67 protein-coding genes and 4 tRNA genes (2 of these 71 cut by a window edge) are annotated in these 53,252 nt (G+C 59.4%); 56 read left to right on the top strand and 15 right to left on the bottom strand.

Annotated elements, in window-relative coordinates:
* Positions 1-211, top strand: partial view of a CcdB family protein gene (locus IPP03_10950; GenBank protein ID MBL0353143.1) — the 3' portion only. The gene continues 107 nt to the left of window position 1, outside the view; 211 of the gene's 318 nt are visible here — the last part of the coding sequence; its start codon lies beyond the left edge, outside the window; it ends in the stop codon at positions 209-211.
* 126 nt (positions 212-337) lie between these two features.
* Here IPP03_10950 and IPP03_10945 read toward each other — a convergent pair whose 3' ends face one another.
* Positions 338-1,354 (bottom strand): CDP-6-deoxy-delta-3,4-glucoseen reductase, encoded by a 1,017-nt coding sequence (locus IPP03_10945; GenBank protein MBL0353142.1) that lies wholly within the window; start codon positions 1,352-1,354, stop codon positions 338-340.
* Between the two features lie 32 nt (positions 1,355-1,386).
* Here IPP03_10945 and IPP03_10940 point away from each other — a divergent pair, with 32 nt between their 5' ends.
* From IPP03_10940 to IPP03_10915, 6 genes are all read left to right on the top strand, one after another.
* The gene (locus tag IPP03_10940; GenBank protein MBL0353141.1) at positions 1,387-2,271 is read left to right on the top strand and encodes an SDR family oxidoreductase; all 885 of its coding nucleotides are present in this window, start codon (positions 1,387-1,389) and stop codon (positions 2,269-2,271) included.
* Positions 2,265-2,681 carry a CopD family protein gene (locus tag IPP03_10935; GenBank protein ID MBL0353140.1) on the top strand — a complete coding sequence of 139 codons (417 nt, stop codon included), beginning with the start codon at positions 2,265-2,267 and terminating at the stop codon, positions 2,679-2,681. The genes IPP03_10940 and IPP03_10935 overlap by 7 nt, the downstream gene beginning before the upstream one ends.
* On the top strand, positions 2,681-3,823 hold the full coding sequence (locus IPP03_10930; GenBank protein MBL0353139.1) for a class I SAM-dependent RNA methyltransferase: 1,143 nt from the start codon (positions 2,681-2,683) through the stop codon (positions 3,821-3,823). The genes IPP03_10935 and IPP03_10930 overlap by 1 nt, the downstream gene beginning before the upstream one ends.
* A 104-nt stretch (positions 3,824-3,927) precedes the next feature.
* A complete protein-coding gene (locus tag IPP03_10925) occupies positions 3,928-5,223 on the top strand; it encodes a 4-hydroxybutyrate CoA-transferase (protein MBL0353138.1) in 1,296 nt (431 codons plus the stop codon).
* A 109-nt stretch (positions 5,224-5,332) separates the two neighbouring features.
* Positions 5,333-5,743 (top strand): hypothetical protein, encoded by a 411-nt coding sequence (locus tag IPP03_10920; GenBank protein MBL0353137.1) that lies wholly within the window; start codon positions 5,333-5,335, stop codon positions 5,741-5,743.
* Between the two features lie 3 nt (positions 5,744-5,746).
* Positions 5,747-6,286, top strand: a complete 540-nt coding sequence (locus IPP03_10915; GenBank protein MBL0353136.1) for a hypothetical protein — start codon at positions 5,747-5,749, stop codon at positions 6,284-6,286.
* Between the two features lie 12 nt (positions 6,287-6,298).
* On the opposite strand, the gene lipA is transcribed toward IPP03_10915, so the two are convergent.
* From lipA to IPP03_10885, 6 genes are read right to left on the bottom strand one after another with little or no spacing between them, the layout of a single operon-like run.
* Positions 6,299-7,264: a lipoyl synthase gene (gene lipA / locus IPP03_10910; protein ID MBL0353135.1), complete on the bottom strand. Its 966-nt coding sequence runs from the start codon at positions 7,262-7,264 to the stop codon at positions 6,299-6,301.
* The gene (gene lipB / locus IPP03_10905) at positions 7,257-7,868 is read right to left on the bottom strand and encodes a lipoyl(octanoyl) transferase LipB (protein MBL0353134.1); all 612 of its coding nucleotides are present in this window, start codon (positions 7,866-7,868) and stop codon (positions 7,257-7,259) included. Before lipB ends, lipA begins: the two co-directional genes overlap by 8 nt.
* A 2-nt stretch (positions 7,869-7,870) precedes the next feature.
* Positions 7,871-8,140 carry a DUF493 domain-containing protein gene (locus tag IPP03_10900; protein MBL0353133.1) on the bottom strand — a complete coding sequence of 90 codons (270 nt, stop codon included), beginning with the start codon at positions 8,138-8,140 and terminating at the stop codon, positions 7,871-7,873.
* A gap of 1 nt (position 8,141) precedes the next feature.
* Positions 8,142-9,029: a D-amino acid aminotransferase gene (locus tag IPP03_10895; protein MBL0353132.1), complete on the bottom strand. Its 888-nt coding sequence runs from the start codon at positions 9,027-9,029 to the stop codon at positions 8,142-8,144.
* A 4-nt stretch (positions 9,030-9,033) separates the two neighbouring features.
* Positions 9,034-10,173, bottom strand: a complete 1,140-nt coding sequence (locus IPP03_10890; GenBank protein MBL0353131.1) for a D-alanyl-D-alanine carboxypeptidase — start codon at positions 10,171-10,173, stop codon at positions 9,034-9,036.
* 37 nt (positions 10,174-10,210) lie between these two features.
* A complete protein-coding gene (locus IPP03_10885; GenBank protein MBL0353130.1) occupies positions 10,211-11,158 on the bottom strand; it encodes a LysR family transcriptional regulator in 948 nt (315 codons plus the stop codon).
* 102 nt (positions 11,159-11,260) lie between these two features.
* Between IPP03_10885 and htpX the strand changes: the two genes are divergently transcribed.
* Positions 11,261-12,136, top strand: coding sequence for a protease HtpX (htpX, locus tag IPP03_10880; GenBank protein MBL0353129.1), 876 nt, complete (start codon positions 11,261-11,263; stop codon positions 12,134-12,136).
* A gap of 54 nt (positions 12,137-12,190) precedes the next feature.
* Here htpX and IPP03_10875 read toward each other — a convergent pair whose 3' ends face one another.
* Complete coding sequence (locus IPP03_10875) at positions 12,191-12,667, bottom strand: VOC family protein (protein MBL0353128.1); 477 nt, start codon at positions 12,665-12,667, stop codon at positions 12,191-12,193.
* Positions 12,668-12,707: 40 nt separating this feature from the next.
* On the bottom strand, positions 12,708-13,499 hold the full coding sequence (locus IPP03_10870) for a prolipoprotein diacylglyceryl transferase (protein ID MBL0353127.1): 792 nt from the start codon (positions 13,497-13,499) through the stop codon (positions 12,708-12,710).
* Between the two features lie 90 nt (positions 13,500-13,589).
* Here IPP03_10870 and ilvD point away from each other — a divergent pair, with 90 nt between their 5' ends.
* The 48 genes from ilvD (at position 13,590) to rplQ (ending at position 48,555) form a co-directional block, all read left to right on the top strand.
* Positions 13,590-15,446: a dihydroxy-acid dehydratase gene (gene ilvD, locus IPP03_10865; protein ID MBL0353126.1), complete on the top strand. Its 1,857-nt coding sequence runs from the start codon at positions 13,590-13,592 to the stop codon at positions 15,444-15,446.
* A gap of 35 nt (positions 15,447-15,481) precedes the next feature.
* Complete coding sequence (locus tag IPP03_10860) at positions 15,482-15,718, top strand: LysE family transporter (protein ID MBL0353125.1); 237 nt, start codon at positions 15,482-15,484, stop codon at positions 15,716-15,718.
* A 183-nt stretch (positions 15,719-15,901) separates the two neighbouring features.
* Positions 15,902-16,216 carry a c-type cytochrome gene (locus IPP03_10855; GenBank protein MBL0353124.1) on the top strand — a complete coding sequence of 105 codons (315 nt, stop codon included), beginning with the start codon at positions 15,902-15,904 and terminating at the stop codon, positions 16,214-16,216.
* 109 nt (positions 16,217-16,325) lie between these two features.
* Positions 16,326-16,410 (top strand) — tRNA-Tyr (locus IPP03_10850).
* A gap of 41 nt (positions 16,411-16,451) precedes the next feature.
* Positions 16,452-16,525, top strand: a tRNA-Gly gene (locus tag IPP03_10845).
* 30 nt (positions 16,526-16,555) lie between these two features.
* Positions 16,556-16,630 (top strand) — tRNA-Thr (locus tag IPP03_10840).
* Positions 16,631-16,686: 56 nt separating this feature from the next.
* A complete protein-coding gene (gene tuf, locus IPP03_10835; GenBank protein ID MBL0353123.1) occupies positions 16,687-17,877 on the top strand; it encodes an elongation factor Tu in 1,191 nt (396 codons plus the stop codon).
* Between the two features lie 63 nt (positions 17,878-17,940).
* Positions 17,941-18,016, top strand: a tRNA-Trp gene (locus tag IPP03_10830).
* A 24-nt stretch (positions 18,017-18,040) separates the two neighbouring features.
* Positions 18,041-18,394, top strand: a complete 354-nt coding sequence (gene secE, locus IPP03_10825; protein ID MBL0353122.1) for a preprotein translocase subunit SecE — start codon at positions 18,041-18,043, stop codon at positions 18,392-18,394.
* Positions 18,391-18,924, top strand: a complete 534-nt coding sequence (gene nusG / locus IPP03_10820) for a transcription termination/antitermination protein NusG (GenBank protein MBL0353121.1) — start codon at positions 18,391-18,393, stop codon at positions 18,922-18,924. The genes secE and nusG overlap by 4 nt, the downstream gene beginning before the upstream one ends.
* A 115-nt stretch (positions 18,925-19,039) precedes the next feature.
* Entirely contained in the window at positions 19,040-19,471 is a 432-nt protein-coding gene (rplK, locus tag IPP03_10815) for a 50S ribosomal protein L11 (protein ID MBL0353120.1), read from the top strand.
* 2 nt (positions 19,472-19,473) lie between these two features.
* Positions 19,474-20,169: a 50S ribosomal protein L1 gene (gene rplA, locus IPP03_10810; protein ID MBL0353119.1), complete on the top strand. Its 696-nt coding sequence runs from the start codon at positions 19,474-19,476 to the stop codon at positions 20,167-20,169.
* Positions 20,170-20,396: 227 nt separating this feature from the next.
* Entirely contained in the window at positions 20,397-20,894 is a 498-nt protein-coding gene (rplJ, locus tag IPP03_10805; GenBank protein ID MBL0353118.1) for a 50S ribosomal protein L10, read from the top strand.
* 37 nt (positions 20,895-20,931) lie between these two features.
* The gene (gene rplL, locus IPP03_10800; GenBank protein MBL0353117.1) at positions 20,932-21,303 is read left to right on the top strand and encodes a 50S ribosomal protein L7/L12; all 372 of its coding nucleotides are present in this window, start codon (positions 20,932-20,934) and stop codon (positions 21,301-21,303) included.
* Positions 21,304-21,511: 208 nt separating this feature from the next.
* A complete protein-coding gene (gene rpoB, locus IPP03_10795; GenBank protein MBL0353116.1) occupies positions 21,512-25,795 on the top strand; it encodes a DNA-directed RNA polymerase subunit beta in 4,284 nt (1,427 codons plus the stop codon).
* Between the two features lie 22 nt (positions 25,796-25,817).
* Positions 25,818-30,029: a DNA-directed RNA polymerase subunit beta' gene (gene rpoC, locus IPP03_10790; protein MBL0353115.1), complete on the top strand. Its 4,212-nt coding sequence runs from the start codon at positions 25,818-25,820 to the stop codon at positions 30,027-30,029.
* A 157-nt stretch (positions 30,030-30,186) separates the two neighbouring features.
* Positions 30,187-30,564 carry a 30S ribosomal protein S12 gene (gene rpsL, locus IPP03_10785; GenBank protein ID MBL0353114.1) on the top strand — a complete coding sequence of 126 codons (378 nt, stop codon included), beginning with the start codon at positions 30,187-30,189 and terminating at the stop codon, positions 30,562-30,564.
* A gap of 106 nt (positions 30,565-30,670) precedes the next feature.
* The gene (rpsG, locus tag IPP03_10780) at positions 30,671-31,141 is read left to right on the top strand and encodes a 30S ribosomal protein S7 (GenBank protein ID MBL0353113.1); all 471 of its coding nucleotides are present in this window, start codon (positions 30,671-30,673) and stop codon (positions 31,139-31,141) included.
* Positions 31,142-31,191: 50 nt separating this feature from the next.
* Entirely contained in the window at positions 31,192-33,285 is a 2,094-nt protein-coding gene (fusA, locus tag IPP03_10775; protein MBL0353112.1) for an elongation factor G, read from the top strand.
* Positions 33,286-33,305: 20 nt separating this feature from the next.
* Positions 33,306-34,496, top strand: coding sequence for an elongation factor Tu (gene tuf, locus IPP03_10770; GenBank protein MBL0353111.1), 1,191 nt, complete (start codon positions 33,306-33,308; stop codon positions 34,494-34,496).
* Positions 34,497-34,557: 61 nt separating this feature from the next.
* The gene (rpsJ, locus tag IPP03_10765) at positions 34,558-34,869 is read left to right on the top strand and encodes a 30S ribosomal protein S10 (protein MBL0353110.1); all 312 of its coding nucleotides are present in this window, start codon (positions 34,558-34,560) and stop codon (positions 34,867-34,869) included.
* Between the two features lie 110 nt (positions 34,870-34,979).
* On the top strand, positions 34,980-35,618 hold the full coding sequence (gene rplC / locus IPP03_10760) for a 50S ribosomal protein L3 (protein ID MBL0353109.1): 639 nt from the start codon (positions 34,980-34,982) through the stop codon (positions 35,616-35,618).
* 9 nt (positions 35,619-35,627) lie between these two features.
* Positions 35,628-36,251: a 50S ribosomal protein L4 gene (gene rplD / locus IPP03_10755; GenBank protein MBL0353108.1), complete on the top strand. Its 624-nt coding sequence runs from the start codon at positions 35,628-35,630 to the stop codon at positions 36,249-36,251.
* Complete coding sequence (gene rplW, locus IPP03_10750; protein ID MBL0353107.1) at positions 36,248-36,550, top strand: 50S ribosomal protein L23; 303 nt, start codon at positions 36,248-36,250, stop codon at positions 36,548-36,550. Before rplD ends, rplW begins: the two co-directional genes overlap by 4 nt.
* Positions 36,550-37,377, top strand: a complete 828-nt coding sequence (rplB, locus tag IPP03_10745; GenBank protein MBL0353106.1) for a 50S ribosomal protein L2 — start codon at positions 36,550-36,552, stop codon at positions 37,375-37,377. Before rplW ends, rplB begins: the two co-directional genes overlap by 1 nt.
* Before the next feature lie 10 nt (positions 37,378-37,387).
* The gene (gene rpsS / locus IPP03_10740; GenBank protein ID MBL0353105.1) at positions 37,388-37,663 is read left to right on the top strand and encodes a 30S ribosomal protein S19; all 276 of its coding nucleotides are present in this window, start codon (positions 37,388-37,390) and stop codon (positions 37,661-37,663) included.
* Positions 37,664-37,672: 9 nt separating this feature from the next.
* Entirely contained in the window at positions 37,673-38,002 is a 330-nt protein-coding gene (gene rplV / locus IPP03_10735; GenBank protein ID MBL0353104.1) for a 50S ribosomal protein L22, read from the top strand.
* 9 nt (positions 38,003-38,011) lie between these two features.
* A complete protein-coding gene (rpsC, locus tag IPP03_10730; GenBank protein MBL0353103.1) occupies positions 38,012-38,809 on the top strand; it encodes a 30S ribosomal protein S3 in 798 nt (265 codons plus the stop codon).
* A 1-nt stretch (position 38,810) separates the two neighbouring features.
* A complete protein-coding gene (gene rplP, locus IPP03_10725) occupies positions 38,811-39,224 on the top strand; it encodes a 50S ribosomal protein L16 (protein ID MBL0353102.1) in 414 nt (137 codons plus the stop codon).
* A gap of 2 nt (positions 39,225-39,226) precedes the next feature.
* Positions 39,227-39,421, top strand: a complete 195-nt coding sequence (gene rpmC, locus IPP03_10720) for a 50S ribosomal protein L29 (GenBank protein MBL0353101.1) — start codon at positions 39,227-39,229, stop codon at positions 39,419-39,421.
* On the top strand, positions 39,418-39,684 hold the full coding sequence (rpsQ, locus tag IPP03_10715) for a 30S ribosomal protein S17 (GenBank protein ID MBL0353100.1): 267 nt from the start codon (positions 39,418-39,420) through the stop codon (positions 39,682-39,684). The genes rpmC and rpsQ overlap by 4 nt, the downstream gene beginning before the upstream one ends.
* 155 nt (positions 39,685-39,839) lie before the next feature.
* On the top strand, positions 39,840-40,208 hold the full coding sequence (gene rplN, locus IPP03_10710; protein MBL0353099.1) for a 50S ribosomal protein L14: 369 nt from the start codon (positions 39,840-39,842) through the stop codon (positions 40,206-40,208).
* A 10-nt stretch (positions 40,209-40,218) separates the two neighbouring features.
* Positions 40,219-40,536 (top strand): 50S ribosomal protein L24, encoded by a 318-nt coding sequence (gene rplX, locus IPP03_10705; protein ID MBL0353098.1) that lies wholly within the window; start codon positions 40,219-40,221, stop codon positions 40,534-40,536.
* Between the two features lie 9 nt (positions 40,537-40,545).
* Entirely contained in the window at positions 40,546-41,085 is a 540-nt protein-coding gene (gene rplE, locus IPP03_10700; protein ID MBL0353097.1) for a 50S ribosomal protein L5, read from the top strand.
* A gap of 7 nt (positions 41,086-41,092) precedes the next feature.
* On the top strand, positions 41,093-41,398 hold the full coding sequence (rpsN, locus tag IPP03_10695; protein MBL0353096.1) for a 30S ribosomal protein S14: 306 nt from the start codon (positions 41,093-41,095) through the stop codon (positions 41,396-41,398).
* A 14-nt stretch (positions 41,399-41,412) separates the two neighbouring features.
* Positions 41,413-41,808 carry a 30S ribosomal protein S8 gene (gene rpsH / locus IPP03_10690; protein MBL0353095.1) on the top strand — a complete coding sequence of 132 codons (396 nt, stop codon included), beginning with the start codon at positions 41,413-41,415 and terminating at the stop codon, positions 41,806-41,808.
* Positions 41,809-41,818: 10 nt separating this feature from the next.
* Entirely contained in the window at positions 41,819-42,358 is a 540-nt protein-coding gene (gene rplF, locus IPP03_10685; GenBank protein MBL0353094.1) for a 50S ribosomal protein L6, read from the top strand.
* A gap of 9 nt (positions 42,359-42,367) precedes the next feature.
* Positions 42,368-42,724 carry a 50S ribosomal protein L18 gene (rplR, locus tag IPP03_10680; GenBank protein ID MBL0353093.1) on the top strand — a complete coding sequence of 119 codons (357 nt, stop codon included), beginning with the start codon at positions 42,368-42,370 and terminating at the stop codon, positions 42,722-42,724.
* A gap of 26 nt (positions 42,725-42,750) precedes the next feature.
* On the top strand, positions 42,751-43,278 hold the full coding sequence (rpsE, locus tag IPP03_10675) for a 30S ribosomal protein S5 (protein MBL0353092.1): 528 nt from the start codon (positions 42,751-42,753) through the stop codon (positions 43,276-43,278).
* Positions 43,279-43,281: 3 nt separating this feature from the next.
* Entirely contained in the window at positions 43,282-43,464 is a 183-nt protein-coding gene (rpmD, locus tag IPP03_10670; protein MBL0353091.1) for a 50S ribosomal protein L30, read from the top strand.
* Positions 43,465-43,467: 3 nt separating this feature from the next.
* Positions 43,468-43,902: a 50S ribosomal protein L15 gene (gene rplO / locus IPP03_10665; protein ID MBL0353090.1), complete on the top strand. Its 435-nt coding sequence runs from the start codon at positions 43,468-43,470 to the stop codon at positions 43,900-43,902.
* A 20-nt stretch (positions 43,903-43,922) separates the two neighbouring features.
* On the top strand, positions 43,923-45,245 hold the full coding sequence (gene secY / locus IPP03_10660; GenBank protein MBL0353089.1) for a preprotein translocase subunit SecY: 1,323 nt from the start codon (positions 43,923-43,925) through the stop codon (positions 45,243-45,245).
* Positions 45,246-45,524: 279 nt separating this feature from the next.
* Positions 45,525-45,638 (top strand): 50S ribosomal protein L36, encoded by a 114-nt coding sequence (gene rpmJ, locus IPP03_10655; GenBank protein ID MBL0353088.1) that lies wholly within the window; start codon positions 45,525-45,527, stop codon positions 45,636-45,638.
* A 51-nt stretch (positions 45,639-45,689) separates the two neighbouring features.
* A complete protein-coding gene (gene rpsM, locus IPP03_10650; protein ID MBL0353087.1) occupies positions 45,690-46,052 on the top strand; it encodes a 30S ribosomal protein S13 in 363 nt (120 codons plus the stop codon).
* A 12-nt stretch (positions 46,053-46,064) separates the two neighbouring features.
* A complete protein-coding gene (rpsK, locus tag IPP03_10645) occupies positions 46,065-46,460 on the top strand; it encodes a 30S ribosomal protein S11 (protein MBL0353086.1) in 396 nt (131 codons plus the stop codon).
* A 12-nt stretch (positions 46,461-46,472) separates the two neighbouring features.
* Entirely contained in the window at positions 46,473-47,102 is a 630-nt protein-coding gene (gene rpsD, locus IPP03_10640; GenBank protein MBL0353085.1) for a 30S ribosomal protein S4, read from the top strand.
* Between the two features lie 24 nt (positions 47,103-47,126).
* Positions 47,127-48,101, top strand: coding sequence for a DNA-directed RNA polymerase subunit alpha (rpoA, locus tag IPP03_10635; GenBank protein MBL0353084.1), 975 nt, complete (start codon positions 47,127-47,129; stop codon positions 48,099-48,101).
* Positions 48,102-48,159: 58 nt separating this feature from the next.
* Positions 48,160-48,555: a 50S ribosomal protein L17 gene (rplQ, locus tag IPP03_10630; protein MBL0353083.1), complete on the top strand. Its 396-nt coding sequence runs from the start codon at positions 48,160-48,162 to the stop codon at positions 48,553-48,555.
* A gap of 52 nt (positions 48,556-48,607) precedes the next feature.
* On the opposite strand, the gene IPP03_10625 is transcribed toward rplQ, so the two are convergent.
* The 6 genes from IPP03_10625 to IPP03_10600 all read right to left on the bottom strand — a co-directional run.
* Positions 48,608-49,336 (bottom strand): amino acid ABC transporter ATP-binding protein, encoded by a 729-nt coding sequence (locus tag IPP03_10625; GenBank protein MBL0353082.1) that lies wholly within the window; start codon positions 49,334-49,336, stop codon positions 48,608-48,610.
* Positions 49,333-50,007, bottom strand: a complete 675-nt coding sequence (locus IPP03_10620) for an ABC transporter permease subunit (protein MBL0353081.1) — start codon at positions 50,005-50,007, stop codon at positions 49,333-49,335. Before IPP03_10620 ends, IPP03_10625 begins: the two co-directional genes overlap by 4 nt.
* A gap of 2 nt (positions 50,008-50,009) precedes the next feature.
* Entirely contained in the window at positions 50,010-50,747 is a 738-nt protein-coding gene (locus IPP03_10615) for an amino acid ABC transporter permease (GenBank protein ID MBL0353080.1), read from the bottom strand.
* A gap of 69 nt (positions 50,748-50,816) precedes the next feature.
* Positions 50,817-51,713: a glutamate/aspartate ABC transporter substrate-binding protein gene (locus IPP03_10610; GenBank protein ID MBL0353079.1), complete on the bottom strand. Its 897-nt coding sequence runs from the start codon at positions 51,711-51,713 to the stop codon at positions 50,817-50,819.
* A gap of 147 nt (positions 51,714-51,860) precedes the next feature.
* A complete protein-coding gene (locus tag IPP03_10605) occupies positions 51,861-51,998 on the bottom strand; it encodes a hypothetical protein (protein ID MBL0353078.1) in 138 nt (45 codons plus the stop codon).
* Positions 51,999-52,019: 21 nt separating this feature from the next.
* On the bottom strand, positions 52,020-53,252 hold the 3' portion of the coding sequence (locus tag IPP03_10600) for an ABC transporter ATP-binding protein/permease (protein ID MBL0353077.1). 576 nt of this gene lie beyond the right edge of the window; only the last 1,233 of its 1,809 coding nucleotides appear in the window; the start codon falls outside the window, past its right edge — the gene reads right to left on this strand; the stop codon is at positions 52,020-52,022.

Raw genomic sequence — 53,252 nt, 5'->3', positions numbered from 1 at the left:
GGCCGTCCCCTTGGCTCGTCCCGATGCTGTTGGCAACAGGCCGGCGCATCACCTGAATCCCGTCTTTGATCTCGAGGGTGGAAAATTCGTGATGCTCACGTCTGAGATGGCCGGTATCCCCGTGAAGCGCCTCGGTCAAATAGTTGTAAACCTTGGCGATCGGCGTACCGACATCATTCGCGCCCTGGATGTGGTGTTTTCCGGCGTGTAGTCGCCCGCCCGCTTCGTCGCCACCGACTGGTTTCGGGCGCGTCTGGGCCTGCTGCACCCCGAGGGTGCTTGAGCCACAGGCCCCTTCGCCTGCGAGGCGCGGTCGACGGCCCAAAAGGGCCAAAAATCAGACTGTCGAGTAGGTGAAGGCGTCGGCGAAGAATTCTTCTTCCGGCAGCTTGCAGATGGCGGCGAAATCGCGGCGTGCGGCGTCGATCATGGCCGGCGCCCCGCAGGCGTAAACCTGGTGGCCCGAAAGATCCGGGAAGTCCGCTAGCACGGCTTGATGCACGAAGCCGGTGCGCCCGGTCCAGTGGTCGTCGGCCGCCGGTTCGGAAAGCACCGGAACGTAGCTGACATTGGTGTGTTGCACGGCCCATTGCTCGGGCAGGGCGCTCTGATATAGATCGACCCGGGCCTTGGCGCCCCAGTAGAGATACATCGGGCGCTCGCATTTTTCGGCGATGGCGTGTTCGACGATCGCCTTGATCGGCGCGAAACCGGTGCCCCCGGCGAGCAGGATCATCGGCTTCGGCGAGTCTTCGCGCAGGTAGAAGCTGCCGTGCGGGCCGTTGAAGCGCAGGATGTCGCGCACCTTCATGGACGAGAAAATCTGATCGGTAAACAGGCCGCCGGGCACGTGCCGGATGTGCAGTTGCAGCAAGGCATCGTCGTGCGGTGCGTTGGCCAGCGAGAAGCCGCGTTTCTTGCCGTCCTTGAGCAGGATGTCGACGTATTGCCCGGCGAGGAACTGCAGGCGTTCGTTGGCCGGCAGCTTGAGGTGGATCGCCATGACGTCGGGCGCCAGCCGCTCGATTTTCTCGATCCGTGATGGCAGCGTCTTGACCGGGATGTCGGTTGTCGAACCGAGCTGCTTGCATTCCAGGGTCAGGTCGGACTGTGCCTTGGCGCAGCAGAAGAGCGCCATGCCGGCGGCCTTCTCCTCGTCGCTCAGGGCCTCTGCCTGAGCCTTGCCGTAATCCACGCAGCCGGCGAGCACTTTTCCCTTGCACGAACCGCAGGCGCCGTCGCGGCAGCCGTAGGGCATGGTCAGGCCCTGGCGCAGCGCGGCGTCAAGAACGCTTTCGTCGTCGTCGGCGACAAACTGGCGACCGCTCGGCCGGACGGTGATCTGGTGGCTCATCTGTTCCCGTTGGCGTCGGCTACAATGCCGGCGTGCAAAAAATCCTGATTGTTGGCAGCGGGGACGTGGCCCGCCGTATTCTTGTCCGCCTTGCCCGCCATTATCGCGTTTTCGCCATGCTGCGCGATGCCTCCCGGGCGCCAGTCTGGCGCGCTGCCGGCGCGCAACCGATGCTGGCCGACCTCGACGATCGCGCCAGCCTGCAACGCCTGGCCGGCCTCGCCGATTACGTGCTGCATCTGGCGCCACCGCCTGGAGAAGGCATGCGCGACCGGCGCACGCGCAACTTGCTGGCAGCATTGGGCAAAAGCAGAAGTTTACCACGCCGCCTGGTCTACGTTAGTACGACCGGCGTCTACGGCGATTGTGGCGGGGCGCATGTCGACGAGACGCGTCGGATCAATGCCGAAAGCCCGCGTGCCGGCCGCCGGGTCGATGCCGAGCGTTGCCTGCGCGCCTGGGGCCGGCGCACCGGCGTTGTTGTCACGATCCTCCGCGCTCCCGGCATCTACGCTGCCGACCGCCTGCCGACCGAGCGTCTGCGCAAGGGCTTGCCGGCGCTGATCGATGCCGACGACGTGTTCACCAACCACATCCATGCCGACGATCTGGCTGCCGCCTGTGTTGCCGCCCTGCGTTACGGGCGTGGCAACCGCGCTTACAATGTGGTCGATGATTCCGACCTTAAAATGGCTGAATACTTCGACCGTGTCGCCGCCGCCTTCGAGCTTCCGTCGCCGCCGCGCATATCGCGTGCCGAAGGGGAGCAGCGCCTGTCGCCGATGCAGATGTCGTTCATGCGCGAATCGCGGCGCATCGGCAACCGGCGCCTCAAGAACGAATTGAAATTGCGGCTCGCCTACCCGACGGTCGACGACGGGATCCGGGCAGCGCTGGAAAGGAAGGATGGATGCTGACCCTCAAGGCCCTGCATATTTCGCTGGTCGTCGCCTGGTTTGCCGGGCTGTTCTACCTGCCGCGGATTTTCGTCAATCTGGCCATGGTTCCGCCCGACAGCGGCGCCGAACGCGAACGCCTGCTGCTGATGGCTGGCAAGCTCTACCGTTTCATGACCCCACTTGGCGTGCTGGCCGTGGCAACCGGGCTGTGGTTGTGGTTCGGCTACGGATTCTCCGGCGGCTGGCTGCACGTCAAGACGGCGCTGGTCGCGTTGCTCGTGATCTACCACTGGCATTGCGGGCGCCTACTCAAGGCCTTTGTCGCCGGCACCAACACGAAGAGTCATGTCTGGTTCCGCTTCTACAACGAGATGCCGGTGCTGGTACTCTTCGCTGTCGTTTTTCTCGTCGTGCTCAAGCCCTTCTGATGAACAATTATTTCGCGATCTGCCCGCGTGGGCTGGAAGAATTGCTAGCCGATGAATTACGCGCGGTCGGCGGCGAAGCATTGCGGTCGGCGCACGGCGGCGTCTTTTTTACCGGCGACTGGAGTACTTGCTACCGCGCCAATCTGGAATCGCGTATCGCAACGCGCATCCTCTGGCACATCGTCAAGGGACCGTACCGGACGGAGGACGACATCTACCGGCTGGCCGTGCGCCAGCTGTGGCCAAATCATTTCGCCGTGTCGCGGACGATGCGGGTGGTGACGACGGCGATCAGGTGCCCGCTCAAGTCGCTCGATTTTGTCACGCTGCGCGTCAAGGATGCGGTATGCGACCGCTTTCGTGAGGATCGCGGCGAGCGGCCGAATATCGAGACGCGTAACCCGGACGTCAGCGTCCATGTCTTCCTCAGCGAAAGCGAGTGCACGCTTTACCTCGATACCTCGGGCCAGCCCTTGTGGCAGCGCGGCTTGCGCAAGGCCAGTGTCGATGCGCCGCTCAAGGAGAACCTGGCGGCCGGTATCCTCAAATTGGCTGGCTGGCAGCCGGGAACGCCGCTGGTTGACCCGATGTGCGGCAGCGGCACCTTTTTGCTCGAAGCCGTGCAGATCGCCCTCGACCGCGCGCCCGGTCTCGACCGCGGTTTTGCATTCGAGCTGCTCGCCAGGTTCGAGGCGCTGAACTGGGCCAACATCCGGCAGGCGGCCGAGGCGCGCGTCAAGCCGGCCGAGCCGATGGATATTCGCGGCTACGACATTGATGACAAGGCCGTGCGCGCCACGCGGCGCAATCTGCAGGAGGCGGGTTTTGGCGGTATTTTGACGGTCGGCCGTGACGATCTGCTGGAAGTGCAGCCACTGATCGATCATGGCATCATGGTCGTCAACCCGCCCTACGGCGAACGCATTGGCGAGCTGGACGAACTGGCGGCGTTCTATCCGCAACTCGGTTCGGCGCTGAAAAAGCACTGGGCGGGCTGGAACTGCTTTTTCTTCACCGCCGATCTGCGCCTGCCCAAGCTGGTCGGTCTCAAGCCGAGCCGCAAGACGCCGCTGTTCAACGGGCCGCTGGAATGCCGCCTGTTCGAAATCCGCATGGTGGAGGGGAGCAATCGCAGGGTCTGAACATGGCAATTCGCCGCACCTGGATGTTGACCTTCTTCAGTCTCCATGCCTGGCCCGCATTCGAGCATTTATACTTGCAAAAATAATTCTGAGGAGTGAGACAAATGTCAGTACAGAGCATCTATCAGCAAAAGCGCATGTCTGCCGCCGACGCGGTCCGTATCGTCCGGAACGGCGAAACCATTGTCGTCCCGACAGCCGTCGGTGAGCCGCCGACCCTGTTGAAGGCGTTATCCGAGCAGCGGCGCGATTTCCACAATGTCACGGTGGCGCAGATTCTGGCGCTGCGCAAGTTCGACTATTTCGACCTGGAAACGGTGGAGCATATTCGCCACGAGGCGTACTTCTTCAGCGGTGCATCGCGCGCCGGTGGCCAGGAGGGCTGGATCGACTACATCCCGGCGTATTTCTCCGAACTGCCGGGTCTGATCGCGCGCAACATGATCCCGGTGGATGTCGTATTTACGATGGTCTCGGCAATGGACGACCACGGTTTCTTCTCGCTTTCGCTGGGGACCGACTACACCATGGCGGCGATCGAGAAGGCGCGTGCGGTGGTTCTCGAGGTCAATCCCAACGTTCCCTTCGCCAACGGCAACTGCCATGTCCACATCAGCCAGGTTGCCGCGCTCTGTGAGAGCGACGATCCCATCTTCGAGGTCGGGTTGCCGAAGATCGGGCCGGTGCAGGAAGCCATCGGCAAGTACGTCGCCGACATGATTCCAGACGGTGCGACGCTGCAGATCGGCTACGGTGGCATCCCCGATGCCGTGGTTATGCAACTCACCGACAAGCGTGACCTTGGCATCCATACCGAGATGGTCGGCGACGGCATCATGACGCTGGTTGAGGCTGGCGTCATCACCAACCGCAGGAAGAACTACCACCACGGGAAGATGCTGGCGACCTTCGCGCTCGGCTCGAAGAAGCTCTACCAGTTCATGAACCGCAACCCGGCGCTCGAGATGCACCCGGTCGATTTCACCAACGATCCGTGCCTGGCGGGCCAGAACGATAACCTGCATGCGGTCAACGCGACGATGCAGGTCGATTTCATGGGCCAGTGCGGTTCCGAGAGTCTAGGCTACACGCCCTATTCGGGCACCGGCGGCCAGTCCGATTTTGTGCGGGCCGCCAATCGTTCCAACGGCGGCAAGTCCTTCATCGTCCTGCCGTCGACCGCCAAGAACGACACCATCTCGCGCATCGTGCCGACGCTCGAGCCCGGCACGCATGTATCGACCGGCAAGAACGACATCAACTATGTGGTCACCGAGTACGGCGTCGCGCAGTTGCGCGGCAAGACGGCCAAGCAGCGCTGTCAGGCCCTGATCGGTATCGCCCATCCCGATTTTCGCGGTGAACTGCGGGACATGGCGAAAAAGATGAAACTGCTCTGATCGCCAGGCCGCCAGCGATTACATCTTGTAGCAATTTGTTGCAGTCGCTTGTCGAAATATTCTCTATCGTATCGATAGGTGCATGACGGAATGCATCGAAGGTGATTCGATGAAAGCGCAAAAACTCCTGTTCGTTCTCGCGGCATTGCTGGTTTCCGGAATCGGCGACTCCTGGGCGGACAGGCGCGTATACGGGAGGGGCGGCGTCTATGTCGGCCCCGGTCCTTATTGGGGCGCGCCCTATGCGCGTCCTTACTACTATCCGGGCCGTTTCTATCCCCGGCCCTACTATCCAGGGCCGTTCCTCTATGGCGACCCGTTCTACGCGCCTGCGCCGGTGGTCGTCGTGCCGCCGCCGGAGCCGGCGGTCTATATCGAGCGGAGCGACAGTGCTGTCGATCAGGCACAGACTCCTGCGCAGCAGTACTGGTATTTCTGCCGGGATTCGAACCGGTATTACCCTTACGTAAAGGAATGTCCGGGCGGGTGGCAGACGGTTCTGCCGCGACCGGGGCAATAAGCCATGAGAATTCAGAACACGTTCCTGTACCCCCTTGGTTTGGCGGCCTGCGCCCTGTTCCTCGGTGCGTGCACGGTCATGCCGACCGGGCCGACCGCCCTCGTGATGCCCGGTCGGGGCGCGACGATGGACAGGTTCCGCTTCGACGACAACCAGTGCCGTCAGTACGCCTATTATCAGATCGGCGGCGTTACCGCCCAGGACGCGGCTAACCAGGCCGCCGTCGGCAGTGCCGTGGTCGGCACGGCGATCGGTGCGCTGGCCGGTGCGGCGATCGGTGGTAGCCAGGGCGCGGCGGTCGGTGCCGGCGTCGGTCTCGTGGGCGGCAGCGCCTACGGCACAAATTCAGCCTATGCCTCGGGCTATGGCACCCAGCGCCAGTACAACAATGCGTACATTCAGTGCATGTACGTCAAGGGCCATTCGGTTCCGGTACCTGCCGGAATGGCATATCAGCCGCGGGTGGTCAACAATCCCCCGAACTGGGGTATTCCGCCACCCCCGCCTCCTCCCGGCATGCCGCCACCCCCGCCGCCAAGATAACCCCGGTGTGAGTCAGGCGACGCCGGCGCTGTGTGCCTGTTGGTCTGCCCAGTAGCTTGATCTGACCATCGGCGCGCAGGCGGCGCCGGTGAAGCCCATTTTTTGGGCTTCGTCCTCGAACATTTTGAAGGTGTCGGGGTGGACGTAGCGCGTGACCGGCAGGTGATGGCCGCTCGGCGCGAGGTACTGGCCGATGGTCAGCATTTCGACACCATGGGCGCGCAGGTCGCGCATGACTTCGAGAATTTCTTCGTCGGTTTCGCCAAGGCCGACCATCAGGCCGGATTTGCTTGAAACCTCGGGGTAGCGTGCCTTGAACTGCCTGAGAAATTCAAGCGAGTGCTTGTAGTCGGCACCGGGGCGCGCCTGCTTGTAAAGGCGCGGCACGGTTTCAAGATTGTGGTTGAGAACATCGGGCAGGGCCTGGCCGAGCACGTCAAGGGCAATTTCCATGCGCCCGCGGAAATCGGGCACCAGTGTTTCGATGGTGGTGGCCGGTGACAGTTCGCGCACATTGCGGATGACGTCGACGAAGTGCTGGGCGCCTCCGTCACGCAGATCGTCGCGGTCGACGCTGGTAATGACCACATATTTGAGCTTGAGCGCGGCGACCGATTCAGCCAGTTGGCGCGGTTCGTCCGGGTTGGACGGCAGGGGTACCCCATGACCGACGTCACAGAACGGGCAACGGCGGGTGCAGATGTCGCCGAGGATCATGAAGGTGGCGGTGCCGCGCCCGAAGCATTCGCCGATATTGGGGCAGGTGGCTTCCTCACAGACGGTGTGCAGCTTACGCTCGCGCAGCATGGACTTGATTTCGCCGAAGCGCCCGGCGCTGTTACCGGCCTTGACGCGAATCCACTCTGGCTTTTTCAGCGGTGCGTCGATCGGCACAATCTTGATCGGGATGCGCGCCGTTTTCAGTTCGCCCTTCTGTTTGACGCCTTTTTGCCTGGCGCTGCCGGTATTTTCAGCCATGTGATTTGTCCAGTTGTTGCTGCAGGTGGTGGCAGAGAAGTTCGCCAGCCTGATCGGGAGTGAGCGGGATACCGAGATCGCTGGTCTGCGTGACGGCGAGGCCGGCATAGCCGCAGGGGTTGATTGCGGCAAAGGGGGAGAGATCCATGTCGACATTGAGCGACAGGCCGTGATAGCTGCAACCGTTCTTGATCTTGAGGCCCAGGGCGGCGATTTTTGCCACGCCGACATAGACGCCGGGGGCGCCGGCGCGCCGTTCGGCCGTGACGCCCTGGTCGGCAAGAAAATCGATGAGCGCCTGCTCGATCGCCGTGACCAGTTCGCGCACCTTGAGCTTCAGGCGCTGCAGGTCGAGCAGCAGATAGATCACGACCTGGCCGGGGCCGTGGTACGTCACCTGGCCACCTCGGTCGATCTTGACGATGGGGATGCCGACTTCGTGCAGGATATGCTCGGGTTTGCCGGCCTGGCCCAGCGTGTAGACCGGCGGGTGTTCGACGACCCACAGTTCGTCAGCGCTTTCCGGCGTCCGGCGCAGCGTGAATTCCTGCATCGCGCGCCAGGTTGGTTCGTACTCGACCCGGCCCAGACGGTGAACTTCCATCCTTAAAGGACTACTTTGACCAGCGGGTGCGAACTCAGGTCTGTGTACAGTGCGTCGAGTTGCGGCTTCGAGGTGGCGACCACGGTGCACGTCAGGCTCAAGTAGTTGCCGCCGGAGCTGGCGCGCATTTCCATGCGGGTGCCGTCGAAATCCGGGGCGTGGCGGGTGACGACCTCGAGAACGGCTTGGGCGAACTCATCCTCCGCCTTGCCCATGATCTTCAGGGGAAAGGCGCAGGGGAATTCGAGCAGCGTGTCCTTGTACGAAGCCATTTCAGTCTTTGCGCATTACCGTGTTCTTGAAATCCTGATACCACTGCCACATCCGTTCGCCGAGCGGGCCGGGCTTGCCGGCCGCCGGCCCGCTGCCGACCGGCTTACCGTCGAGTGTGGTGATGGCGAGAACTTCCTTGGTCGATGAGGTCATCCAGACCTCGTCGGCAGCGCGAAGTTCATTTTCGTGAATTTCGCGCACTTCCAGCGGTTGACCGTGACGCTCGGCCAGTTCAATGACTATGTCGTAGGTAATGCCAGGCAGCATGAACGAGGTCTTGGGCGGGGCGAGCAGCACGCCGTTTTTGGCGACGAAAATGTTCGAGGCAGCACCTTCTTTGAGCCAGCCGTCGCGGATCAGTAGGGCTTCGGCACAGCCGACCTCGACCGCCTGTTGCCGGGCGAGGATGTTGGCGAGCAGCGAGATGACCTTGAGATTGCAGTGCGCCCAGCGGTCGTCGGCGACGGTGATCGCGGCGACACCCTTGGCGCGCACCTCGGCCGGCGTGGTGACCAGCGGCGAAGTGAAGGCGAAGGCGGTCGGGCGGACAGTGGTCGGCGGGAAGGCGTGGTCGCGCTTGTTATCGGCGCCGCGCGTGACTTGCAGGTAGATCGACTGGTCCTCCCACGGTGCACTGACGATCAATTGCCCGACCACGGCTTTCCAGCCGTCGACGTCGAGCGGGTTGGCGAGATGGATGCCGTCCAGCGTCGCCTGCAGGCGTGTCAGGTGCTCGTCGAGGCGGAACGGGCGGCGGGAATAGACGGGGATCAGTTCATAGACCCCGTCGCCATAGAGAAAGCCGCGGTCGAGCGGCGAAATGCCGGCTTCGGCGAGCGGCAGGAACTGGCCATTGAGATAGACCGTGTCGGCGACGTAGGGAGTCATGAACTCAGTTGAACCACAGTCTCATGGTATCCAGCGTGCGACCGAGAATGCCGGCGCGCGGGATGCCTTCAAGCGCCGGCACCGGATATTCGCCATAGACCTTGCCGTCGATCGTGACCTTGAGCGTGCCGAGCTTCTGGCCGACCTCGATCGGTGCGATCAGGCGCGGTTCGGGCGTAAATTCGCTCTTGACCTTGTCGGCATAGCCCCGGGGAACGGAAATCGAGAAATCGTTGCCAAAACCGGCCTTGACGTTGGGCTGTGTGCCCTTCCAGACGCGCAGCGTGGCCACCGGTGAATCCTTGGCAACCAGCGTGACCGAGTCGTAGGACTGGAAGCCCCAGTTGAGCAGCTTCAGTGACTCGCTGGCGCGCATCGAGCTGGACTTGGCGCCGAGAACGACCGAAAGCAGGCGGCGCTTGTCGCGCAGTGAAGAGGAGATAAGGCAATAGCCGGCCGCCTCGGTATGGCCGGTCTTGACGCCATCGACCGTCGAATCTATCCACAGCAGGCGGTTGCGATTGGGCTGGGTGATGTTGTTGTAGCGGAACTCCTTCATCGAGTAGTACTTCCGGTACTCCTCGGGGAAGTCGCGAATCAGGGCGCTGGCCAGCGTCGCCAGGTCGCGCGCCGTGGTGTAGAGCTGCGGGTCGGGCAGGCCGGTCGAGTTGGCAAAACTCGACGAGTTCAGGCCGAGGCGCTTGGCCTCGCGGTTCATCATCTGCGCGAAATTCTCCTCGCTGCCGGCGATCACCTCAGCCAGCGCGACGCAGGCATCGTTGCCCGACTGGACGATCATGCCCTTGATCAGATCTTCGACCGGAACCTGAGTCTCGACCTGAATGAACATCTTGGAGCCGCCGGTTTTCCATGCCCTTTGCGAAACCGTGACCGGGGTATCGAGGGCGATGGTCTTCTGGTGCAGCGCGGCGAAGGTCAGGTAGGCGGTCATCAGCTTGGTCAGCGACGCGGGTTCGATCCTTTCGTCGGGTCTTTCCGTTGTCAACACCTGGCCGGAGCCCATTTCCAGCAGGAGCCACGACCTGGCGGCAAGTGTGGGCGGGACGGGAAGCTGCTGGGCCAGCGCCTGGCCAGTCAGCGCCAAGAATGACGCGAGTGCGATGAATTTACGAAACGTGAACATGGTTTGTCTACTTTGGCTCGGCGTTAGAAAATGCAAATTATACCTGCGGCAGGGCGGCCTGCCGGAGAGCGTCTTCAGGCAGGGAAGATGTATCGGGAAAACTCGGCGACGACGAGCAAAGGACCTCGATGGCGGGATGGCGAATTCGTCGTTCGTTGGAAATGGCGTAAATCTGCTCACTGACCCCGGTCATTGCGCCGAGGGGGCGGGCGGTGAGTTGCTCGGCGATCTGGTCGGTGAGCGCCAGCGGCGCCGGAAAGAGTCCGAGGCCGGCGCGGCCGAAGGTGGTCAGCAGGGCGCTGTCCTGGAACTCACCGATGATGCGCGGCCGGATGTCGTTGCTTTCGATCCAGCGGTCGATCCGGCCGCGCAAGGCGCTCTGGCGGGTGGGCAGGAACAAGGGAGCGGCGTTCAGGCTTTGCGGATAGCCATCGATGTAACGCTCGACCAGCGCGGCGCTGCCAAACAGCCCGGCGGAGAATTCGCCAAGGTGAGTACTGAAAACCTTGAGGTTGCCACCCACCGGCGCCGGTCTGTCGGTGAGCACCAGGTCGAGATGGTGCAGCGCCAGTTCGGCGAGGAGTGGCTCGAAACCACCTTCGCTGCAGATCAGGCGCACATCCTCCGGCATCGCGAGGACGGAAGCCAGCAGGCGGTAGGCCAAGAGTTTGGGAATGCCGTCGGAAATGCCCGTGCGCAGGCGCAGTGCGTTGCCGTTGTCCTTCATCCGCACGGCTTCCTGAAGGGCCTCGCCAAGCTGGAAGATCTGGTCGGCGTAGCCCAGAGCGGCGCGCCCGGCGTCGCTCAAGATCAGGCCGCGTCCCTGGCTGACGAACAGCGCCTTGCCCAGGTTGCGCTCAAGCAGCGAAAGCTGGCCGCTGATGGTCTGCACCGCGACGCCGAGGCGCTCGGCGGCGCGGGTCATGCTGCCTTCGTGGGCGACAACCCAAAAGTAGTGGAGATGCTTGTAGTTGAGGTTAGACATGATCTATCCAGAAAGCCGAAGTTAAATTCAATATTGTTTCGATTTTACAGGATGTATGGGTGGGGTATGATTCGAGCGTGTTCAGTTGTGATGGAGAACGTGATGAAACGTGTCGTACTTTTTCTTGTTACCAACCTTGCCATAATGCTGGTCCTTGGTCTGGTCAGCAGCCTGCTCGGCGTCGATCAGTTCCTGACGGCAAATGGCCTCAATCTTGGCATGCTGCTGGCCTTTGCGGCGGTGATTGGTTTCGGCGGCTCCTTCATTTCGCTGCTGATGTCGAAGACGATGGCGAAATGGAGTACCGGCGCCCGCGTCATCGAATCCCCGGCCAGTTCGACCGAGGTGTGGCTGGTCGATACGGTCGCCCGCCTGGCCAAGAATGCCAATCTGCCGATGCCGGAAGTCGCCATTTACGAAGGCGAGCCGAATGCCTTCGCGACCGGCGCGACGCGCAACAGTTCGCTGGTTGCGGTATCGACTGGCCTCTTGCAAGGTATGACGCGTGAGGAAGCCGAAGCCGTGCTGGCGCATGAAGTGTCGCACGTCGCCAACGGCGACATGGTGACGCTGACGCTGATCCAGGGCGTCGTCAATACCTTCGTCGTCTTTCTGTCGCGCGTCGTCGGCTACCTCGTCGATTCGTTCCTGCGGCGTGGTTCCGACAGCAACAGCGGTCCGGGAATCGGCTATTTCGTCGCCAGCATGGTCAGCCAGGTCTTGTTCGGCGTCCTCGCCAGCATTATCGTCGCCTGGTTTTCGCGGCAGCGCGAATTTCGCGCCGATGCCGGTGCCGCACAACTGATGGGCAGTCCGACACCGATGCAGAATGCGCTACGCCGCCTGGGCAACCTGCATACCGAACCGTTGCCACAGAGCATGGCAGCCTCGGGCATCGCCGGCGGGCCGGGCTTGATGTCGCTGCTGGCGACGCACCCGCCGCTCGAAGAGCGTATCGCGGCGCTCGGCAAGGCTTGATCCGCCGCTAAAAATCGACCGCTTTTCGCGGTCGACCGTAACGCTCGTTTCTGGTCAGCCCGCAGCCAGCTTGGCGAAGGCTGAAACGACTTCCGGCGGTGCCTGCACCAGTTCGATCAGCACGCCTTCGCCGCCGATCGGGAATTCTTCGTTGCCCTTCGGGTGCAGGAAGGTGATGTCGAACCCGGCGGCGCCCTTGCGGATGCCGCCCGGCGCGAAACGCACGCCATTGGCCGACAGCCATTCGACGGCCTTCGGCAGGTCGTCGATCCACAGTCCGACGTGGTTGAGCGGCGTCGTGTGCACCGCCGGCTTCTTTTCAGGGTCGACCGGCTGCATCAGGTCGACCTCGACCTTGAACGGGCCGCTGCCCATCGCGCAGATGTCCTCGTCGACATTCTCGCGCTCGGAGATGAAGGTGCTGGTGACTTCGAGGCCGAACATGTCGACCCACAACGTGCGCAGTTTTTCCTTGGACGGGCCGCCGATGGCGATTTGCTGAATGCCGAGAACCTTGAATGGGCGTGTCATGACTGGGTTCCTGTCGTGTGTTAGATAACGCAATCCATAATTATAGGGATTTCCGGCGGTATGCCAGCAGCAGCATGGCGATGCCGATCAGGATCATTGGCAGCGACAGCCACTGGCCCATACTGACCGTGTACGACTGGCCAAAAATGCCGTGATCCGGTTCGCGGAAGAATTCGGTGATGAAGCGGAAAGCGCCATAGCCGATCAGGAAAGCCCCTGACACGGCGGCGCGCGGTCGCGGTCGACTGCTGTAAAGCCAGAGAATGACGAAGAGGGCAATACCTTCCAGTCCGACATGGTAAAGCTGCGACGGATGGCGCGGCTGCATGTCGCCGGCTTGCGGGAAAATCATCGCCCACGGCAGGCTCGGGTCAGCGACGCGGCCCCACAACTCACCATTGATAAAATTGCCGACCCGCCCGGCAGCCAGCCCGAGCGGCACCAGCGGCGCGATGAAATCGGTGATGTCGAACCAGGCGATGCTGTGCTTGCGCGACCACAGACCCATGGCAACCAGCACGCCGAGAAACCCGCCATGAAAAGCCATGCCACCTTTCCAGACAGCGAATATTTCCAGCGGATGGGCGAGGTAATAGGCAGGTTCGTAAAACAGCACCTGCCCCAAGCGGCCGCCGACGATCACGCCGAGCATGCCGTAGAACAGCAGGTCGTCCAGCTGTTCGACGGTCAGCAAGCCCGGCCGGGTCTTGATCCGGTAGCGGCCGAGCGCGATGAATTGGACGAAGGCGACGAGGTACATCAAACCATACCAGCGCACCGAGAGCGGGCCGAGCGAAAAGGCGACGGGATCGAACTGCGGGTGGAGAAGCATTGGGGGCGGAGAGTCGGCTAGAATTGGCCCATTATAGTTCGCGCTGCCTGCTGCATGATTGCGGCGCCAAGTTCCTGACGGAGATTAAACATGCCTGATTACCGCTCCCGCACCTCCACCCACGGCCGCAACATGGCCGGTGCCCGCGCCTTGTGGCGTGCGACCGGCATGAAGGACGGTGATTTCGGCAAGCCGATCATCGCCGTCGTCAACTCGTTCACGCAGTTCGTACCGGGCCACGTGCACCTCAAGGACATGGGTCAGCTGGTGGCGCGCGAAATCGAGGCGGCCGGTGGCATCGCCAAGGAATTCAACACAATCGCCATCGACGACGGCATCGCGATGGGCCACGGCGGCATGCTCTATTCGCTGCCATCGCGCGACCTGATCGCCGACTCGGTCGAATACATGGTCAACGGCCACTGTGCCGACGCCATGGTCTGTATTTCCAACTGCGACAAGATCACCCCGGGCATGCTGATGGCTGCGATGCGCCTCAACATTCCGGCCGTGTTCGTTTCCGGCGGCCCGATGGAAGCCGGCAAGGTCAAGATCCAGGGCCAGGTCATCCATCTTGACCTTGTCGATGCCATGGTCAAGGCTGCCGATGCCGCAGTCTCTGACGCCGACCTCGCCGAAATCGAGCGTTCGGCCTGCCCGACCTGTGGCTCGTGTTCGGGCATGTTCACCGCCAACTCGATGAATTGCCTGACCGAGGTGCTCGGCCTCTCGCTGCCCGGCAATGGCACCGTGGTCGCTACTCATGCCGACCGCAAGGAACTCTTTCTACGGGCCGGTCGTCAGGTGGTTGAACTCTGTCGCCGCTACTACGAACAAGATGATGCCTCGGTGCTGCCGCGTTCGATCGCTACCTTCCAGGCTTTCGAAAACGCGATGACGCTTGACGTCGCGATGGGCGGTTCGACCAACACTGTACTGCACATTCTTGCCGCCGCGCAGGAAGCCGGGGTCGATTTCACGATGGCTGACATCGACCGCATTTCGCGCAAGGTGCCGTGCCTGTGCAAGGTGGCGCCGATGACCGACAAGTACCATATCGAGGACGTCCATCGCGCCGGCGGCATCATGGGCATTCTCGGCGAGCTGGAACGGGCCGGGCTGCTGCACCGCGACGTGCCAACCGTGCACGAATCAACCCTTGGCGCTGCGATCGATCACTGGGATGTGGTGCGCAATGACGACGCCAAACTCCGGGAGTTCTTCCGCGCTGCGCCGGGCGGCGTACCGACCCAGGTCGCCTTCTCGCAGGATCGCCGCTTCAGCGAACTGGACCTCGATCGCATCAAGGGCTGCATCCGCAGCAAGGACAGCGCCTACTCGCAAGAAGGTGGGTTGGCGGTGCTGCACGGCAATATCGCGCTTGATGGCTGCATCGTCAAGACGGCCGGCGTTGATGAGTTGATCTGGAAATTCACCGGCAAGGCACGTGTCTTCGAAAGCCAGGATGCTGCGGTCGACGCCATTTTGGCCGATAAAATTGTTGCCGGCGACATCGTCGTGATTCGTTACGAAGGCCCGAGGGGTGGTCCCGGCATGCAGGAAATGCTCTACCCGACCTCCTACCTGAAATCGAAAGGCCTGGGCAAGGAATGCGCCCTGCTCACCGACGGGCGCTTTTCGGGTGGCACCTCGGGCCTGTCCATCGGCCATGCTTCGCCCGAGGCGGCCGATGGCGGCGCCATCGGACTGGTCGAGGAGGGCGATACCATCGAGATTGACATCCCGAATCGGCGCATTCACCTGGCCGTCAGTGACAGCGAACTGGCGCGCCGCCGTGCCGCCATGGAGGCCAAGGGCGATGCCGCCTGGCAACCGGCAAGCCGTGAACGTTTCGTTTCCGCTGCCCTGCAGGCCTATGCCTTGATGGCGACCTCGGCAGACAAGGGTGCGGTGCGCGACGTGACGCAGATCCAGCGCCGCAAGTAAGCCTGACGCTCTGGTTCGGCTTCCAGAAGTGGTGCTTGCCGCCTTCGTCCCTTGCTGCCGACCAGATACCGGTACGCCGCAAGGGGCTTTTCCTTCAGGGCTTGCTGGTCAAGCTGACCAATCCGAAGGCGATCAGTTTCATTGGCGCCCTCGTACCGCAGTCCCTCAATCCGGCAAGGCTGCAAGTGCCGCGGCATCTGCTGATCGCGGCAACGCTCTGTCTGACCGACATCGTTGCCGGACCCCTGCTGGCCATCTCTTCGTGCTCCTGATGGTCTGGTGCTGTCAACCTCGGGTGTTGCGCTGCGTTAATCAGAAGCGGCTGAATTTTTCGCCATGCCTCTGCCTTGAGTATTGCAGCAAAGAGTAAACGCGCGAGATAGTTTGCAAGGGGCGAAAAACGGTTTTATCATCGCACGGTGAATTCCCACCAACCTGACGAACGGAGCAAGAAAATGAAAGCTGTATATATCGCAATGATGGCAGCCGCTGGTATCGTGATGGCCGGCCAGGCCTATGCTGATGAAGGTGCCGATCTGGCCAAAGCCAAGAACTGCATGGCCTGCCACGCCATCGACAAGAAGCTGGTCGGTCCGGCATACAAGGATGTTGCCGCCAAGTACAAGGGTGATCCCAAGGCTCAGGAGATGCTGGCCGTCAAGATCAAGGCCGGTGGCAAGGGCGTCTGGGGCCAAATCCCGATGCCGCCGAACAATGTCACGCCGGAAGAGGCTTCCAAGCTGGCTGCCTGGGTTCTGTCCCAGAAGTAATCCACTTTCGTATGTTTCCGGAAAGCCGGTACGCGCCGGCTTTTTTTTGTTCGGAGTGTTTTGAGTATTGACACCTCCGGATTGACAAAGGATAATCTTGCGTTCTTCCGGAGGGGTACCCAAGCGGTCAACGGGAACAGACTGTAAATCTGTCGGCTCTGCCTTCGAAGGTTCGAATCCTTCCCCCTCCACCAGAATGAATGCGGTAGCGTCCTGTGCTGCGTGCTAGAGTCAAGCGGGTGTAGCTCAATGGTAGAGCCGAAGCCTTCCAAGCTTAAGACGAGGGTTCGATTCCCTTCACCCGCTCCACATTGCGGCGTGGTTGGAGTGTTTAGGTAGGCCCATGTAGCTCAGTGGTAGAGCACTCCCTTGGTAAGGGAGAGGTCGGTAGTTCGATTCTACTCATGGGCACCACCGATAGGCTTGGGATCTGGATTTTTTCTTATTTGATTGATGATTGGGGAACTTGAATGGCTAAGTCAAAATTTGAGCGTACGAAGCCGCACGTGAATGTGGGCACGATTGGTCACGTTGACCATGGCAAGACCACGCTGACGGCTGCGATCACGACGGTGCTGTCTGCGAAGTTTGGTGGATCGGCCAAGAAATACGATGAAATCGATGCTGCGCCGGAAGAAAAGGCGCGCGGCATCACCATCAACACCGCCCACGTCGAATACGAAACCGCCAACCGTCACTACGCTCACGTTGACTGCCCGGGCCACGCCGACTACATCAAGAACATGATTACCGGTGCGGCGCAGATGGACGGTGCCATTCTTGTCTGCTCCGCCGCCGACGGCCCGATGCCGCAGACCCGCGAGCACATCCTGCTCGCCCGTCAGGTGGGCGTGCCCTACGTCCTCGTGTACATGAACAAGTGCGACATGGTCGACGACGACGAACTCCTCGAACTCGTCGAAATGGAACTGCGCGAGCTGCTCTCCAAGTACGACTTCCCCGGCGACGACACCCCAATCATCCAGGGCTCCGCTCTGAAGGCCCTCGAAGGCGACCAGTCCGAAATCGGCGTCCCCTCCATTTTCCGTCTGGCCGATGCTCTGGATTCCTTCATCCCGACTCCGGAACGCGCCATCGACCGGCCCTTCCTGATGCCCGTCGAAGACGTCTTCTCCATCTCCGGTCGTGGCACCGTGGTCACCGGCCGTATCGAACGCGGTGTCGTCAAGGTGGGCGAAGAAATTGAAATCGTTGGTATCCGTCCCACCATCAAGACCGTCTGCACCGGCGTCGAAATGTTCAGGAAGCTCCTTGACCAAGGCCAGGCCGGCGACAACATCGGCGCCCTGCTGCGCGGTACCAAGCGTGAAGACGTCGAGCGTGGTCAGGTTCTGTGCAAGCCGGGTTCGGTCAAGCCGCACACCCACTTCACCTCCGAAGTGTACATCCTGTCGAAGGACGAAGGCGGACGTCACACCCCGTTCTTCAATGGCTACCGTCCGCAGTTCTACTTCCGCACGACCGACGTGACCGGCTCCATCGACCTGCCGGAAGGCGTCGAGATGGTGATGCCCGGCGACAACATCGCCATGACCATCAAGCTGATCAACCCGATCGCCATGGAGGAAGGCCTGCGTTTCGCCATCCGTGAGGGTGGCCGCACCGTCGGCGCCGGCGTCGTTGCTAAAATCATCGTGTAACGGAAGCGCTACGAAGTAATAGGAGCGCTTCGGGAAGCCGAAGCGCTTTGATGTCTCTGCAGCAGGGGTATAGCTCAATTGGCAGAGCGTCGGTCTCCAAAACCGAAGGTTGGGGGTTCGACACCCTCTGCCCCTGCCACACTCTTTAAAGATCGCGAAGTTCATGGCTGACAAGATCAAGTTTGCGCTGGCGCTGGTTATTCTGGCTGCCGGCGTGGCTGGTTTTTACCTCCTCTCCGAGCAAGCAATGATTTTGCGTGTCCTTGCGGTACTCGCAGGGGTGGCGCTGGCCGCTGCCGTTGCCTGGAAAACCGGGCCGGGGCAGCGCTTCTTCATTTTTGCAAACGAAGCCGTAATCGAGGCCAAGAAGGTTGTCTGGCCGACGCGCAAGGAAACCATGCAGACTACTGGCGTCGTGTTCGCGTTTGTGGTGGTCATGGCACTGTTCCTCTATCTGACTGACAAGAGCCTTGAGTGGATTCTTTACGACCTCGTGCTGGGCTGGAGGAAATCATGAACAAACGCTGGTATATCGTCCATGCCTATTCCGGCTTTGAGAAAAGCGTTATGCGGGCGATTCAGGAACGCATCGAGCGTCTTGGTATGCAGGACAAGTTCGGTGAGATCCTGGTGCCGGTCGAGGTTGTTCGTGAACTGAAGAACGGGCAGCCAGTCAATTCGGAACGCAAGCTATTTCCTGGCTACGTGCTCGTTGAAATGGATATGGATGACGATTCCTGGCATCTGGTCAAGAGCACGCCCAGGGTGACTGGCTTCCTCGGTGGTACTGCAAACAAGCCAACGCCCATTCCGCAGAAGGAAATCGACAAGATCATGCAGCAAGTGCAGGAAGGGGTGGACAAGCCCCGTCCCAAGGTGTTGTTCGAAGTTGGCGAGATGGTTCGTGTCAAGGAAGGCCCGTTTGCCGACTTTCATGGCGCTGTCGAGGACGTCAATTACGAAAAGGACCGCCTGCGCGTGGCGGTAACGATTTTCGGGCGGGCAACGCCGGTCGAACTGGAGTTTTCGCAGGTCGAAAAGGCCTGAGTGGCAATGAAAAAGGTTTAAAGGGTTCGCCGACCGCCCTTCAATAGTCCGGCAAGAGGAGCGTTGGTAGGCGCAAGCCGAAGGCGCGTCAGCACTCATCATCCAAGGAGCAATCATGGCCAAGAAAATTATTGGCTACATCAAGCTGCAGGTTCCTGCCGGTAAGGCGAATCCGTCGCCACCGATCGGCCCGGCGCTGGGCCAGCGCGGTTTGAACATAATGGAATTCTGTAAGACATTCAACGCCCAGACTCAGGGTTTGGAGCCTGGGTTGCCGATTCCGGTGGTGATCACCGCCTTTGCCGACAAGTCTTTCACCTTCGTGATGAAGACACCCCCGGCAACAATTCTGATCAAGAAGGCGGTCGGCATCAAGTCCGGTTCCGCCAAGCCGCATACCAACAAGGTTGGTAGCATCACCCGCGCTCAGGCTGAAGAGATCGCCACCACGAAAATGCCGGACCTGACTGCGGCTGACATGGATGCAGCGGTTCGTACCATTGCCGGTACCGCCCGTTCGATGGGTATCACGGTGGAGGGATTCTGAACATGGCCAAACTAAGCAAGAAACAGAAGGCGCTGCAGGGCAAGATCGTTCTACAGAAGTTCTACCCGTTAAAGGAAGCGCTGGCGCTGGCCAAGGAATCGGCAACTGCCAAGTTCGATGAATCGATCGATGTCGCGGTCAACCTCGGTGTCGATCCACGCAAATCCGATCAGACGGTTCGCGGTTCTGTCGTGCTGCCGGCTGGTACCGGCAAGTCGGTTCGTGTCGCGGTCTTTGCACAAGGTGACAAGGCCGAAGCCGCCAGGGCGGCAGGCGCGGACGTTGTTGGTTTTGACGACCTGGCCGCTGAGGTCAAGGCGGGTAACCTCAATTTCGACATCGTCATCGCCACTCCGGATGCGATGAAGGTCGTCGGCCAACTTGGGCAGATACTCGGACCGCGTGGCCTTATGCCGAACCCGAAAGTGGGCACCGTGACGATGGACGTGACGACAGCGGTTGCCAACGCCAAGGCTGGCCAGGTCCAGTACCGCACGGACAAGGGTGGCATCGTGCATGCAACGATCGGCCGTGCCTCATTCCCGGTCGACAGTCTCGAATCCAACCTTAAGGCGCTGATCGATGCGCTGACCAAGGCCAAACCGGCCACCTCCAAGGGACAGTACCTGCGCAAGATCGCGGTTGCCGCCACTATGGGTCCTGGTGTTCGCGTCGATCAGGCCACTCTGGCTAACTAATTAGGAACTTTGGGCCGCCGATCCCCGTTTCGACGGAGACCGGTGGATCGTCAAAGACCGCAGGCGACCCGCAGGGGTCTCAATCGCGAAAGCAACCTGCGCAGACGGTGTCCCAGAACAAGATTTTCTGCTGACCGGAAGCGGTTGGCATGGCTTCTGGTTCAGGTCGCCGTGGGTGCGGCGGGAATTTCTCCCGTCGTGTTATGACTTGAAAGGAGGAAGGGCCTGTGGGTCTCAATCTGAACGACAAGAAAGCTGTCGTGGACGAGGTTGCGGAGCAAGTAGCCAACGCCCAGACAATCGCGATTGCCGAATATCGCGGCATCAAGGTGGGACATCTCACCGTGCTGCGCAAGAAGGCGCGCGAGTCTGGCGTATATCTGCGTGTGATGAAGAACACTCTGGTGCGTCGCGCCATTGCTGGTACGCCGTTTGCCAGTCTGGCCGATCACATGGTCGGACCGCTGATCTACAGCGTGTCGGCCGACCCGGTGGCAGCGGCGAGAGTCCTCAACGACTTCGCCAAGACTAACGACAAGCTTGTGCTGAAGGCAGGTTCCTTCGCAGGCAAGGTGCTCGACAAAGCCGGTGTGGAGGCGCTCGCCTCCATCCCGAGCCGCGACGAGTTGCTCGCCAGGCTGTTGGGTGTGATGCAGGCTCCGGTGTCCGGCTTTGCCGTGTGCCTGGCCGCACTGGCTCAGCAGCGCGAAGAAGCCCCTGCTTGATCCCCGCGTTTAAGAACTGAATTAGGAGTTTTCTGAAATGGCAATTAGCAAAGACGATATCCTGGAAGCCGTTGGCTCCATGACTGTTATGGAACTGAATGACCTCGTGAAGGCGTTCGAAGAGAAATTTGGCGTTTCCGCCGCATCCTTCGCTGGCGCCGGCGCTGGCGCCGCAGTTGCTCCCGTGGTTGAGGAGCAGACCGAGTTTACCGTCATGCTCAATGCGGCCGGTGACAAGAAGGTCGAAGTCATCAAGGTTGTACGTGCCGTTACCGGCTTGGGCCTCAAGGAAGCCAAGGATCTGGTGGACAGCGCGCCGAAGGCGGTTAAGGAAAGCATTTCCAAGGCTGAGGCAGAAGCCCTCCTGAAGCAACTGGGAGACGCCGGCGCCAAGGTCGAGATCAAGTAGTCGACTCTTGTTGGACAGGCTGGCGGCTGGTGCCGTCAGCCCTTTTGTGCGTGTATTGCAGGTTGAATCAACCAAAAAAGACAAACTTGAGTTACGCCAGCCGGCAAATGCAAACGCTGCTTTTTCCTTCCCTTCCCGGAAGGAGAGGCCGTTTGCGTTTGCCTGTTTCCACAGGTTTCATGTTTGACTTTATCCTCACGGAGTTACCATGACTTACTCCTTCACCGAGAAGAAGCGCATCCGCAAGAGCTTCGCCAAGCGCGCCAGCGTGCTTGACGTTCCGTTTCTGCTTGCCACCCAGCTTGAATCCTTTATGGCCTTCCTGCAAGCCGAAGCGACACCAGGCAAGCGCAAGAACGAGGGCTTGCAGGCTGCGTTTACCTCGATTTTCCCCATCATCTCCCATTCTGGCAATGCGCGCCTCGAATTCGTCAGCTACATGCTCGGCGCGCCGGCTTTCGATGTGAGCGAGTGCCAGCAACGCGGGCTGACGTTCGCATCGTCGCTACGCGCGCGGGTCAGGCTGGTGATCATGGATCGTGAAGCACCGGATACTGTGAAGGAAGTCAAGGAGCAGGAAGTCTATATGGGTGAAATCCCGCTCATGACGACCAACGGTTCTTTCGTCATCAACGGCACCGAGCGCGTCATCGTTTCCCAGTTGCATCGTTCGCCAGGTGTTTTCTTCGAGCACGACCGGGGCAAGACGCACAGTTCCGGCAAGCTGCTGTTCTCGGCGCGTATCATTCCTTACCGCGGTTCGTGGCTCGATTTCGAGTTCGATCCGAAGGATATCCTCTTCTTCCGCGTCGACCGTCGGCGCAAGATGCCTGTAACGACCTTGCTCAAGGCGATTGGCATGTCATCCGAGGAAATCCTTGCGCATTTCTTTGACTTCGACACTTTCCGGCTGACCAAGGACATGGTCGAGTTCGCGCTGGTGCCCGACCGTCTCCGAGGCGAAGTGGCGCGTTTTGACTTCGTCGCACCCGATGGTAAGGTCATCGTTTCCAAGGACAAGCGGATCACGGCCAAGCATGTTCGTGATATCGCCAGTGCATCATTGAGCCAGATCATCGTTCCCGAGGATTTCATTCTCGGCCGTGTCGTCGCCAGGAACATCGTCGACAAGGAAACCGGAGAATTCGTCGCCAATGCCAACGCCGAAATCACCGAGGCCCTGCTCGTCGATTTGCGGAAGGCTGGTATCGAAACGGTCGAAACCCTCTACACCAACGAACTTGATCGCGGTGCATTCATTTCCAGCACCTTGCGCGCCGACGAAACAGTATCCCGTCAGGCTGCCCGCATTGCCATTTACCGCATGATGCGCCCCGGTGAGCCGCCGACGGAAGAGGCTGTGGAGATCCTCTTCAACGGGCTGTTCTACTCTGACGATCGTTATGATCTCTCCGGCGTCGGCCGGATGAAGTTCAACCGCCGCCTCGGTCGCACCAACGTAATTGAACACAAAGTGATGATCAGGAGCCTGGCTTCCAAGGCTGAAGCTGCATTGAAGAACCTCGCGGAAGGAAGTGGCTTCCCACTCGCCGTGATTCAGGACCTGGTGAGCGGTCTCCCCTTCGGGCCACGCGCGCTGTCGGAAAACCTGCAACTTGCCGATGCCGAGATGATTGCCGCAAAGGTCAGGCCGCTGGGTGCCAACGTCGAGTCTCGCGAGCAACTGACCCTGTCGCCACGTGACATAGTGGATGTAATCAAGATTCTCGTCGAACTGCGTAATGGCCGTGGGGACATCGACGACATCGATCACCTCGGCAATCGCCGTGTCCGTTCGGTAGGCGAACTGGCCGAGAATCAGTTTCGCGCTGGTCTCGTTCGCGTCGAGCGCGCGGTCAAGGAACGCCTGTCGCAGGCTGAGTCCGACAACCTGATGCCGCATGACCTGATCAACGCCAAGCCCATCAGTGCCGCAATCAAGGAGTTTTTCGGTTCCAGCCAGTTGTCGCAGTTCATGGACCAGACCAACCCGCTTTCCGAGATTACCCACAAGCGCCGCGTTTCCGCCCTCGGCCCTGGTGGTCTGACCCGCGAGCGTGCGGGTTTTGAAGTGCGCGACGTGCATCCGACTCACTATGGTCGTGTATGCCCGATTGAAACGCCGGAAGGCCCGAACATCGGACTGATAAATTCGTTGGCTCTGTTCGCCCGGGTCAATGATTACGGGTTCATCGAAACTCCCTATCGCAAGGCGGTCGACTCCAAGGTTACCAACGAGATCGAATATCTCTCGGCTATCGAGGAGGGTAACTATGTCGTCGCTCAGGCCAACGCCTCGCTCGACAAGGATGGCCGTCTTTCCGACGACCTCGTGACCTGCCGTGAAAAGGGCGAAACCATCCTCGCCGAACCGTCCCGAGTTCAGTACATGGACGTGGCGCCGAGCCAGATCGTTTCTGTCGCTGCATCTCTGATCCCGTTCCTTGAACATGACGATGCAAACCGCGCCCTGATGGGCGCCAACATGCAGCGTCAGGCCGTACCCTGCCTGCGTCCGGAAAAAGCACTGGTGGGTACCGGCATCGAGCGAACCGTTGCCGTTGACTCCGGCACCGCGGTTGTCGCGCGCCGCGGCGGTCGGGTGGATTATGTGGATGCAGCACGGGTCGTGGTTCGCGTCAATGACGATGAAACGGTGGTCGGCGAAGTTGGTGTCGATATCTACAACCTCGTTAAATACACGCGTTCCAACCAGAACACCAATATCAACCAGCGGCCTCTCGTCCGAGTCGGCGACCTGATCGCATGCGGCGATGTGGTGGCCGACGGTGCATCAACTGACAAGGGCGAACTTGCCCTTGGCCAGAACATGCTGATTGCCTTCATGCCCTGGAACGGCTACAACTTCGAGGATTCGATCCTGATCTCTGAACGTGTCGTTGCCGAAGATCGCTATACCTCGATCCACATCGAGGAACTGACGGTCGTGGCGCGCGATACCAAACTCGGCCCTGAGGAAATTACCCGCGATATCGCATCGCTGGGTGAAGCACAACTCTCCCGCCTTGATGATGCAGGCATCGTCTATATCGGAGCCGAGGTTCAGGCGGGTGACGTTCTGGTCGGCAAGGTCACGCCCAAGGGCGAAACCCAGCTGACGCCGGAAGAGAAGCTTCTGCGTGCCATCTTCGGTGAAAAGGCTTCAGACGTTAAGGATACATCGCTGCGCGTACCGTCGGGCATTGCCGGTACCGTCATCGATGTTCAGGTCTTCACGCGGGAGGGTATCGAGCGTGACAGCCGCGCCAAGTCCATCATCGACGAGCACCTGCGTCACTACAAGCTGGATCTCGCGGATCAGATGCGTATTGTCGAAGGCGACGCCTTTGCTCGTGTCGGCCGTTTGCTGACCGGAAAGAAGGCCAATGGTGGACCGAAAAAGCTGGCCAAGGGATCGATCATCGATCAGGCGTATCTTGACAGCATGGATCCGCATCACTGGTTCGACATTCGGCTGTCCGAGGATGACGCCGCTCTCCAGTTGGAGCAGGTCAAGGATGGTCTCGAGCAGGCGCGCAAGAACTTCGATCTCGCTTTCGAGGCCAAGCGCAAGAAATTGACCCAGGGCGACGAGTTGCCGCCGGGTGTGCAGAAGATGGTCAAGGTCTATGTCGCAGTCAAGCGTCGCCTGCAGCCCGGTGACAAGATGGCTGGCCGTCACGGCAACAAGGGTGTGGTATCGCGTATCTTGCCCGTGGAAGATATGCCATACATGGAAGACGGCAATCCGGTCGACATCGTGCTGAACCCGCTCGGCGTTCCATCGCGGATGAACGTCGGCCAGATCCTGGAGGTTCACCTCGGCCTTGCCGCCAAGGGCATTGGCCAGAAGATCGGCGCCATGTTGCGCGCGGATGCCAACGCCAGGGAGGTTCGCGGATTCCTAGACCAAGTCTACAATTCCAAGGGCAGGAGAGAGAGTCTGGATGAACTCAACGATGGCGAAATCATCGAATTGGCCAGGAACCTTGAGGATGGCGTACCGTTCGCAACCCCGGTTTTCGACGGTGCCAAAGAGGAGGAAATCAAGGCCATGCTGGCGCTCGCCGGTATGCCGTCCTCTGGCCAGATGACCCTGTTCGATGGTCGTACCGGCGAAGCTTTCGAGCGTCAGGTCACAGTCGGCTACATGCACTTCCTGAAGCTGCATCACCTGGTTGACGACAAGATGCACGCCCGTTCGACCGGCCCATACTCGCTGGTTACCCAGCAGCCGCTGGGCGGCAAGGCGCAGTTCGGCGGCCAGCGTTTCGGCGAAATGGAAGTGTGGGCGCTGGAAGCTTACGGCGCGGCCTATGTGCTGCAGGAAATGCTGACCGTGAAGTCCGACGACGTGAATGGCCGTACCAAAGTGTACGAAAACATCGTCAAGGGCGAGCACCGTATCGATGCCGGCATGCCGGAATCCTTCAACGTGCTGGTCAAGGAAATCCGTTCGCTGGCGATCGACATCGATCTGGAACGTTACTGATTCAGGGCTTAGGAGTTAAACGATGAAAGCATTGCTCGATCTGTTCAAGCAGGTAACCGCCGAGGAAGAATTCGACGCGATTACCATTGGTCTGGCCTCGCCCGACAAGATCCGTTCCTGGTCCTTTGGCGAAGTCAAGAAGCCCGAAACCATCAACTACCGCACTTTCAAGCCGGAGCGCGATGGCCTCTTCTGCGCCAAGATCTTCGGTCCGATCAAGGATTACGAGTGCCTGTGCGGCAAATATAAGCGCCTCAAGCACCGCGGCGTGATCTGTGAAAAGTGCGGCGTCGAAGTGACGCTCGCCAAGGTTCGTCGTGACCGCATGGGCCATATCGAACTGGCTTCACCGACCGCACACATCTGGTTCCTCAAGTCGCTGCCGTCACGCCTTGGTATGGTGCTCGACATGACGCTCCGCGATATCGAGCGTGTGCTTTATTTCGAAGCCTATGTGGTGACCGACCCCGGCATGGTCAGCAATCTCCAACGCGGCCAGTTGCTGACCGAAGACCAGTATCTGGAAATGATGGAAGAGCATGGTGACGAGTTCGAGGCTTTCATGGGTGCCGAGGGGATTCGTGACCTGCTGCGCAAACTCGATCTCAACAGCGAGGTCGAATCGCTACGCTCCGAACTCAGTGTCACTACTTCCGAAATCAAAAGCAAGAAGCTGGCTAAGCGCCTGAAAATCCTTGAAGGTTTCCTGAAATCCGGCATCAAACCGGACTGGATGATCCTTGAGGTTCTGCCGGTGTTGCCGCCGGACCTGCGTCCGCTGGTCCCGCTTGATGGCGGCCGGTTCGCAACTTCTGACTTGAACGATCTTTATCGTCGCGTCATCAACCGTAACAACCGTCTGAAGCGTCTGCTCGAGTTGAAGGCCCCGGAAATCATTGTGCGCAACGAAAAGCGCATGCTTCAGGAGTCGGTTGACTCCCTGCTCGACAACGGGCGCCGCGGCAAGGCAATGACTGGCGCCAACAAACGTCCGCTGAAATCGCTGGCTGACATGATCAAGGGCAAGGGTGGCCGTTTCCGTCAGAACTTGCTGGGTAAGCGCGTCGACTATTCTGGCCGCTCGGTCATCGTGGTTGGCCCGCAGCTCAAATTGCACCAGTGCGGTCTGCCCAAGCTGATGGCGCTCGAACTGTTCAAACCTTTCATTTTCCACAAGCTGGAAGTGCTAGGTTACGCCACAACTATCAAGCAAGCCAAAAAGATGGTCGATGGTCAGGAACCGGTCGTTTGGGACATCCTTGAAGATGTCATTCGCGAACACCCTGTCATGCTGAATCGGGCGCCGACCCTGCACCGTCTGGGCATCCAGGCGTTCGAGCCGACCCTGATCGAAGGCAAGGCGATCCAGTTGCACCCGCTGGTCTGTGCCGCTTTCAATGCCGACTTCGACGGTGACCAGATGGCTGTCCACGTGCCGCTGTCGCTTGAGGCGCAAATGGAAGCCCGTACCCTGATGCTGGCATCGAACAACGTGCTGTCGCCAGCCAACGGACAGCCCATCATCGTGCCGTCGCAGGACATCGTGCTCGGGCTCTACTACGCCACCCGCGAGAAGATCAACGGTAAGGGCGAAGGGATGTATTTCGCTGACATCGGTGAAATCGAACGGGCGATGGCAGCAAATGAACTCGGCATTCACTCGCGGATCTCGATTCGTTTGAAGCAATATGAGCCCACTGCGGTCGACGGTGAATGGAACGAGAAAATGGTTCGGGTCGAAACGACCGCCGGGCGGGCCTTGCTCTCCAAGATTCTGCCCAAGGGTCTGCCGTTCAAGCTCATAGATCGCGCCCTGAAGAAAAAGGAAATCTCCAAGCTGATCGATGAGTCGTTCCGCCGTTGCGGTCTCAAGGAGACTGTCATCTTTGCCGACAAGCTGATGCAGAACGGCTATGCGCTGGCGACGCGTGCCGGGATCTCCTTCTGCTCCGACGATATGCGCGTTCCGGCCAAGAAGCACGAGATCATCGCCGCGGCGGAGTCAGAGGTCAAGGAGATCGAGACCCAGTACACCAACGGTCTGGTAACCCAGGGTGAACGCTACAATAAAGTAGTCGACATCTGGGGCCGTACCGGTGATCAAGTAGCCAAGGTCATGATGGAGGAACTCGGTCACGAAGAAACCATCGATCGTCATGGCAAGAAGGTCAAGCAGGACTCGTTTAACTCCATCTTCATGATGGCCGACTCGGGAGCCCGCGGTTCCGCTGCCCAGATTCGTCAGTTGGCCGGCATGCGCGGCCTGATGGCGAAGCCGGATGGCTCGATAATTGAAACGCCGATCACGACGAACTTCCGCGAAGGCCTGAACGTTCTCCAGTACTTCATTTCGACCCATGGCGCGCGCAAGGGTCTGGCCGATACGGCACTAAAGACCGCGAATTCAGGCTACCTGACGCGCCGTCTAGTAGACGTGACCCAGGATCTCGTCATCACGGAAGACGATTGCGGGACCGCGAACGGCTATGCCGTCAAGGCACTGGTCGAAGGAGGCGAGGTAATCGAGCCGCTACGTGAGCGCGTTCTCGGTCGGGTGACCGGTGAAGACCTGGTTGATCCAGAAACCCAGGAAACCGTGATCTTCGCTGGCACCATGCTCGACGAGGATCTGGTGGACCTGATCGACAAACTGGGCATCGATGAGGTCAGGGTTCGTACCCCGCTGACCTGCGAAACGCGCTATGGGCTATGCGCCAAGTGCTACGGTCGCGATCTGGGTCGTGGCAGCATGGTCAACGCCGGTGAATCGATCGGCGTCATTGCCGCCCAGTCGATCGGCGAGCCGGGTACCCAGCTCACCATGCGTACCTTCCACGTGGGTGGCGCCGCGTCGCGGGCGGCGGTGGCCTCGCAGGTTGAGGCAAAATCCGCCGGCACGGTGAGGTTTACCGCAACAATGCGCTACGTTACCAGCGCCAAGGGTGAGAAGGTGGTGATTTCACGTTCCGGTGAAGTGCTCGTCACCGACGATCATGGCCGCGAGCGCGAGCGTCACAAGGTTCCCTACGGAGCGATGTTGTCCGTCGATGACGGCAAGTCGGTCAAGCCGGGAACGAAGCTGGCAACCTGGGATCCCCACACCCGCCCGATCGTCACTGAATACGCTGGCACAGTTCGCTTCGAGAACGTTGAAGAAGGCGTCACCGTGGCCAAGCAGTTTGACGATGTGACCGGCCTATCGACCTTGGTGGTCATCGACCACAAGCGCGGCGGAAGGGCGGCGATTAAGGGGGTGCGCCCGGTTGTCAAGCTCCTTGACGATAGCGCTCAGGAGGTGAGGATCGCCGGTAGCGACCTTCATGTTTCCATCGCCTTCCAGGTTGGTTCCATTATCTCGGTCCTCAACGGACAAAAGGTTGGCGTTGGCGATGTCTTGGCACGCATGCCGCAGGAATCTGCAAAGACCCGTGATATTACCGGTGGCCTGCCCCGTGTTGCCGAACTGTTCGAGGCGCGCACCCCGAAGGATCCATCAATGCTGGCCGAGGTGACCGGCACGATCGGCTTCGGCAAGGACACCAAGGGCAAGCAGCGTCTGGTAATTACTGATGTCGATGGCAAGGCCCACGAGTTCCTGATTTCAAAGGATAAGCACGTGCTGGTGCACGACGGCCAGGTGGTGAACAAGGGCGAGAAAATCGTCGAAGGCTTGCCTGATCCCCACGACATCCTGCGTCTCCAGGGTGTCGAGGAACTGGCCCGTTACATCACTGACGAGGTCCAGGACGTCTACCGCCTGCAGGGTGTGAAGATCAACGACAAGCATATCGAAGTGATCGTCCGCCAGATGTTGCGTCGAGTGGCCATTGTCGACCCGGGTGACACACGCTTTATCAAGTCCGAGCAAGTGGAACGCGCCGAACTGCTTGCCGAAAACGACCGGGTACTTGCCGAAGGCAGGTTGCCGGCAATCTTTGATCACATGCTACTGGGGATTACGAAGGCATCCTTGTCAACCGATTCCTTCATCTCTGCGGCCTCTTTCCAGGAAACCACCCGCGTTCTGACCGAAGCCGCAATCATGGGTAAGCGCGACGAACTGCGCGGGCTCAAGGAAAATGTCATCGTCGGGCGTCTCATACCCTCCGGCACCGGTCTGGCCTACCACCGCAGCCGCAAGGCGCAGTTGGCGGGCGAGGATCTCGCTGGCGGTCAGGGTCTGGAGGCGGCAGTTGGTGAATTGGATCTTCTGGAAGCCGGCCAGTCGTCCTGAGGATGGGCACTCCCCCGGTAACGTTGACATTGGGGGGGATCGACCATAGAATCCTCGGTTTTTGTCGGTAGGGGCTAATCAATGCTCCTGTCTTGGATAACAAAATTGCCGTCGTGTGCCAAGTATTTTGGGGCCCGGCCGCCGAAGGAAGTCTTATATGCCGACCATCAACCAGTTGGTGCGCAAGCCACGTCTCGCCGAGGTCACCAGCAGCAAGGTCCCTGCTCTGGGGCGCTGTCCACAAAAGCGTGGAGTGTGTACCCGCGTCTACACTACCACCCCGAAGAAGCCGAACTCAGCCTTGCGCAAGGTCTGCAAGGTTCGTTTGACGAACGGCTTCGAAGTCATCTCCTATATTGGCGGTGAAGGCCACAATCTGCAGGAACACTCCGTCGTTCTGATTCGTGGTGGCCGTGTCAAGGACCTACCGGGCGTCCGCTATCACACTGTACGTGGCTCCCTTGATACGCAGGGCGTCAAGAATCGCAAGCAGTCCCGGTCCAAATACGGGGCCAAGCGTCCGAAGGCCGCCTGATTTTTTGTGGCTTGAGTAAGTGGTCACTCCTATGGGTGGCCGTGAGGGCCGGGTGGGCTACGCCAATCCCGGCTTTTCGACTGAATGGTAATCAAGTGAGGTAAGCATGCCCCGTCGTCGTGAAGTACCCAAGCGCGACATTCTGCCGGATCCCAAGTTCGGCAATGTCGAAGTCTCCAAGTTCATCAACGCCATCATGCAGAGCGGCAAGAAGTCGGTTGCCGAGCGCATCGTTTATGGTGCGTTCGACATCATTTCCGCTAAGGGCGGCAAGGATCCGCTGGAGGTCTTCATGTCCGCTATGGGCAACGTGAAGCCAATGGTCGAGGTCAAGTCCCGCAGGGTCGGCGGCGCCAACTATCAAGTGCCGGTCGAGGTGCGTCCCGCCCGTCGTGCGGCACTCGCCATGCGCTGGTTGCGTGAGTCGGCCCGCAAGCGCTCCGAGAAGTCAATGGGCCAACGTCTGGCCGCCGAGATGATGGAAGCGGCCGAGAGCCGCGGTGGTGCCGTCAAGAAGCGTGATGAAGTGCACCGTATGGCCGAGGCCAACAAGGCTTTTGCCCACTTCCGCTTCTAACGCTCAAGAGGCGTCAGAACCAATTCGTCCTTTCATCGAAGGTATCCATCGTGGCACGAAAAACCCCAATCGAGCGCTACCGCAACATCGGTATAAGCGCCCACATCGACGCTGGCAAGACTACAACAACCGAGCGCATCCTCTACTACACCGGTGTTAACCACAAGATCGGTGAAGTTCATGATGGCGCTGCCACCATGGACTGGATGGAGCAGGAGCAAGAGCGTGGTATCACGATCACGTCCGCCGCGACTACCTGCTTCTGGAGTGGCATGGACCGCCAGTTTCCTGAGCATCGAATCAATATCATCGATACCCCGGGGCACGTGGATTTCACCATTGAGGTTGAGCGCTCCATGCGTGTTCTGGATGGCGCGTGCATGGTGTACTGTGCCGTGGGTGGCGTTCAGCCACAGTCGGAGACCGTCTGGCGTCAGGCCAACAAATATGGTGTGCCGCGCTTGGCCTTCGTTAACAAGATGGATCGTTCGGGCGCCAACTTCTTCAAGGTCGTCGAGCAGATGAAGCTGCGCCTGAAGGCCAACCCGATCCCGGTCGTCATTCCCATAGGCGCCGAAGATCTGTTCGAGGGCGTCGTCGACCTGATTCGCATGAAGGCGATCTACTGGGATGAGGCGTCACAGGGGATGAAGTACGATGCTCGGGAGATCCCGGCAAACCTTCTTGACGAGGCCAGGACCTGGCGCGAGCAGATGGTCGAGGCGGCTGCCGAGGCGACCGAGGATCTGATGAACCGCTATCTGGATGAGGGCGATCTTTCCGAGACAGACATTCTCCTCGGCTTGCGTACGCGCACGATCAATTGCGAGATTCAGCCTACGTTGTGCGGAACGGCCTTCAAGAACAAGGGCGTGCAGAAGATGCTTGATGCCGTGATCGAGCTCATGCCGTCGCCCGTCGATATTCCCCCGGTTACCGGCATTCTCGAAAACGAGAGCCAAGGCGAGCGTCGTGCTGCCGACGACGAGGCCTTCTCGGCCCTGGCTTTCAAGATCATGACCGATCCCTTTGTCGGCCAGTTGATTTTCTTCAGGGTGTATTCTGGCGTCATCAATTCCGGCGATTCGGTGTACAACCCGATCAAGGGTCGCAAGGAGCGCCTCGGTCGCATCCTGCAGATGCATGCAAACCAGCGCGTAGAGATCAAGGAAGTGTTTGCCGGGGACATCGCGGCTGCCGTAGGCCTGAAGGAAGCGACGACCGGCGATACGCTTTGTGACCCGGCCAAGGTTATTACCCTTGAACGCATGGTCTTCCCGGAGCCGGTCATTCACGTTGCCGTCGAGCCGAAGACCAAGGTTGATCAGGAAAAGATGGGCATCGCGCTTGGGCGTCTTGCTCAGGAGGATCCATCATTTCGCGTGCGTACTGATGAGGAGTCCGGTCAGACCATTATCTCCGGCATGGGTGAATTACACCTTGAAATCCTCGTTGACCGCATGCGTCGCGAATTCAATGTCGAAGCTACCGTTGGTGCGCCGCAAGTGGCTTATCGTGAATGCATCAAGAAGGCGGTTGAGCAGGAGGGCAAGTTCGTCAAGCAATCGGGTGGTCGGGGTCAGTTCGGTCATGTCTGGCTCAAGATCGAGCCGAACGAGGCCGGCAAGGGCTACGAGTTCGTCGATGCCATCAAGGGTGGCGTGGTGCCTCGTGAATACATTCCGGCGGTTGACAAGGGTCTTCAGGACGCGATCAGCAGTGGTGTGCTGGCGGGTTTCCCGGTTGTCGATATCAAGTTCACCCTCTACGATGGTTCGTACCACGACGTTGACTCCAACGAAAACGCCTTCCGCATGGCCGCCGCGACGGCGTTCAAGGAAGGTATGCGCAAGGCCAGTCCGACGCTGCTCGAGCCGATGATGGCGGTTGAAGTGGAAACGCCCGAGGAATATATGGGTAATGTCATGGGCGACCTTTCGTCCCGTCGCGGGATCGTCCAGGGTATGGAGGACCAGGTCGGCGGCATCAAGCTGATCAAGGCCGAGGTTCCCCTCTCAGAGATGTTCGGCTATTCGACCTCGGTGCGCTCCCTGTCACAGGGGCGCGCCACCTACTCGATGGAATTCAAGCATTATTCCGAAGCGCCCAAGAACGTCGCTGAGGCGATCATCAACAAGAAGTAATCGTTACTGGAGAAGTCATCATGGCTAAGTCAAAATTTGAGCGTACGAAGCCGCACGTGAATGTGGGCACGATTGGTCACGTTGACCATGGCAAGACCACGCTGACGGCTGCGATCACGACGGTGCTGTCTGCGAAGTTTGGTGGATCGGCCAAGAAATACGATGAAATCGATGCGGCGCCGGAAGAAAAGGCGCGCGGCATCACCATCAACACTGCCCACGTCGAATACGAAACCGCCAACCGTCACTACGCTCACGTTGACTGCCCGGGCCACGCCGACTACATCAAGAACATGATTACCGGTGCGGCGCAGATGGACGGTGCCATTCTTGTCTGCTCCGCCGCCGACGGCCCGATGCCGCAGACCCGCGAGCACATCCTGCTCGCCCGTCAGGTGGGCGTGCCCTACGTCCTCGTCTACATGAACAAGTGCGACATGGTCGACGACGACGAACTCCTCGAACTCGTCGAAATGGAACTGCGCGAGTTGCTCTCCAAGTATGACTTCCCCGGCGACGACACCCCGATCATCCAGGGCTCCGCTCTGAAGGCCCTCGAAGGCGACCAGTCCGAAATCGGCGTCCCCTCCATTTTCCGTCTGGCCGATGCTCTGGATTCCTTCATCCCGACTCCGGAACGCGCCATCGACCGGCCCTTCCTGATGCCCGTCGAAGACGTCTTCTCCATCTCCGGTCGTGGCACCGTCGTCACCGGCCGTATCGAACGCGGTGTCGTCAAGGTGGGCGAAGAAATTGAAATCGTTGGTATCCGTCCCACCATCAAGACCGTCTGCACCGGCGTCGAAATGTTCAGGAAGCTCCTTGACCAAGGCCAGGCCGGCGACAACATCGGCGCCCTGCTGCGCGGTACCAAGCGTGAAGACGTCGAGCGTGGTCAGGTACTGTGCAAACCGGGTTCGGTCAAGCCGCACACCCACTTCACCTCCGAAGTGTACATCCTGTCGAAGGACGAAGGCGGACGTCACACCCCGTTCTTCAATGGCTACCGTCCGCAGTTCTACTTCCGCACGACCGACGTGACCGGCTCCATCGACCTGCCGGAAGGCGTCGAGATGGTGATGCCCGGCGACAACATCGCCATGACCATCAAGCTGATCAACCCGATCGCCATGGAGGAAGGCCTGCGTTTCGCCATCCGTGAGGGTGGTCGCACCGTCGGCGCCGGCGTCGTCGCTAAAATCATCGTGTAACCGTTCTTTTTCAACCCAGGGGTGGAATTACTTCCTCCCCATCGCTCTTTGAAAGCAAACTATGGCAAGCCAAAAGATCCGTATTCGCCTCAAGGCCTTCGACTATCGCCTGATAGATCAGTCGGCCCAGGAGATTGTCGAGACCGCAAAGCGCACTGGCGCGGTGGTACGTGGCCCGGTCCCCATGCCGACCCGCAAGCAACGCTTTGACATCCTCCGCTCGCCGCACGTCAACAAGACCTCGCGGGATCAACTTGAGATTCGCACGCACCTGCGCTTGATGGATATTATCGATCCGACCGACAAAACGGTCGATGCGCTGATGAAACTCGATCTTCCGGCTGGTGTTGATGTTGAGATCAAGTTGCAATAAACAGGATGTTGCGGATATAATCGTTTTTTTTCGGGGGTGACCGATATTGGTCACCCGTTTGTTGTTATACATCGTCCGGCCAATCGTAGCTGGCGATGAGGAGAATAACCATGAGTCTAGGCCTTGTTGGTCGCAAGGTTGGCATGACTCGCATTTTTGCCGAGGATGGCGCGTCCATACCGGTAACTGTGCTTGACGTGTCCAACAACCGCGTGACCCAAGTAAAAACGCCGGAGATCGATGGCTACGCAGCCATTCAGGTCACTTTCGGCAAGCGCCGTGCCTCGCGCGTTTCCAAGCCACTGGCTGGCCATCTGGCCAAGGCAGGCGTGGAGGCGGGGCACGTCCTCAAGGAATTCCGTATCGATGCCGACCGGCTTGCTGACTTCAAGGCCGGCGATCAGGTTGCCGTGACCATTTTTGCCGAAGGGCAAAAGGTCGACGTTACCGGCACCTCCATCGGCAAGGGTTTTCAGGGCGCCATCAAGCGCCACAACTTCAGGTCGAACCGCGCATCCCACGGCAACTCGTTGTCGCACAATGCACCGGGTTCCATCGGTCAGGCGCAGGATCCGGGTCGTGTCTTTCCCGGCAAGCGCATGGCGGGCCACATGGGCGACGTCCAGTCGACCATGCAGAGCTTGACCGTAGTCCGTGTTGACACCGAGCGCCAGCTGCTTCTGGTTCGTGGTGCCGTTCCCGGCGCCAAGGGTTCCGACGTTGTCGTGCGTCCGGCAGTCAAGGCTTAAGGGGGCGACATGGAACTCAAGGTAATCAACGAGCAAGGTCAGGAAGCCACGAAGCTGCAAGCTTCGGATCTCCTTTTTGGCCGCGAATTCAATGAAGCGCTTGTTCACCAGGTCGTCGTGGCTTATCAGGCCAACGCCCGTTCAGGTGATCGTCAGCAGAAGGATCGCTCCGAAGTGCGTCATACGACGTCCAAGCCATGGCGCCAGAAGGGTACCGGCCGCGCCCGCGCCGGTAGCAATGGCAGCCCGTTATGGCGTGGGGGCGGTCGGATTTTTCCGAACTCTCCTGAGGATAATTTCAGCCAGAAGGTTAACAGGAAGATGTTTCGTGCTGCTATGGCTGCGATTCTCTCCGAGCTGGCCCGTCAGGATCGCCTGGTCGTCGTCGATGGCTTATCCATCGATGCGCCGAAGACCAAGCTGTTTGCGCAAAAGCTCAAGGGTATGGGTCTCGAAGGCAATCTTCTGGTCATTACGGACGCGATGGATGAGAATCTGTATCTCTCTTCGCGCAATCTGCCCAACGTGCTGGTACTTGAAGCACAGGAAGCCGACCCGCTGTCGCTGGTCCGTTTCGCCAAGGTGCTGGTCACCAAGAATGCAGTGGCCAAGTTTGAGGAGATGTGGGGATGAATCAAGAGCGTCTGATGCAGGTGCTGCTGGCACCGCAAATCTCCGAAAAGGCTACTTATGTGGCCGACAAGAACGAGCAGGTTATATTTCGCGTGGCTACTGATGCCACCAAGCCTGAAATCAAGGCGGCGGTCGAACTGTTGTTCAAGGTTCAGGTCGAGACTGTCCAGGTTGCCAATGTCAAGGGCAAGGTCAAGCGTTTCAAGGGTTCGGTAGGTCGCCGCAAGGGCTGGAAGAAGGCCTTCGTAAGCCTCAAGCCGGGCCAGGAAATCAACTTCGTTGAAGGAGGGCACGTCTAATGGCTCTCGTTAAAGTCAAGCCGACCTCCCCGGGCCGCCGCGCCGTGGTTCAGGTCGTCAATGCCAACCTGCACAAAGGCAAGCCGTTTGCTGGCCTGCTCGAGTCGCAGTCGAAGAGTGCCGGTCGGAACAACAATGGCCGCATCACCGTTCGCCACCAGGGCGGTGGCCACAAGCAGGCTTATCGTGTAATCGACTTCAAGCGTGCCAAGGATGGCGTGTCGGGGTCCGTGGAGCGCCTGGAATACGATCCGAACCGCACGGCCAATATCGCACTGGTCTGTTATGCCGATGGCGAGCGCCGCTACATTCTTGCCAACAAAGGCATGGTCGTCGGCCAGCAGGTGATGAATGGTTCCGAAGCGCCGATCAAGGTAGGCAACACCTTGCCGATCCGCAATATTCCTGTCGGCACGACGATCTGCTGTATCGAGATGATGCCGGGCAAGGGTGGGCAGTTGGCGCGCTCCGCCGGTACTTCCGCACAGCTCCTGGCGCGTGAAGGTGCTTACGCCCAGGTTCGTCTGCGCTCGGGTGAGGTTCGTCGCGTACATGTCGAGTGTCGTGCTACGGTCGGTGAAATCGGCAACGAAGAGAATATCCTGCGCAAGATCGGCAAGGCCGGCGCGCAGCGTTGGCGCGGAGTCCGCCCGACCGTTCGCGGCGTTGCCATGAACCCGATCGACCACCCGCACGGTGGTGGTGAGGGCCGTACCGGTGAGGGTCGCGTGCCTGTCAATCCATGGGGTCAGCCCACCAAGGGCTACCGCACCCGCAGAAATAAGCGCACGAGCAGCATGATCGTTCAGCGCCGTCACAAGCGTTAAGGGGTAGGAAATGGGACGTTCTCTTAAAAAGGGCCCGTACGTTGATGTGTGCCTGATCGACAAGGTCGACGCAGTGCGCGCCACCGGCGACAAGCGCCCGATCAAGACGTGGTCGCGTCGTTCGACGATCCTCCCCGAGTTCATCGGTTTGACGATCGCGGTTCACAATGGCAAGCAGCATATTCCGGTCTTTGTCACCGAAAATATGGTCGGTCACAAGCTCGGCGAGTTCTCGCTGACCCGTACGTTCAAGGGTCACACCGCCGGCAAGAAGGCCAAGAAGTAAGGAACTGACATGGAAACTCGTGCAAGTCTACGGGGCGTGCGCCTCTCCGAGCAAAAAGGTCGCCTGGTGGCTGATCTGGTGCGTGGCAAGCCTGTTGGTCAGGCACTCAATATTTTGGCGTTCAGCCCGAAAAAGGGTGCCGGCATCGTCAGGAAGGTTCTGGAGTCCGCCATAGCCAACGCCGAGCACAATGACGGTGCCGACATCGACGAACTGCTGGTCAAGACCGTCTTTGTTGAAAAAGGCACGGTGTTGAAGCGCTTCAGGGCGCGTGCCAAGGGTCGCGGCAATCGGATAGTCAAGCCAACCTGTCACATCTATCTAACCGTTGGTAACTAAGGAAGAGTCATGGGACAGAAAATTCATCCGACTGGCTTCCGCCTGGTTGCCACCAAGAACTGGAGTTCCCGCTGGTATGCCAACAGCAAGAACTTCCCTGGAATGCTGAGCGAAGATGTCAAGGTTCGCGAATATCTTAAGCGCAAGCTGGCGCACGCTTCTATTGGCCGAGTCCTCATCGAGCGTCCGGCCAAGAATGCTCGCGTGACGATATATTCTGCACGCCCGGGCGTCGTCATCGGCAAGAAGGGAGAAGATATCGAACAGTTGCGCACGGACCTCCAGCGCATCATGGGCGTGCCTGTCCATGTGTCGATCGAGGAAATACGAAAGCCGGAAATCGATGCCAAGCTAATCGCTGACTCGATTGCCCAGCAGCTTGAGAAGCGCATCATGTTCCGGCGTGCGATGAAGCGCGCAATGCAGAACGCAATGCGACTCGGAGCTCAGGGAATAAAGGTGATGAGTGCCGGCCGTCTGAATGGTGCAGAAATTGCCCGCAGCGAATGGTATCGCGAAGGTCGCGTGCCCTTGCACACGTTGCGCGCCGACATCGATTATGGAAGTGCCCAGGCACTGACAACCTACGGAATCATCGGCATCAAGGTCTGGGTGTACAAGGGTGATTTGCTTGACCGCAATGAGCAACCGGAAGCGGCCGAACCCGCCGCTGACGATCGCCGTCCGCGTCGCGCTCCCGCTAGGCCCGAAGGTGAGAAGCCACGCACCCGCACGGTAAAAAAGGTTGACGGGCCAGAAGGCGATGCCAAGGCTCCGGCCATGCGCGTAAGAAAGGCAGGTATCTGAGATGCTGCAACCTAATCGTCGCAAATTCCGTAAGGAACACAAGGGACGGAACGAAGGCCTGGCCACCCGTGGCGCCAAGGTTTCATTCGGCGAGTGGGGCCTCAAAGCTACCGGTCGTGGCCGCCTCACGGCCCGTCAGATCGAGGCGGCCCGTCGTGCCATGACCCGCCACATCAAGCGCGGCGGCCGAATCTGGATACGTATCTTTCCGGACAAGCCGGTTTCGAAGAAGCCGGCGGAAGTTCGTATGGGTAACGGCAAGGGTAACCCTGAGTACTGGGTTGCCGAAATCCAGCCAGGTAAGGTGCTTTATGAGATGGATGGCGTGGATGAGGCGCTGGCTCGCGAGGCGTTCGCCCTGGCCGCTGCCAAGTTGCCTATTTCCACCATCTTCGTTACTCGTCATCTGGGGTAATCATGAAAGCTAGTGAACTGAGATCCAAGAGTGTGGACGAGCTCAAGACAGAGCTGCTGGATTTGCTGAAGGCCCAGTTCGGCCTGCGGATGCAACTTGCCACCCAGCAGTTGTCCAATTCCAGCCAAATTTCCAAGGTGCGTCGCGATATTGCCCGCGTGCGCACGCTTATCCGTGAGAAGGCGGTGCAGCAATGAGCGAAACCTCCAGCATTAAACGTACCCTGATTGGCCGCGTGGTTAGCGACAAGATGGAGAAGACCGTCACGGTCCTCGTCGAACGCAAGGTAAAGCATCCGAAGTACGGCAAAATCATGGTCCGCTCAAAGAAGTATCATGCCCATAACGAGGGGGATTCGGCAAAGGCAGGGGATCTCGTCGAGATCGTCGAGACCCGTCCGGTTTCCCGCACCAAGTCCTGGGCGGTGTCAAACATCTTGCAGAAGGCGATTGTTGTATAAACAAAGTTCTCTAAAACGCTTGCGCCATGTACAAAGAGGCCGGTATAATCCGGCTTCTTTTTTGCTGAACCCTGATATTTGGGGGAGGCGAAGTCATCCGACCCTTACGGGTTCCAAGACTGACCGCGATGGCGGATTAAGTTGGGGTTAATAAAATGATTCAGATGCAATCGACTCTGGGCGTCGCCGACAATACCGGCGCGCGTTCGGTAATGTGTATCAAGGTGCTGGGTGGATCCAAGCGCCGCTATGCGGGCATTGGCGACATCATCAAGGTCAGCATCAAGGATGCTGCACCGCGTGGTCGCGTCAAAAAGGGCGATGTCTACAACGCCGTTGTGGTTCGCACCGCCAAGGGCGTGCGCCGTACCGATGGCTCGCTGATTCGCTTCGACGGAAATGCCGCGGTGCTTCTCAACAATAAGCTCGAGCCGCTGGGCACGCGCATCTTTGGCCCGGTAACCCGCGAACTGCGTACCGAGCGCTTCATGAAGATCGTGTCCCTCGCTCCGGAAGTTCTTTAAGGGGCTCGCGATGGAAAAAATTCGCAAGGGCGACGAAGTCGTCGTTATCACCGGCAAGGACAAGGGCAAGCGCGGCAACGTTCTGCGTCGCGTTGGTGACGAGCATGTGCTGGTCGAGGGCGTCAATCGCGCCAAGAAGCATGTCAAGCCGAACCCGATGAAGGGTGTGGCGGGCGGCATCATGGACAAGGACATGCCGATTCATCTCTCCAATGTTGCGCTGTTCAACCATGCTACCAAGAAGGCTGACCGTGTCGGCTTCAAGGTGCTGGAGGACGGGCGCAAGGTTCGTGTGTTCAAGTCGAACGGCGAACTGGTAAGCGCATAAGGGACAGTCATGGCGCGTTTGCAACAGTTTTACAAGGATACCGTTGTCGGTGAGCTTTCCAAGCGATTTGGCTATAAGTCGATCATGGAGGTGCCTCGGATTACGAAGATCACCCTTAACATGGGTGTCGGCGAAGCCGTGGCCGACAAGAAGGTTCTAGAGCACGCCGTCGGGGACATGCAGAAGATTGCCGGTCAGAAGGCGGTGACCACCAAGGCACGCAAATCGATAGCGGGCTTCAAGATCCGTGATGGCTACCCGATCGGCTGCATGGTGACTCTGCGCGGCCCGCGCATGTTTGAATTTCTCGACCGCCTCGTGACCATCGCTTTGCCGCGTGTCCGTGACTTCCGCGGCATTTCGGGAAAGAGTTTTGACGGCCAGGGAAACTACAACATGGGCGTCAAGGAGCAGATCATTTTCCCGGAAATCGAATACGACAAGATCGATGCCCTGAGGGGAATGAACATCAGTATCACCACGACCGCGAAGACCGATGCTGAAGCCAAGGCACTGCTCGCCGCGTTCAAGCTACCGTTCAAGAATTGAGGCAATCATGGCAAAACTTGCTCTGATCAACCGTGAAGAAAAGCGTCGCAAACTGGTTGCGCAGTACGCCAAGAAGCGTGCCGCGCTGGAGGCGATAATCAATGACGTAAGCCTTTCCGAGCAGGAGCGCTACGACGCCCGCCTGAAGTTGCAGGCCCTGCCGCGCAATTCAAGCCCGTCCCGCCTGCGTAATCGCTGCCAGATGACCGGTCGTCCGCGTGGTGTTTTCCGTAAGTTCGGTCTGTGTCGTAACAAGATCCGTGAACTCGCATTCAATGGCGAGATACCGGGTGTTGTTAAGGCGAGCTGGTAAGAGGAGGTACAGAAATGGCAATGAGCGATCCGATCGCGGACATGCTGACTCGCATCCGCAATGCCCAGCTCGCCGAAAAGGCGTCTGTCTCCATGCCGTCGTCCAAGGTCAAGGTGGCGATTGCTGCCGTCCTCAAGGACGAGGGCTATGTCGAGGACTTTGCGGTGCGCCAATCTGATGGCAAACCGACGCTGGAAATTGGCCTCAAGTATTACGCGGGCCGCCCGGTAATCGAGCGCATTGAGCGCGTTTCCAAGCCTGGTCTTCGTGTCTACAAGGGCTGCGATGATATTCCCCGCGTCATGAACGGTCTTGGCGTCGCCATTGTGTCGACTCCCAAGGGTGTCATGACTGATCGCAAGGCCCGCGCCAGCAAGGTTGGCGGCGAAGTCCTGTGCATCGTGGCATAAGGGAGCGAACATGTCTCGAATTGGAAAGAATCCCGTTGTACTCCCCGCTGGTGTTGAAGTCAGTCTGGATGAGCAAATTGTCGTCAAAGGCCCGCTGGGAACTCTGAAGATTGCAGCGCACCCGGCTGTAACGATTTCGCGCGACGGTGAGGCTCTGGTCGTGGCCAAGGCCGATGGGGCTGATACCCGCATCGCTGCTGCGATGTGGGGCACCATGCAGGCGAATCTCAGCAACATGGTGACCGGTGTCTCCAAGGGGTTCGAAAAGAGGTTGCAACTGATTGGCGTGGGTTATCGCGCTCAGGTCCAGGGTAACACCCTGAACCTGTCGCTCGGCTTCTCCCATCCGGTTGCGCACAAGATGCCGGAAGGTGTCAGAGCTGAGTGTCCGACGCCGACCGAAGTCGTTATCAAGGGTTCGGACAAGCAGCAAGTCGGTCAGGTTGCCGCCGAGGTTCGTGCATATCGCAAGCCGGAGCCCTACAAGGGCAAGGGCGTTCGCTATGTCAACGAAACGGTGGTTATCAAGGAAACCAAGAAGAAGAAGTAAGGGTGGCATATGTTTAATAGGAAAGTAGCGCGTCTGCGCCGTGCCCGCAAAACCCGGGCCAAAATCGCCGAGCTGAGGGCCGTTCGCCTGTGCGTCAATCGCACCAACTGCCATATTTACGCCCAGATCATTTCGCCCTGTGGCGGCAAGGTGCTGGCTTCAGCTTCCACGCTGGAAACGGGTGTCCGCAAGGACGTGCCGAACGGCGGCAACAGGGCTGCTGCAACAATCGTCGGCAAGTTGATCGCCGAGCGCGCCAATGCTGTCGGTGTCGAACACGTTGCTTTTGATCGCTCTGGTCTTCAGTTCCACGGCCGCATCAAGGCGCTTGCCGAAGCCGCGCGTGAAGCCGGTCTGAAGTTCTGATCGCTGCGAAAGGAAAAAGGTAAGAAATGGCAAAACCTGAAAGAAGCAGGAAGCCCCAACAGGCTGAAGAGCGCGATGATGGCATGCGCGAGAAGATGGTTGCGGTCAACCGCGTCACCAAGGTGGTGAAGGGTGGTCGCATCCTCGGTTTCGCAGCGCTCGCCGTCGTCGGTGACGGCGACGGGGGCATTGGCATGGGCAAGGGCAAGTCGCGCGAAGTGCCGGTTGCGGTACAGAAGGCGATGGAAGAAGCACGGCGCAAGATTGCTAGGGTCAGCCTGAAGAACGGTACTGTCCATCACACGGTGACAGGCCATCATGGCGCCGCCACGGTCATGATCCAGCCGGCACCGGAAGGTACCGGGATCATCGCTGGGGGCGCCATGCGCGCTGTCTTCGAGGTCGCCGGCGTGAGCAACGTGGTCGCCAAGGCCCACGGTTCGACCAATCCCTACAACATCGTGCGCGCCACCATTGACGGCTTGTCGAAGGTCAATACGCCGTCCGAAATCGCCGCCAAGCGCGGCCTCTCGGTTGAACAGATCCTGGGGTAAGCCATGACTGACAAGAAGATCAAGATCACGCTCGTCAAGAGCATCATCGGCACCAAGCAGGACCACCGGGCAACCGTTCGCGGCTTGGGCCTGCGCAAGCTGAACAGCTCTTCGGAATTGCTGGATACGCCGGCTGTGCGGGGCATGATCAACAAGGTTCAGTATCTCGTTAAGGTTGAGGATTAAGCCATGCGTCTGAATACCATCAAGCCAGGTGAGGGGTCCAGGAAGGATGCCAAACGCGCAGGTCGTGGCATTGGCTCCGGGCTGGGCAAGACAGCTGGCCGCGGGCACAAGGGTCAGAAGTCCCGTTCGGGCGGCTTTCACAAGGTTGGCTTCGAAGGCGGTCAAATGCCGCTGCAGCGCCGCCTCCCGAAGCGCGGGTTCAAGTCGAGGACCCGCGAGCGCAACTTCGAGGTTCGTCTGACCGAACTGGAACGGCTGCCGATCGACGAGATCGATCTGCTGGCGCTGCAGGCCGCCGGCGTCGTTCCCGGTGATGCACTGGCGGCGAAAGTAATTCTTTCGGGCGCGATTACGCGCAAGGTGACGCTCAAGGGTGTCGGCGCGACCAAGGGCGCCAAGGCTGCGATCGAAGCAGCCGGCGGCTCGGTCGCCGAGTAAGGCCGGGAAAGGTTAGAGCGTTGGCTACAAATCCCAATACAGTTGGCAAGGGCGGCAAGTTCGGCGATCTGAAGCGCCGGCTGTTGTTCCTGCTCGGCGCCTTGGTCGTCTATCGGATCGGCGCGCACATACCGGTTCCGGGGATCGATCCCAATGTGCTTTCCGACCTGTTCAATTCGCAGCAGGGGGGCATACTGGGCATGTTCAACATGTTCTCCGGTGGCGCCCTGTCGCGCTTCACGATCTTCGCGCTGGGAATCATGCCGTACATCTCGGCGTCGATCATCATGCAACTGATGAGTGTGGCCAGCCCGCAACTCGAAGCGCTGAAGAAGGAAGGCGAAGCCGGCCGCCGCAAGATCACGCAATACACGCGCTACGGCACGGTTGGCCTGGCTCTTTTCCAGGGTATCGGCATAGCGGTTGCGCTGGAAGCCCAGGCCGGTCTGGTCAACGATCCTGGCTTCATGTTCCGCCTGACGACGGTGTCGACGCTGGTCACCGGAACGATGTTCCTGATGTGGCTGGGCGAGCAGATCACCGAACGCGGCTTGGGTAACGGCATCTCGATCATCATCTTTGCCGGTATCGCGGCCGGTCTGCCGAATGCCATCGGTGGCCTGCTAGAACTGGTGCGCACCGGCGCGATGCATCCGCTAACGGCTCTGATCATCTGTGTGTTGGTCGTCGTTGTCACTGCTTTCGTAGTTTTCGTCGAGCGCGGTCAACGCAAGATTCTGGTCAATTATGCCAAGCGGCAGGTCGGCAACAAGATCTATGGCGGTCAGAGTTCGCATCTGCCCCTCAAACTGAACATGTCGGGCGTGATCCCACCGATCTTCGCGTCGTCGATTATTCTCTTTCCGGCGACGCTGGCCGGCTGGTTCGGTTCGGGCGAATCGATGCGCTGGTTGAAGGACATCGCGGGCACGCTGTCGCCGGGTCAGCCGATCTATGTGATGCTGTATGCCGGCGCGATCATCTTCTTCTGCTTCTTCTACACGGCGTTGGTCTTTAACTCCAAGGAAACCGCAGACAACCTCAAGAAGAGCGGCGCATTCGTGCCGGGGATTCGTCCTGGCGAGCAGACCGCTCGCTATATCGACAAGATTCTGATGCGCCTGACCCTTATCGGTGCGGCTTACATTACGGTTGTCTGTCTGTTGCCCGAATTTCTAATCCTTAAGTGGAACGTCCCATTCTATTTCGGTGGCACCTCGCTGCTGATCATCGTGGTCGTCACGATGGATTTCATGTCTCAGGTACAGGCTTATGTCATGTCACACCAATATGAAAGCCTCTTGAAGAAAGCTAACTTCAAGGGATCGCCAATGATCAAGTAGGACGTCGAGAAGTAGGGCGAGGTGGTTGAGAACCTCCCGAATGCAACCTTCAAGGCCGTGCTGTAAAACGGGCACATAGTGCATGATTTCATTTCCGGAAAAATGCACATGCATTACATACGCATTCTCTCGGGCGACAAGGTCACCGCTTAATTGACCCCATACGATTTGTCCGAGGCCGGGATTGTTTTCCGGGTCAAGTAAAGATTCTCTACGCAACAAACCGCAGGGCAATGGAATCACGGCTGCTTCCAAGCTCTCGCAGACGAGGAGTAAGACATGAAAGTACAACCTTCAGTGAAGTGTGTGTGCCGCAATTGCAAGGTCATCCGTCGCAAGGGTGTCGTGCGCATCATTTGCAAGGACCCGCGTCACAAGCAGCGCCAGGGTTGATTCCGTGGCAAGTTTGGCATTCGTTAATTTTGAAAAGAGTGGAGTGATTCAATGGCCCGTATTGCAGGGGTAAACATTCCGAACCATCAGCATGCTGAAATCGCCTTGACTGCGATTTACGGCATCGGCCGTGCCCGCGCGCAGAAAATCTGCGATGCGGCTGGCGTTGGTCGAGCGATCAAAATGAAGGACCTGTCCGATTCGGACATGGATCGCCTGCGCGACGAGATCGGCAAGTTCACCGTCGAAGGTGACCTGCGCCGCGAAGTCACGATGAACATCAAGCGTCTGATGGACCTTGGTTGCTACCGTGGCCTGCGCCATCGCAAGGGTCTTCCTTGTCGTGGCCAGCGTACCAAAACCAATGCCCGGACCCGCAAGGGTCCGCGCAAGGCCATCGCTGGCAAGAAGTAATAAGGACAGAAAATGGCAAAGACTGCTACCAAAGTCAAAGTTCGCAAAAAGGTCAAAAAGAATGTTGCGGAGGGCATCGCCCACATTCACGCATCGTTCAACAATACCATCATCACCATTACCGACCGGCAGGGCAACGCACTGTCCTGGGCGACTTCCGGCGGCGCCGGCTTCAAGGGTTCGCGCAAATCCACACCGTTTGCCGCTCAGGTTGCTGCAGAAGCTGCTGGCAAGGGAGCTCAGGAATGCGGTGTCAAGAACCTGGAAGTCCGTATCAAGGGTCCGGGTCCTGGTCGTGAATCTTCGGTTCGCGCGCTGAACGCGCTGGGCATGAAGATCACCTCGATATCCGACGTGACACCAGTGCCGCACAACGGCTGTCGTCCGCCTAAAAAGCGCCGCATCTAAGGAGAAAGACAAGTGGCTCGTAATCTCGATCCGAAATGCCGTCAGTGCCGCCGTGAAGGTGAGAAGCTTTTCCTCAAGGGCGAAAAGTGCTTCACCGACAAGTGCGCCATCGAACGTCGTTCGTATGCTCCCGGCCAGCATGGCCAGAAATCTGGCGCCCGCCTGTCCGACTATGGCGTGCACCTGCGTGCGAAACAGAAGATTCGCCGCGTCTATGGCGTACTGGAAGGACAGTTCCGCAAGACTTTTGCCGAAGCTGATCGCCGCAAGGGCCAGACCGGTGAAAACCTGCTCCAGCTACTGGAAGCACGCCTGGACTCGGTCGCCTACCGCATGGGCTTCGGCGCCTCGCGCGCCGAGTCACGGCAGGTCGTCCGCCACAACGGCGTTCTGGTCAATGGCAAGCGCGTCAACATCCCGTCTTACATCGTCAAGCCAGGTGACGTCGTCCACCTTACCGCTCGGGCCCGCGCGTCCCTGCGTTGCAAGGCCGCCCTCGAAGCCGCAGAATCCCGGGGTTTCCCGGAGTGGATCGCGGTAGACGTCAAGGAAGGCAAGGGCACGTTCAAGGCCATGCCACAGCGCTCGGAGCTGCCAGCGACCCTGAACGAAGGTCTCGTCATCGAACTTTACTCGAAGTAACAACTTCGAAGAGGAAGCAAGCCCATGCAAAGCAGTGGACTTCTGAAACCCCGTATCATCGATGTGCAGAGCGTTTCGCCCGTGCAGGCCAAGGTTGTCATGGAGCCGTTCGAACGCGGCTATGGACACACCCTCGGCAATGCGCTGCGCCGCATCCTGCTGTCGTCGATGCCCGGTTATGCGCCGACCGAGGTTGGCATTGACGGTGTGCTGCACGAGTACTCTACGGTTGATGGCGTTCAGGAGGATGTCGTCGATATCCTCCTGAACCTCAAGGGCGTGGTGTTCAAGCTGCACAACCGCGACGTGGTCAACCTGAAGCTCACCAAGGAAGGCGAAGGCGCCGTCCGTGCCGGTGACATCGAGTTGCCGCACGACGTCGAGATCATCAATCCGGAGCACGTCATCGCGCACCTGTCACCCGGCGGCAAGCTGTCGCTCGAGATCAAGGTCGAGAAGGGTCGCGGCTACGTGCCGGGCAATATGCGCAATCTGGACGATTCCAAGACTATCGGCAAGCTGGTGCTCGACGCTTCGTTCAGTCCCATCCGGCGTGTCGCCTACACGGTCGAGGCCGCCCGCGTCGAACAGCGCACTGACCTTGACAAGCTCATTGTGGATATCGAGACTAACGGTGTCGTCGAGCCGGAGGAAGCCATTCGCTTCGCTGCTCGCGTGCTGATGGAACAGCTATCCGTCTTCGCCGATCTCGAGGGTACCGCACCGACGGCCGAGCCGTCGCGGCCCACGCAGGTCGATCCGGTACTGCTGCGGCCGGTGGATGATCTCGAACTGACCGTCCGCTCCGCCAATTGTCTGAAGGCGGAGAACATCTACTACATCGGCGATCTGATTCAGCGTACCGAGAATGAACTCCTGAAGACTCCGAACCTGGGCCGCAAGTCGCTGAACGAGATCAAGGAAGTGCTGGCCGCCCGTGGCTTGACCTTGGGCATGAAATTGGAAAACTGGCCGCCGGCCGGTCTGGAAAAGGTCTGACGGCCATTTTCGACCCGGGCAGTCAAGGGACGCCTGTAGAACATAGAAAGGATTAACCATGCGTCACCGTTTGGGACTTCGCAAACTCAACCGTACCAGCAGCCATCGCTTGGCGATGCTGCGCAACATGACCGTCGCCCTGCTCAGGCACGAGGTGATCAAGACCACGCTGCCCAAGGCCAAGGAACTGCGCCGTGTCGTCGAACCGATGATCACCATCGGCAAGACCCCGACCGTTGCCAACAAGCGCTTGGCCTTCGACCGACTGCGTGACCGCGACATCGTCGTCAAGCTTTTCGGCGAGATCGGTCCGCGCTATGCAACCCGGCAGGGCGGGTATCTGCGCATCCTCAAGTGCGGCTTTCGTGTCGGCGACAACGCGCCGATGGCGTTTGTCGAACTGGTGGATCGTCCGGAGCCGACCGAGGCAGCGGAAATGGACGAAGCAGCCTGACAACTGCGGGTACAGCGGAAAGAAAGGCCGGGGCATCCCGGCCTTTTCGTTTTCAGTGCTGCAGTATCTTTGAAAGAAACTGCTGCGCCCGCTCCGAGCGCGGCGTGCCGAAGAAGTCTTCCTTCACGGCGTCCTCGACGATCCTGCCCTGGTCCATGAAGATGACGCGGTTCGCCACCCTGCGCGCGAAACCCATCTCATGGGTGACGCACATCATGGTCATGCCTTCCTTGGCAAGTTCAACCATGACATCGAGCACCTCGTTGATCATTTCGGGATCGAGTGCCGAGGTCGGTTCGTCGAACAGCATGCAGATCGGATCCATCGCTAGGGCGCGGGCAATAGCGACACGCTGCTGCTGACCACCGGAAAGTTCGCCGGGGAACTTGTTGGCCTGAGCCTTGAGTCCGACGCGGTCAAGAAGCTTGAGACCTTTCTCCAGCGCCTCGTCCTTGCTACGGTTGAGCACCTTGATCTGCCCTATGGTCAGGTTCTCGGTAATGCGCATGTGCGGGAACAATTCGAAGTTCTGGAAAACCATTCCGACACGGGCGCGCAGCTTGGCCAGATTGGTCTTCGGGTCGGCAATCGAGGTCCCCTTGACTATGATGTCGCCCTGCTGGAATGGCTCCAGGCCGTTGACGCATTTGATCAGCGTCGACTTGCCCGACCCGGACGGCCCGCAGACGACAACGACTTCACCCTCCTTGACGCATGTCGTGCACTCGGTGAGAACCTGAAACTGGCCGTACCACTTGGAAACTTGGCGAATGTCGATCATGAACTGAATCTCGCTTGCAGATGCTTCACTACCCGGGAGACAGCGAAGCAGATAACGAAATAGACGGCGCCGGCAAAAAGGAGCAATTCGACCAGTCGACCGTCACGGTCACCAACTTTGTAGGAGGTTCCGAAGAAGTCGGACAAGCCGATGACATAGACCAGGGAGGTGTCCTGGAACAGGATGATGGCCTGGGTGAGGAGCAGCGGCAGCATGTTGCGGAAGGCCTGGGGGAGAACGATCATGCGCATCGTCTGCCCGGGGGTGAGGCCGAGCGCCAGGCCGGCCGACACCTGTCCCTTGGTGACGCTCTGGATGCCCGCGCGCGCGATCTCGGAATAGTAGGCCGCCTCGAAAAGCGCGAAGGCGACCAAGGCAGAGGTCAGCCGGATGTCGCCGATATTCTCGCCGAAGAGCGATTTCAGCGCCTGCGGCACGATCAGGTAGAACCACAGGATGACCATCACCAGTGGAACCGACCGGAAGAGATTGACGTAGAGGGTGGCAAGGGTGGACAGAACCTTGTTGCTGCCGAGGCGGGCCACGGCGAGGAGGGTGCCCCAGACGATGCCGACGACGATTGCTGTGAAGGTCACCTCAAGGGTGATCAGCATGCCCTTGGCGAGCAAAGGCATGGCGCCCGGGATCGAAGTCCAGTCGAATTCATACATGCTCATTTCCCTCCGACAAAACCGGGCACGCGGACCTTCTGTTCGACGTGACGCATCAGGAACATGACGGCGACGTTGATCAGCACGTAAAGCAGGGTGACGGCAATGAAAGCTTCGTAGGGCTGGGCGGTAAAGTCGACCAATTGTTGCGCCTGACGGGAAAGCTCGATCAGGCCGATGGTGGTGGCGACGGCTGAGTTCTTGAAGATGTTGAGGAATTCGGAGGTCAGCGGCGGCATGATGATGCGGTAGGCCATCGGCAGCAATACATGGCGATAGACCTGCGCCAGCGTGAAGCCCATCGCCAGCCCGGCATTCTTCTGGCCGCGCGGCAACGAATTGATCCCCGAGCGCACCTGCTCCGCGACACGCGCCGCGGTGAACAATCCGAGGCAGACCATCGCCGAAATGAACTGCTGCGCCAGCGGGTTCATCTGCTTGAAAGCATCGCCCATCTTGGTCGGGAGCAACTCAGGCAGGACGAAATACCAGATGAACAACTGGACCAGCAACGGGATGTTGCGGAAGACTTCGACGTAGATCGCGGCGAGGAGTCCGAGCCAGCGGTTGGGAACAGTGCGTAACACACCGATGATCGAGCCAATGAGCAGCGCAATGATCCATGCGCTTAGGGACAGCGTTACCGTCCACTTGAGACCTTCCAGCAGCCAGGTGAGATAGGTTCCCTCGCCAGTCGCACTGGGTTGGAGAAAAACCTCCCAGTTCCAGTTGTACGCCATGCCCCTCCCGATTCAAAAAACTGCCAGGAATTTTGCCCCTGGCAGCCTGTTGACCGCAACCCGTGGAATTTACTCGAACGCCTTGTCGTTCGGCGCCTTGTAAAGCGCCTTCATATCGTCCGACATCGGCATGTTGAGGTTATTTCCCTTGGGCGGAATTGGGTTCATGAACCACTTGGAGTAGATCTTTTCTGCTTCTCCAGAAGTCATCGTCTTGGTCAATGCGGCATCGGCCACCTTCTTGAAGCCCGGGTCGTCCTTGCGCAACATGCAGCCGTAGGCCTCCCTGGACTGGGCCGTGCCGGTGACGGTCCAGTCACCCGGCTTCTTGGCCTTGGCGATCTCGCCGTAGAGCAGCGCGTCGTCCATCATGAAGGCAACGGCGCGGCCGGTTTCCAGCGTCAGGAAAGATTCGCCATGATCCTTGGCCGAGATGATGTTCATCTTCATCTGCTTGTCTTCGTTCATCTTGCGCAGCAGGCGTTCGGAGGTGGTGCCGGCGGTGGTGACGACGTTCTTGCCGGCGAGATCAGGGAAATCCTTGATGCCCGAGTCCTTCCTGGTCAGCAGCTTGGTGCCGATGACGAAGATCGTGGTCGAAAAGGCGACCTGCTTCTGGCGTTCGAGATTATTCGTTGTCGAACCGCACTCGATATCGACCGTGCCGTTCTGGACCAGGGTGATGCGATTGGCCGAGGTGATCGGCATCAGTTTCGTGTCGAGCCTGGCGAGCTTGAGTTCAGCCTTTACAGCATCGACGACCTTCAGCATCATTTCCTGCGAATAACCGATGACCTGCTGCTGATCGTTGTAATAGGAGAACGGAATCGACGATTCACGGTGGCCGAGCGTGATGGTTCCGGTGTTCTTGATCTTCTTGAGCGTGGCCGATTCCTGGGACAGGGCGGGCGTGGCGCTGAGTGCCGTAGCGATGACGGCTGCGGCCAGCAATTTTTCAAAGTGCATTTGTCTTCCTCCAGAGAAGCGTAAATTTCGTCAACAACGGTTTACGACAACGACATTCGCAAAATTTAACCATCAGCCCACCGGCGCAATGATTGCCGCGGCGACATTTCCGCAGCCCTCATTATGAATGCTGCTGAAGATCGCGATTCACGATAGCGCGCTGCCTCGCCCATCCGGTTCGCCGGCGCGCTGCAGGTCAAGCTTCAGATCATCCTGCCACGCGAATCCTTGGCCGTCGTCGACCAAAAGAAGGTGGCCCTTGACCATGTCAGTCTCAACAATCATTTCGTGCAGTATAGAAGAAAGTCAGGCGATTTCGGTCGCCCGTTCCTGCTGCTGCAAGAGCCACATCTGCGCGTAGGCATTACCAGCTTCGAGCAGGGTCGCATGAGTGCCGCGCTCGATCACGTGGCCGGCCTCCATGACCAGGATCTCGTCGGCATTCATCACGGTCGACAAGCGGTGGGCGATGATCAGCGTGGTCCGGCCAATGGCGGCCAGTTCGATCTGGCCCTGGATGGCGCGCTCGGTCGCCGAATCGAGCGCCGACGTCGCTTCGTCGAAGATCAGGATGGGCGGGTTCTTGAGCAGGGTGCGGGCAATGGCGACGCGCTGTTTCTCGCCGCCGGAAAGCTTGAGGCCGCGCTCGCCGACCCGTGTTTCGTACTTCTGCGGCAGGGATTCGACGAAGTCGTGCAACTGGGCGGCGCGGGCGGCGGCAAACACTTCCGCGCGGCTCGCATCGGGGCGTCCGTAATTGATGTTGTAGAAGATCGAATCGTTAAACAACACGGTGTCCTGCGGCACGATGCCGATTGCCGTGCGCAGGCTGCCTTGCTTGAGGCTGCGCAGGTCGTGGCCGTTGATCCGGATGGCGCCGCCGGTCACGTCATAAAAGCGGTACAGAAGACGGGCCAGGGTCGATTTGCCGGCACCCGAGTGGCCGACCACGGCAACCGTCTTGCCAGCGGCGATAGAAAAGTTCAGGTTGTGCAGGATGGCGCGGTCCGGTTCGTAGGCGAAGTCGACCGCGTCGAAATTGACCTGCAGCGCGCCGCCTGGCAGGTCGCGTGCGTCCGGAGTGTCGGCAATTTCGCGATTTTCCTTGAGCAGGTTGAACATGCGCTCGATGTCCGCCAGCGCCTGGCGAATCTCGCGATAGACGACCCCGAGAAAGTTGAGCGGAATATAGAGCTGGATCAGGAAGGCATTGACCAGCACCAGGTCGCCGATGGACATCCGGCCATCGACCACGCCGCTGGCGGCGCGCCACATCATGGCCGTGACACCAAGCGCGATGATCAGTTGCTGCCCGAGATTGAGCACCGACAGAGTTTTCTGGCTGCGCGTCGCGGCATCTTCCCACTTGAGCATCTGCTCGTCGTAGCGCCGCGCCTCGTAAGCCTCGTTATTGAAATACTTGACTGTTTCGTAGTTGAGCAGGCTGTCGACCGCCCGCGTGTTGGCGGCCGAATCGCTTTCGTTAACGGTGCGCCGGATATCGATGCGCCAGTTGCTGACCTTGACCGTGTACACGAT

The sequence above is a fragment of the Candidatus Dechloromonas phosphoritropha genome, assembly GCA_016722705.1.
Taxonomy (GTDB): domain Bacteria; phylum Pseudomonadota; class Gammaproteobacteria; order Burkholderiales; family Rhodocyclaceae; genus Azonexus; species Azonexus phosphoritrophus.
This window is presented reverse-complemented; position numbering and strand designations above follow the sequence as displayed.

What these genes read in the sequence shown, in the direction of transcription:
- IPP03_10945 (MBL0353142.1), bottom strand. Translation starts at nt 1,354, where the DNA reads ATGAGCCACCAGATCACCGTCCGGCCGAGCGGTCGCCAGTTTGTCGCC.
- IPP03_10935 (MBL0353140.1), top strand. Translation starts at nt 2,265, where the DNA reads ATGCTGACCCTCAAGGCCCTGCATATTTCGCTGGTCGTCGCCTGGTTT.
- IPP03_10930 (MBL0353139.1), top strand. Translation starts at nt 2,681, where the DNA reads ATGAACAATTATTTCGCGATCTGCCCGCGTGGGCTGGAAGAATTGCTA.
- IPP03_10925 (MBL0353138.1), top strand. Translation starts at nt 3,928, where the DNA reads ATGTCAGTACAGAGCATCTATCAGCAAAAGCGCATGTCTGCCGCCGAC.
- IPP03_10920 (MBL0353137.1), top strand. Translation starts at nt 5,333, where the DNA reads ATGAAAGCGCAAAAACTCCTGTTCGTTCTCGCGGCATTGCTGGTTTCC.
- IPP03_10915 (MBL0353136.1), top strand. Translation starts at nt 5,747, where the DNA reads ATGAGAATTCAGAACACGTTCCTGTACCCCCTTGGTTTGGCGGCCTGC.
- lipA (MBL0353135.1), bottom strand. Translation starts at nt 7,264, where the DNA reads ATGGCTGAAAATACCGGCAGCGCCAGGCAAAAAGGCGTCAAACAGAAG.
- lipB (MBL0353134.1), bottom strand. Translation starts at nt 7,868, where the DNA reads ATGGAAGTTCACCGTCTGGGCCGGGTCGAGTACGAACCAACCTGGCGC.
- IPP03_10900 (MBL0353133.1), bottom strand. Translation starts at nt 8,140, where the DNA reads ATGGCTTCGTACAAGGACACGCTGCTCGAATTCCCCTGCGCCTTTCCC.
- IPP03_10895 (MBL0353132.1), bottom strand. Translation starts at nt 9,029, where the DNA reads ATGACTCCCTACGTCGCCGACACGGTCTATCTCAATGGCCAGTTCCTG.
- IPP03_10890 (MBL0353131.1), bottom strand. Translation starts at nt 10,173, where the DNA reads ATGTTCACGTTTCGTAAATTCATCGCACTCGCGTCATTCTTGGCGCTG.
- IPP03_10885 (MBL0353130.1), bottom strand. Translation starts at nt 11,158, where the DNA reads ATGTCTAACCTCAACTACAAGCATCTCCACTACTTTTGGGTTGTCGCC.
- htpX (MBL0353129.1), top strand. Translation starts at nt 11,261, where the DNA reads ATGAAACGTGTCGTACTTTTTCTTGTTACCAACCTTGCCATAATGCTG.
- IPP03_10875 (MBL0353128.1), bottom strand. Translation starts at nt 12,667, where the DNA reads ATGACACGCCCATTCAAGGTTCTCGGCATTCAGCAAATCGCCATCGGC.
- IPP03_10870 (MBL0353127.1), bottom strand. Translation starts at nt 13,499, where the DNA reads ATGCTTCTCCACCCGCAGTTCGATCCCGTCGCCTTTTCGCTCGGCCCG.
- ilvD (MBL0353126.1), top strand. Translation starts at nt 13,590, where the DNA reads ATGCCTGATTACCGCTCCCGCACCTCCACCCACGGCCGCAACATGGCC.
- IPP03_10855 (MBL0353124.1), top strand. Translation starts at nt 15,902, where the DNA reads ATGAAAGCTGTATATATCGCAATGATGGCAGCCGCTGGTATCGTGATG.
- tuf (MBL0353123.1), top strand. Translation starts at nt 16,687, where the DNA reads ATGGCTAAGTCAAAATTTGAGCGTACGAAGCCGCACGTGAATGTGGGC.
- secE (MBL0353122.1), top strand. Translation starts at nt 18,041, where the DNA reads ATGGCTGACAAGATCAAGTTTGCGCTGGCGCTGGTTATTCTGGCTGCC.
- nusG (MBL0353121.1), top strand. Translation starts at nt 18,391, where the DNA reads ATGAACAAACGCTGGTATATCGTCCATGCCTATTCCGGCTTTGAGAAA.
- rplK (MBL0353120.1), top strand. Translation starts at nt 19,040, where the DNA reads ATGGCCAAGAAAATTATTGGCTACATCAAGCTGCAGGTTCCTGCCGGT.
- rplA (MBL0353119.1), top strand. Translation starts at nt 19,474, where the DNA reads ATGGCCAAACTAAGCAAGAAACAGAAGGCGCTGCAGGGCAAGATCGTT.
- rplL (MBL0353117.1), top strand. Translation starts at nt 20,932, where the DNA reads ATGGCAATTAGCAAAGACGATATCCTGGAAGCCGTTGGCTCCATGACT.
- rpoB (MBL0353116.1), top strand. Translation starts at nt 21,512, where the DNA reads ATGACTTACTCCTTCACCGAGAAGAAGCGCATCCGCAAGAGCTTCGCC.
- rpoC (MBL0353115.1), top strand. Translation starts at nt 25,818, where the DNA reads ATGAAAGCATTGCTCGATCTGTTCAAGCAGGTAACCGCCGAGGAAGAA.
- rpsL (MBL0353114.1), top strand. Translation starts at nt 30,187, where the DNA reads ATGCCGACCATCAACCAGTTGGTGCGCAAGCCACGTCTCGCCGAGGTC.
- rpsG (MBL0353113.1), top strand. Translation starts at nt 30,671, where the DNA reads ATGCCCCGTCGTCGTGAAGTACCCAAGCGCGACATTCTGCCGGATCCC.
- tuf (MBL0353111.1), top strand. Translation starts at nt 33,306, where the DNA reads ATGGCTAAGTCAAAATTTGAGCGTACGAAGCCGCACGTGAATGTGGGC.
- rpsJ (MBL0353110.1), top strand. Translation starts at nt 34,558, where the DNA reads ATGGCAAGCCAAAAGATCCGTATTCGCCTCAAGGCCTTCGACTATCGC.
- rplC (MBL0353109.1), top strand. Translation starts at nt 34,980, where the DNA reads ATGAGTCTAGGCCTTGTTGGTCGCAAGGTTGGCATGACTCGCATTTTT.
- rplD (MBL0353108.1), top strand. Translation starts at nt 35,628, where the DNA reads ATGGAACTCAAGGTAATCAACGAGCAAGGTCAGGAAGCCACGAAGCTG.
- rplW (MBL0353107.1), top strand. Translation starts at nt 36,248, where the DNA reads ATGAATCAAGAGCGTCTGATGCAGGTGCTGCTGGCACCGCAAATCTCC.
- rplB (MBL0353106.1), top strand. Translation starts at nt 36,550, where the DNA reads ATGGCTCTCGTTAAAGTCAAGCCGACCTCCCCGGGCCGCCGCGCCGTG.
- rpsS (MBL0353105.1), top strand. Translation starts at nt 37,388, where the DNA reads ATGGGACGTTCTCTTAAAAAGGGCCCGTACGTTGATGTGTGCCTGATC.
- rplV (MBL0353104.1), top strand. Translation starts at nt 37,673, where the DNA reads ATGGAAACTCGTGCAAGTCTACGGGGCGTGCGCCTCTCCGAGCAAAAA.
- rpsC (MBL0353103.1), top strand. Translation starts at nt 38,012, where the DNA reads ATGGGACAGAAAATTCATCCGACTGGCTTCCGCCTGGTTGCCACCAAG.
- rplP (MBL0353102.1), top strand. Translation starts at nt 38,811, where the DNA reads ATGCTGCAACCTAATCGTCGCAAATTCCGTAAGGAACACAAGGGACGG.
- rpmC (MBL0353101.1), top strand. Translation starts at nt 39,227, where the DNA reads ATGAAAGCTAGTGAACTGAGATCCAAGAGTGTGGACGAGCTCAAGACA.
- rpsQ (MBL0353100.1), top strand. Translation starts at nt 39,418, where the DNA reads ATGAGCGAAACCTCCAGCATTAAACGTACCCTGATTGGCCGCGTGGTT.
- rplN (MBL0353099.1), top strand. Translation starts at nt 39,840, where the DNA reads ATGATTCAGATGCAATCGACTCTGGGCGTCGCCGACAATACCGGCGCG.
- rplX (MBL0353098.1), top strand. Translation starts at nt 40,219, where the DNA reads ATGGAAAAAATTCGCAAGGGCGACGAAGTCGTCGTTATCACCGGCAAG.
- rplE (MBL0353097.1), top strand. Translation starts at nt 40,546, where the DNA reads ATGGCGCGTTTGCAACAGTTTTACAAGGATACCGTTGTCGGTGAGCTT.
- rpsN (MBL0353096.1), top strand. Translation starts at nt 41,093, where the DNA reads ATGGCAAAACTTGCTCTGATCAACCGTGAAGAAAAGCGTCGCAAACTG.
- rpsH (MBL0353095.1), top strand. Translation starts at nt 41,413, where the DNA reads ATGGCAATGAGCGATCCGATCGCGGACATGCTGACTCGCATCCGCAAT.
- rplF (MBL0353094.1), top strand. Translation starts at nt 41,819, where the DNA reads ATGTCTCGAATTGGAAAGAATCCCGTTGTACTCCCCGCTGGTGTTGAA.
- rplR (MBL0353093.1), top strand. Translation starts at nt 42,368, where the DNA reads ATGTTTAATAGGAAAGTAGCGCGTCTGCGCCGTGCCCGCAAAACCCGG.
- rpsE (MBL0353092.1), top strand. Translation starts at nt 42,751, where the DNA reads ATGGCAAAACCTGAAAGAAGCAGGAAGCCCCAACAGGCTGAAGAGCGC.
- rpmD (MBL0353091.1), top strand. Translation starts at nt 43,282, where the DNA reads ATGACTGACAAGAAGATCAAGATCACGCTCGTCAAGAGCATCATCGGC.
- rplO (MBL0353090.1), top strand. Translation starts at nt 43,468, where the DNA reads ATGCGTCTGAATACCATCAAGCCAGGTGAGGGGTCCAGGAAGGATGCC.
- rpmJ (MBL0353088.1), top strand. Translation starts at nt 45,525, where the DNA reads ATGAAAGTACAACCTTCAGTGAAGTGTGTGTGCCGCAATTGCAAGGTC.
- rpsM (MBL0353087.1), top strand. Translation starts at nt 45,690, where the DNA reads ATGGCCCGTATTGCAGGGGTAAACATTCCGAACCATCAGCATGCTGAA.
- rpsK (MBL0353086.1), top strand. Translation starts at nt 46,065, where the DNA reads ATGGCAAAGACTGCTACCAAAGTCAAAGTTCGCAAAAAGGTCAAAAAG.
- rpoA (MBL0353084.1), top strand. Translation starts at nt 47,127, where the DNA reads ATGCAAAGCAGTGGACTTCTGAAACCCCGTATCATCGATGTGCAGAGC.
- rplQ (MBL0353083.1), top strand. Translation starts at nt 48,160, where the DNA reads ATGCGTCACCGTTTGGGACTTCGCAAACTCAACCGTACCAGCAGCCAT.
- IPP03_10625 (MBL0353082.1), bottom strand. Translation starts at nt 49,336, where the DNA reads ATGATCGACATTCGCCAAGTTTCCAAGTGGTACGGCCAGTTTCAGGTT.
- IPP03_10620 (MBL0353081.1), bottom strand. Translation starts at nt 50,007, where the DNA reads ATGTATGAATTCGACTGGACTTCGATCCCGGGCGCCATGCCTTTGCTC.
- IPP03_10615 (MBL0353080.1), bottom strand. Translation starts at nt 50,747, where the DNA reads ATGGCGTACAACTGGAACTGGGAGGTTTTTCTCCAACCCAGTGCGACT.
- IPP03_10610 (MBL0353079.1), bottom strand. Translation starts at nt 51,713, where the DNA reads ATGCACTTTGAAAAATTGCTGGCCGCAGCCGTCATCGCTACGGCACTC.
- IPP03_10605 (MBL0353078.1), bottom strand. Translation starts at nt 51,998, where the DNA reads ATGATTGTTGAGACTGACATGGTCAAGGGCCACCTTCTTTTGGTCGAC.